The sequence below is a fragment of the Pirellulales bacterium genome (genome assembly GCA_019694435.1).
GTDB lineage: Bacteria > Planctomycetota > Planctomycetia > Pirellulales > JAEUIK01 > JAIBBZ01.
In genome coordinates, this window is sequence record JAIBBZ010000018.1 from 1 (window position 1) to 57,671 (window position 57,671).

Here is a 57,671-nt window from a genome sequence, read left to right on the forward strand (position 1 = left end):
CGCGGGGAGCGGCAGGCCCTTTTGCAGCGCGCTGGGCAGGGTGAACAGGTTTTCCCAGCCGCTTTCGCGCGGGCGGTCGTCGACCATGACGTGAAACTGCGAGGCGAAGATCAGGATGCCGATGCCGGAAAGCATGCCGTGAATCACGGCCGGCGACACGGCACGAAACCACTGGCCCAAGCGCAGCGCCGCCGCCAGCACCTGCAAGGCGCCAGCCACCGCGACCACCGTGCCCAGCACCGGCAGGCCCAACTCGCCGACGATCTGGTAGACGACGATCGTCAGGCCCGCGGCGGGGCCGCTGACCTGCAGCGGCGAGCCTGCCAACGGGGCCACGACGAGCCCGCCCACAATGCCGGTGATCAAGCCTGCTGCGACCGGCACTCCCGAGGCGATCGCGATGCCCATGCACAGCGGCAGCGCCACCAGAAACACGACGATCGAGGCCAGGATATCCGCACGCCTCGGGGACGTTGAACGGCCGCCGGCCGCAGTCGAGGCAGCACCCGACATGGCTGGTCTCCCGAACCGCTCGCGGTGCGCAAGCTCAGGCTTGCGGTTTCGCCGGCGGGTTGTAGGGATGCGTGACGGGCAGCGGCGACGCCGGCCGCGAGATGTTGTCCAACTCGACAAAGCTGCCGCGAGTCTGGTCGTACTCGGCAACGATGCCGCGGCCGATGTCGTAATACCAGCCGTAGACGTGCAGATCGCCGCAAGCCAGCCGCGCCGCCACGCAAGGGTGCGTGCTGAGATTGTTCAATTGCACGAGCACGTTTTCTTCGGCTGTGCGGCGCGCGAGCTCTTCGCCCTGCAGGCCCGGGTACTTGCGGCTCATGATCTGCCGCGTGGCTTCGGCATGCGAGAACCACTTGCTCACCGATGGCAGCGAGTCGCCCAGGTGTTGCATGAGGGCCGTCATGGCGCCGCATTGGGAGTGGCCGCAGAGAATGATATTGCGGATGCCCAGGACTTCGATCGAATACTCGACGGTGGCGCCTTCGCCGCCGTTGGCCGAACCGTACGGCGGGATGATATTGCCCGCGTTACGAATCAGGAACAGTTCGCCCGGTTCGGTTTGCGTGATCAAATTGGGGTGAATCCGCGAATCGGCGCAGGTGATCATCAAGGCCTGCGGCTCTTGCTGTTTGGCCGCCAGCGATTCGAAGTAGGCCTGATGTTGCGGATAGATCTGCTCGCGAAACGCGCGAATGCCTTGGAGAAGTTGCTCCATGAGACGAGCCCTTGGAAAAGATTGACGCGTGCCGAAAACGTGGCATTGGCGCAAAGGCGAACGTCTGCGCGACGGGCCGTCTGCGTGTTACGAACGATGCCGAGCACTTGGTTCCGCCGCCTCGAACGAGGCGACATACCTTAAGGAATCTTAACATTAAGGCGGCGGCGAGTACACCCGAGTTTTCCGCGCAAGCAGACAATCTCCGCAATTTTCCCGGAAAACTGCTAAGGGCGCTATCTATCCGCGCCACTGCACGCTGCGCGGACCGGCCACGATCTCGCCGATCGTGCTGGTCTCGTAGCCCAGCCCCTCGAGTTGATGGCGAATGCTTTCGGCGTAATACGGGCTGACGGCCATCACCAGGCCCAGGCCCATGTTGAACACCCGTTCCATCTCCTCCGGATCGACGTCGCCCAGCCGCGCCAACCAGGGAAACACCGGCGGCACGGGCCAAGAGCCGCGATCGATGATCGCGCTGCACCCCTCGGGCAGGATTCGCTCGAAGTTCTCGAAAAGCCCCCCCCCGGTGATGTGAGCGATCCCGTGGACCACGCTCTTGACGGTGTAGTGGTCGAGCACCGCTTTGACCGCGCGGGCATAGATCCGCGTCGGGGTCAGCAGGGCCTCGCCCACGGTCTGACCGAGCTCGTCGATCGGCTCGTCAATCGCCAGCCGCGCTTGCTCGAAGACGATCTTGCGCACCAGGCTATAGCCGTTCGAATGCAGCCCGGACGAGGCGATGCCCAGCAGCACGTCGCCGGCGGCGATGGCGCGGCCGTCGATCATGCGTGCCCGCTCGACGACGCCGACGCAGAACCCGGCGAGGTCGTAGTCACCGCGGGCATACAAGTCGGGCATGATGGCGGTCTCGCCGCCCAGTAGCGCGCAGTCGCTTTCGACGCACCCGTCGCTGATGCCCGAGACGATCTGCTCGAGCAGCTCCGGGTCGTCGTGCGACATCGCCACGTAGTCGAGAAAGAACAAGGGCTCTGCGCCGCAGCACAAGGCGTCGTTGACGCTCATGGCCACCAGGTCGATGCCGACCGTGCTGTGCCGCGCGGCGAGCAGCGCCACCTTGAGCTTGGTGCCGACGCCGTCGGTGCACGAGACCAGCACCGGATCGCGATACTGGCGACGAAACAGCGGGCTCTCGAAGTCCAACTGAAACAGGCCGGCAAAGCCCCCGGGCAGCGGCAATACGCGCGGCGACTGCGTGCGTCGCATCAACCGGGGTAGTCTCGACATCGACTCGCGATAGATGTCGAGATTGACGCCCGCGTCCTTGTAAGTCGTTTTTGCCATGAAAGTTCCGTCACGCCGCAGTCAGGCTGCAAGGGGCTGATTTTAGGAGCCCCCCGCGCGGAGTGTCAAACGGCCCGCGCGACACGCTACGGCCACACTGCGTAGAATCACCCGTGACCTGCTCACGAACCAATTGGGGCCGCGAATGATTCGCCTGCAGCATGTTACGCAGCATTACGGCGTGCGGCCGGTGCTGCGCGACGTCGATCTCGAGATTCCCGCGGGCGGGCTCGTCGCCGTCGTCGGGCCGAACGGGATGGGCAAATCGACGCTGTTGCGCGTCGTCGCGGGCCTGCTCGAACCGCAAGTCGGCCATTGCGAGATCGACGGCCTGCGCCGCCGCAGTTCGGAGGCCAACGAGTTGGCCATTCGTCGCCGCGTCGCCTACCTGCCCGACCATCCCTGGCTACCGCTCAATCGCACGGGACGCGAGTTCCTCTTGGCCGTCGGCCAGCTTTACGGCGTTGAATCATCGCGGCTGTTCGATCATGTCGACCGGCTGTTTGCGCTGTTCGATCTGGGTCGCGAAAGCGACTGGCCGATCGGCGGCTACTCGAACGGCCAGAAGAAGAAAGTGGCCATCGCCGCCGTGTTGGCGACTGACGCGCCGATCTTGCTGATGGACGAACTGTTCGGCGGCGGGCTCGATCCGGCGGGCGTCATCGCGCTCAAACGGGTGCTGCGGCATCTCGCCGCGCGCGACGATGTCACCGTGCTGATGTCGGCGCCGGCGCCCGAGCTGCTCGAAGAGTTCGCCGAGCGGGTGATCGTCTTGCAAGAAGGCCGGGTGCTGGCCTACGACACGCCGGCGCGTCTGTGCGAGCAGGCCGGCAAATCGAGCCTCGCCGCGGCCCTGGAAAGGCTCGTGTTTCCCGAGGCGCAAAGCCACATCGAGGCTTACCTTCGCGGAGAGCAGCGATGACTGCCCGCGCGGTCGCGGCCAGCTTTCGCCGCTGGATGCGCGTCGTACTGCCGCCGCCGGCCCTGCTGGCCATCGCCTGCACAATGTGGCTGCTCTTCAGCGTCTGGCCGTTGGGCCTGAATGCGCTCTTTTTTTTCTGGTCCGGCGACAGCCATCGCTGCTTTTCGCTCGAGCAGGTTCGGGAGCTGGCCCGCCCCGGGATGCGGATTCTTTCCTACGTGTTGATGGTCTTGTATGGGCTCTATCGCGTCTTCTGGTTTCATCCCACTTACTGGCAGGCGTATCGCGAATGGATGCTCGCGACGCCCTGGACTCGGCGCGATCCCTTGCCTCTCGGCCCTGTGCACCTCGTGCCGCAAGACGCCGTGGTGTGGCTGTCGTTGGGGGCGGCGAATTACGTCTGGCTGGGCAACTCGCTGTGGTTCGAAACAGCGTTGGCGCTGGTCATCGGCTGGCTCGTGGCGGCGTTGCCGACGCTCATCGATTGCGAGGCCTATGCTTCTGCCTACGGCGTCGCGTTCCTGCTCATAGCGCTGCTCTTTCAACACAAGTTGCCTACCAACGTGGCCCTGCTCGTCGCGATCGCCTACGCGATCGCCTGGTGGGGCCTGCACATGTCGATGGCTCGGTTCCCTTGGCCGGTGCATCGCTATCCCAAGCTTCGCCTGGTCAGAAATTCAGGTCGCGAAGCGGGCGCCGCCGAAGGGATCTGGCCCTGGAACCGGCTCGTCCCGGTCGACGGCGACTTGGATTCTCTCGGCCTGGCGCGCCCCGAGGTGGTGCTCTTACCGCTCTTGGTCACCGCCTTCCTGTCGCTTACGGCTCTCGATGTATCGGGCGAGACCGAAATCCGGGTGCCGCAATTGGGAATCGGCCTCATCGCGGCAGTCGTGAGGCTCTTCTTCTACATTCACGCCTATTTGCCGACGATCAGCGTGGCTGGCCGCATCCGCACCGGACGCCTTTGGATGCCGCGCCATGACGTCGTCTACCTCGCGCCTGTGGCGACCGTCCTGACGACATTGTTCGGTCCGTGGGTGCTCAGGGAGCTGGGCTGCGGCCACTTTGCAGCCTGCCTGATCGCAAATTGGTTGAGCCTGACGATCGTCCTGGGATTTCCGCCCAGCCTGCGGGCCTGGCAATTCACCGGGCAACACCGGATCGTCGCCGGATCGCGCGCCGCGCAGTTCGCCGAAGTCTAGGCACCGCGTCGCGGGCGCCTATCGCCGCAAGGGCGACATCTGCGGCACGGCAGCTTCGAGAAACACTGGCGCCTGGGGCGTAGCGGCCGCGGCAACACGCGGCGGACTCGCCTGGCCGGTGGCGGCCTGGTCACGGCTCCATTCGAGAATCACCTGGCCTGCGCCGTTCGGCGCGGCGTTGGCGGCCAACTGTTCGCCGGCCGGGGGTGTGGACGGAGCGGCTGGCGAGGCATTCGGCCCACTAGGACGCCAGGCGGCGTTGTCGTCGGCATCCGTCGCGGGCAACGCGGCTTGGGTCGTCGCCAAGGGCCCGCGCCCGCGGCGATCGTACACGCTGGCCGTGGCTTCCGGAGTCGGCGCCGTGTCGGCGCTTTGTCCGCGGTAGATGCGGTTGCCCGCGTTCGTACCGCTGACCAATTGCACGCCGCTGTCGCGGCCGCGCAGCGCGACGGGCACCGGCATGGGCGAGCCTTGGCGCACCCAATCGAGCCAGGTGGTCTGCAGTTGGCCGAGATCATTGAAGCCGTAGTGCATCGCGACGGCCTCGCTCCAGCGCCGGCCATCGAGGCCATCTTTGACGAACCGCATGAACTCACGCTTGCCGCCTTGATCGATCAAGTAGCTGGCCAGCGAATGGCCCTGCGAGTAGAGCGGCAGGATGTCGGCCGGATAGTCTTTCATCGCGAACATCTTGCTGAACGCGATGCCGCGGCCGGTCTGCAAGAACTCGATCAGCATCCGGCCCTGTTTGCGGCGCTCGCTGTTGTGCTCGACGGTCGTGCAAGCGCCTTCGTCGGCCCACCGCGGCAGCGGCTGGCGGAAATGGCTGGCGAAGATCGTATGCGTCACTTCGTGCGGCAGCACCGAGTCGAGGATCCGGTCGGGCGGGCCCTGAATTTGCATGTCCCAGCCGAAGACCTCGCCGCGGTCGAAGACAAAGCTCGTGGCTCCGCCGGCGCCGAGATTCTCGGCCACGCTGACCCGGATCGGACAAGGCTGGACCCAGTTGGGCATCGCCTGGCCGAGCCATTCGATGGCCAGGTCGCGGCGATATTGTTCGGCCGTATCGCCGACGGCGCGGGCAAATTCGTCGGTCGGGGCTTGGACGACAAAATTCGGCGTGCGATAGCTGGCGCCACACAACATCAACAGGGTCGCGGCGCACGCGACCCGAACCAGGCGAGCTTCCATGCCCGAATGTTCCTTCCTGCTTCCTGCAGTGAACCGTTGCCCCGCAGTCCTGCGGTGACGGTGACCGGCTCGACCGAGTCGTGCAAATCGCGAGCCGGCGAGGCCTGCGTCGTATTCCCCCGTAACCGCAGGCGACCGCCAAGGCGGCTGGTCACCTGCGCTTGCGCCTTGACCGACGTGCGTGACTTCGTCCCCGCGGCGAATGCCGGACTCACGCTCGTTTGTAAGGTTTGCAGAGCGTAACCACCGGCGCCAGACGGGCCTAGCCCAGATGGGCGCCAGCAGCTAGCACCGCGCTGCAGATCACCGAGAAATCAAGCCTGCGCGCCGCAGTTCGTCGAGCAGCGGTGCGTTGGCCGGCGGGAAGCACAGCCGTTCGAGCCGCGCCGCGCGCAGCCACGCAAAGGGAAACCGCGGCGGGCGCATGTCGCCGCGAACGCGCGCGAGGATGAAATGCAGCTCGACGTGGCCGTGCGGATAGACGTGCTGCGTGGTGAGCAGCTCGCGGACCGGTTCGACGTCGAGGCCCGTCTCTTCGCGCGTTTCGCGCACGGCCGCGGCGTCCGGCGTTTCGCCGGTCTCGATCTTGCCGCCGGGAAATTCGTAGTAGCCGGCCAAGGGCTTGCCCTCGGGCCGTACGCCGACGAGCGCCCAATCGCCGTCGAGCACGAGGGCGACCGCAATTTGCTGGGGCTCGGCACGCGTCATGAAACGGCCGCTCTGCGGTTCACGCGCCGCGCAACTGATCCTTGAAGCCATCGAGCAGTCGGCCCGGCGCGCCCATGGCGTTGTAGCCGCCGTCGATGTGCAGGATTTCGCCGGTGATGCCGTTGCTCATGTCGGACAACAAGAATCCGGCCGTCCGGCCCACTTCCTCATGCGTGATGTTGCGCCCGAGCGGGGCCATCTTTTCGTAGAGCAGCAACATATCGTCGACACCCGCCCCTCGCCCGGCAAGGGTGCGCAACGGGCCTGCACTCACGGCGTTGACCCGAATTCCGCGCGGCCCCAGGTCGTAGGCCAGATATTTGACGATCGCGTCGAGCGTGGCTTTGCAGACCCCCATCAGGTTGTAGCCGGGCACGCACTTTTCGCCGCCGAAGTAGGTCATCGTCACGACGCTCGCGCCGTCGTTCAGCACGCCGGCCGCGGCCCGGGTCACCGCCATCAGGCTGTACGCGCTAATCTCCATCGCCAGCGTGAAGCCCGCGCGGCTCGCCTCGAGCGTCGGGCACTTGAGGTCTTCGAGCGGGGCGAAAGCGATCGAGTGGACCAGGAAATCGAGCTTGCCGAAGGTGGCGGCGGCCTTGTCCATCACCGCCGCGATATCGGCGTCGTTCTGGACGTCGAGCGGTTCGAGAAAACGGGCATTCGGCGCGACGTCGGTCAGTTGCGCGACGCGGCGGCGATTGCGCTGCCGGGTATCGTCGGGACGGTCGGGCAGGTGCGTGAAGCCGCACAGCGCCCCCTCGGCCATCACGAAATCGGCGATCGACCAGGCGATCGAGTTTTCGTTGGCTACCCCGAGAATCAAGCCTTTCTTGCCGTCGAACAGTCCCATGATTGCAATACTCCGCGGTCGAGGCGCCAGGGGGCCGGCGGAGGGCCCTTGAATCCCTCCGTGGGCGTGCCGGCGTAGGATATCGCCCCCACAGCAACGAGACAACGACGCTCCGGCCCGCGCCGCAAATTCGATACAGCCCGGTAGCTATTCTCCAAGCGCAGCCGCCCAGGGAATGCATCAGTCGTTTTCAAGAATTTTGTCTTTTCGACGACAAACCCTATAACGCTGTGTGTCGTATTGATTGAGATGAGCCGGCCCCGGAGGTGCGGCTCGAACTCGGGTGCCGCCGGGAGAAGTCGCCGTGGCCGAATCGACTGCCGTTTGGAGCCCGCCCCAAGAGCCGAGCGCGTTGCCCGAGAGCTTAAGGACCGATCCGGCACGCCTGGCCGCGGTCGTCCGGTTCTGGCAGCTCGCGACGCAGCTCGACGCCGAACGGTTCTGGGGGGCCGCTCTCGACGAATTGGCGGCCGCGCTCCCGGCCGATTACGTCGCCCTCGCCGCGGCCAGCGCCGGCCGTTGGCATGTCGCTCATCAGTCGGGCCGCTCGCGACCGCTGCCTACCGATCTGTTGGCCGACTGTCTCGACGCCGATCAGCCGCGCGGCCGATCGGGCTGGGTCGCGGCGCCGATCGCGGCCCGATCGACTTCGCCGCGCGTGGTCGTGGCGAACCTGCCCGGTCGCGAGCCGCTACGCGAAGGCCTCGCTCGGCTAGTCGCCTTGGCCGGCATCCTCAACGACGCGTCGGGCGCGCAGCGCTCGCTCGACGCCTTGCGCCGGCGGCTCGATCGCCTCGAAGCGGTGATGCAAATCACGGCCCGTTGGTATCAGGCCCAAGACACCGAAGAACTGCTCAAGGAGATGGCCCAAGCGGCGACGCGATTGTTGAGGGCGGATCGGGCGAGCATTTTTCTCTGGGACCGTCGAGCCAAGTCGCTCGTGGCGCGCCCGGCCTTGGGCGTGGCCGGGGGCGAGCTGCGTATTCCGGACGATACCGGCATCGTCGGGCAGGTCATCCACACCGGCGAGACGCGGCGCGTCGACCTGCACGCGGACCAGGGTGAAATCGATCGACAGGTCGATACCCGGCTGCGGTACGAGACCAAAACGCTGCTGTGCGTCCCCTTGCGCGGGCGCGAAGGCGAAGTCATCGGCGCCTTCGAAATGATCAACAAGCTCGTCGGGAACTTTACCGACGAGGACGAAGCGGCCCTGCTCGAATTGGCAGCGCACGCCAGTACGGCGCTGGAAAACACCCAGGAGCGCGCCGAGCTGCTCAAGAGCCGGCAACAGCTTACCGATCGGGCCGCCGAACAGGTGCGGCTCGTGGGGGCCAGCCCGGCGATCGAGGCCTTGCGTTCGACCATCGGCCGCGTGGCCAGTACCGATCTGGCGGTGCTCATCTTGGGCGAAAACGGTACGGGCAAGGAGGTCGTCAGCCAATCGATCCACTATTTGAGCCAGCGCCGCGAACGCCCCCTGATCGCGGTGAACTGCGCGGCAATCAGTGAAACGCTGATCGAAAGCGAACTGTTCGGCCACGAGAAGGGGGCCTTCACCGATGCTCGCGAAAGCCGCGCCGGCAAGTTCGAACTCGCCTCGGGTGGAACGCTGTTTCTCGACGAGATTGGCGATTTGAGCCTCGCCGGCCAGGCGAAATTGTTGCGCGTGTTGGAGGACAAGATCGTGGTTCGCGTCGGCGGCTCGCAGGCGATCCCGACGGATACCCGCGTGATCGCGGCGACGAACCAGGACCTGGCCGCGATGGTGCGTGCGAAGAAGTTTCGCGAAGACCTTTATTTTCGCCTCAATGTGGTGACGCTGGTGTTGCCGCCGTTGCGCGACCGCGCCGACGATGTGCTGCTGCTGGCCGAGCACTTCCTGGGCGAATTCTGCGCGCGTGCGCGTCGGCGGCCATTGCGGTTCTCGCCCGAGGCCAGGCGGCGCATGCAGCAGCACACCTGGCCCGGCAACGTGCGCGAGTTGCGGAACCTGATGGAGCGGCTGGCCTTCTTGTTGCCGGGCGAGCGCATCGAAGCCGACGACCTGGCTTTTGCGCTGGCCCCCGCCGGCGATCAGCCTCCGCTCGTCGCGGGCGACCTGACCCTGAGTGAGGCCACGGATAAATTTCAGTCGGAGTACATCCGCAAGGCGATCGGCCGCGCCCGGGGCAACATGAGCGACGCGGCCGAGCAGTTGGGCCTGCATCGCTCGAACCTATATCGCAAGATGCGCCTCTTAGGGATGGAAGAAAAAAGCCGCTAGCGGCCGGCGCTGGTCGGCCGTCGCGCCAGGTGGCGAACCCGGCTCGGGGCCCTCGGCGCAGTGCGTCCGATCGAGACCCTTGCCGCCGGGGGCTCAAACGGTACCATAACCGGAATCCTTCGCCCGCAGCCTGCCGCGGCCCAGCCGCAAGAGTGCCATAAAGCGCGGCGCCGGATACGCCCTCTTAGCTCAACTGGCAGAGCAAGTGACTCTTAATCACTAGGTTGTAGGTTCGAGTCCTACAGGGGGCATATGTTCATTTGTGCAGCAGTCGCCTAGGATCGGCACCGCAGGTACGTAGTCGCTTTCTTGCTCGCCGCACTCGCGCACGAGCGACTCTGAATCACTCCCGGCGACCGTAGCGCGCGCCGGATTGCGCGCCGCCTCTCCTGGCTTGGCCACGGCACGCGTGAAGTGATCCTCGGTCACCTGCAGGTAGTGCCGCCGTGCAACCGCCTGTGAATTGCCGAGCCACTGGCAGACCACATGCGAGGGGAAGGATTCTTCCAGCTCCGTCTGCCGCGTGCTGCGCAGGTTTTGGAACAGCTTCGGCCAGGGCGTCAGGCCGGCTGTTGCGATGATCCGTTCTAGGCGCGTGCGGAAGTTCTTGCTGCTTCCCTGCTCGCGGCCGATGGTCAGCACGAACTCGGCGCCGTCGGGCGCCTCGCCCCAGGCGGCGTCCAGGTAGGTCCGCAGCTCTGCGAAGATCGGAACCACGCGCGACTCGCGGCCCTCGTGGCGTTCAGTCTTGGGTGAACGCACCGTCATGCGACTGCCCGCCCAATTGATATCCGACCAACGCAGCCCCGTGACCTCGCTCGGGCATCGCAGCCCGCCAAATCGCGCCAGGGCGAACAAGAGCCGCCATTGGGAGTTCGGGCAGGCGTCGAGCACCTTGCTGGCTACCTCGCGGGAAACGAAATGCTGCCGCTCCGGGTTGGCCTTCACAGCACAGCCCTTCAGGTCGGCAAACGGGTTTTCTCGGATGAGCTGCTTGCGGACGGCAGCGCGAAAGAACTGCTTGGCTCTGCCACAGTGCCGCGCGGCCGTGTTCGTGCCAACGCGCGACAGGAGCCAGCGTTGGTACTCGTCGGCATCGCCAGGCGTGATGGCGCGCAGCGAGCGGTCGCAACCAAAGAACTCGACGAGGTACCCGCGCGATTGCTTCAGGTTGACGATCGTTCGCGCCTTGGCATCCGTTCGGCCTGCAATGTAGCCGTCGAGGTACGTACCCAGCAGCGCGTTGCCTCGCGCTGCCACGAGGCCCGCAGCGGCGAGCCGGTCGTGGAATTCATCGCCGAGGCTGGCGAGCCAAACGCCGGTGGAATCTTCAACGGCGCTGCCAGCAAGCCTGGCTGCAACCAGCCGTTCGACATGCGTTCGCACTACGGCTGCCGCCCTCAGAGGCATTTTGCCGAGCCGGATCGTTCGACGCTTGCGGTCCGGCGCTTTGAACACGATCCGCCGGTTGCCGGCTTTGTCCGTGCAGATGCTTGCCATGCTTCACTTCCTCAGGCTGATCGCAATTCCCAAATGTTCCGCGAGTCGCCCCGCCTTGTCGAGCCGCAGGGTTTGCTGGCCCACCACAAGGCGCGAAGGAGGCGGCCGTACACCTAGCGCCGCCGGTTGCTGTGTCGCGGTCGGTCCATGTGCAGCACCTTCCCTCAAGGGCTCTGCTGGAAGTTGTTTTCGTGCATCCATGCGGCTGGCCGTGTTTGTAGACCATTGGCGCGCACTACCCCTAGGAATACTGTCACAACACGCCCGGAGGACACTGCCTCTTTGGGGTACTCATTTCCGGCTCGCGAGCCGTGGCAGTTGTCGGCAAGCGGTAGCCGCCGACTTAGCTTCCAAGTTGATCGCTCAACCAGTTGCCGCCGATGGTGCGCTTGGGGCCATCGGCCTGCCTACGACAGTCGCTCCGGGGTGTTGGCCGCGTTTTCGTGCTGCCACGCGGCGGGGTCAGGTGTGGGCGATTGGGGCGCCGATCTTTGGCAAGTTCAGGTGGCAACCGTTGCCACCTGGAGCCCGCTTGGTGCCGACGGCGGGGCTGTTTTTGCAAAACAAGCCACCGCAAAGAGAACGCGGTGGGGCCCGGCCAAGCGCGGGCGTGTGATGCGACCCGACGAAACCAGTCGCGTCTGCAATGTTGACAGGCGGCAATATGCTGGCCATGATTCGGTCTCCGCTCTCTCGCATTAGCCCGGCCAGGTTGGCGCCTGTGCCGGGCGTTTTTTGCGCCCGGCGTGCCGGTGGTCGTCAGGTGGATACGTATCCACCTGAGGCGACTCTATGTTGCTGGGCTTTGTGCTTTCTCCGGCGGGCCGATGGCATGTTGCGTCAGGTGCTCCCGCCGATACATTTCCGGCATCGCATTCCAGCGTTCGGCGCTCAAAAATCCGGCGTCCTCACAGTGACGGCATCCGTTGCCGAGGCATCCAGGACAAACCGCGACGGGGATTCCGCTGCGAAGGTGCTCGGCATGGCGCCGCAGATCAAAGATTCCAAGCTTTACGTGGGCTTGCGCAAGGAGCTTCCGGTTTGCCGACAGGCGCTCTTGCAAGTCGATGGCCTCGTCTAAGCGGCGCACGAGCGCGAGAAACTCGCCCACCTGTCCGAAGCCCGTACGCGCGAGCCGATCGGGAACAGGCACGCCGAACTGATCGACCACGACGCGTTGGGCTGTGACGGGGTCAGTTGCCAGCCCAGGCATCCGCTCCAGCCATCGATCTAATATCTGCGCGGTCCTAGGCACGTTGGACCTCGCTTTTCCTCGGCGCTTGCCGCGCGGATTTGCGGTTCGCGCCGCTCGACTGCTGGACCCACTCGCGCAGTGCATCGACCGAGAACAGCCGCCGACCGCCGACGATGAGGGAAGGGACGACGCCGCGACGCGCGAGCCGGTGTAGCTGGCTCTCGGATATGCTCAGCAGCACAGCAGCATCAGCGAGCCCTACGTTTATTGGCTGATGCTGCTCGGCGCGAGTGAACGACTCCCGAAGTGTCTCGCGGATCGCGGGCACCACGACCTCACACATGGCCGCCGTGACGGCTGACGCTAAAGCGCGGGCAAGCGATTCCTCAATCGAGCTGGAGGACTTAGCGATCATCGTGATGCCACCACCCTTCCACGCTTGACAAACTCATCTTGAACTCGCGATTTAGTTGCCGATAAACGACAAAAGCCCCGTCGCCGGCTCGATGCCGACACGGGGCTTCGGGGGTTCCGAACGCCTACCTCAGGCCTGCGGCCACGAGGCATTTGTTTTTATCCCTGGGCGCAAAAATGGCGGCCCAGAGATTAGCGAGATCGCGTGGCCGCCAAGTTCGCCTACGGGAAACGGTTCCCAGGGCGTTGTTTGGAATGATCGCGATCTCGCTATGGAAATAATAACATTGCCCGTTCGGGTCAGGCAAGAGAGCCGGAATTTTTTTAACGGTTCCCGTTCCAGCCGAAGGGGTGTGGCTATGCGAGACTGGTTTTACCTGAATGACTTCGGCGATGAGCTGGGGCCATTTACCGCCGACGAACTGAAGGGCCTGGCCGCCGCTGGCACTCTCAACGCGGACACGATCATTCGCCGGGGCTCGACAAACAAGCGGGCGAAGGCTAGCCAGGTCAAGGGGCTCTGGCCTAACGGTGCGCCGCCCGCTTCAACGTGCGATCCCTCGGAAGTTGAAGACGCGCGGTCCTGGCACTTTCAGCAGGCCAGCGGTCGCGAGATTGGCCCACTGACGAGGGTCGAATTGCGTGAATTGATCGACCAGGGCATCGTCACGCCTGACACGCTCGTGCGACTGGAGCCAGATGATCGCTGGCTGCCGGGTGCGTTGATGCGCGAACTGTTTCCACCTGTTCCCAAGACTGCCACGACGTCGGCATCGCCTCAGGAGGCTCCCGCGCGACATGCAGACGAGGACGAACGGCGCTGGATGTGGGCGATAGCGATCGTGTCGCTGGCCATGCCTTGCGTCGGCGTGCTATTTGCGATTCTTCGAGCCCTCAATGGTCGATGGGAGACTGCCGCGAAGCTTTTCTTGCTGTCAATCGCCGGCTGGTTCTTCTGGTGGTACGTGTTCTTTGTTGCCGGTGCGTTGGCCAAGTACCACTAGAGGGGGCTCGCCAGGTGGAAACCGTTACCACCTGGAAACCGGGTCAGTGCGTTTCGCTGATGGCCGTGCGCGGCCGCTGATTTTAAGCTCAACCACGCCATGAAAGCCTGGCTGGCTGGCGATCCTGAGCAGCCGATCGAGCTGCGCGTGCGCCGCATCGGACACGGCGCCGTTGGCGACTCCACGGTCAACGGCGGCAGGCTCGATTCGCTTCGTGAGCCGTCGCTGAACTGTCGAGCGATCGACGAGCCTCTGGTTCATGGCAGTTACTTCCTTGCTGTCACGACGGCGCACGACATCGCACTTGGCCGACAGGTTCCGCCTACAGATCGTCTGCGCACTTGCCGACGGCAGCCAGCCCCCTGGCGTCGATCTCCAGCTTTGAGGCGCGTTCACGAATCTCGGCCTCGTTGATGCCTTCGCTCAGGCCTTCCCAGTAGCCCCGCGCCAAATAGGAGCCCACGAGCGGGCCCACGTACAGCTTGCCTGTGCCGAAGTCGGCCACGGCCGCCACGGCAAGGCTTTGCGGCCTCCCGTTAGCCGGTGGCGCCGCGAACATGAATCGATCGTCGCCCTGCTTGGCGATGAGCTTCCAGGTGGCAAGCCTTTCGTGCGTGAACGCCGGGGTTGCGAGGGGTTCGGTCTGGGTGGGCGACTGATCATGGGCTGCGTTGCCCTGGGCGGCTGCGACATGTCCCTGCGTCATCAGCTTGATCTGGGCGAGGATTTCCTCGTCGGTCATTTCCAACGGGAACTGCAAGCGGATTGGTTTGGCGGCCTGATCTTGTTCGCGATTATGGTCAGCCACGGCGCGATCTCTTTCAGCAATCGTTCCTGCCCGCCTGGGTCTTTCTTGTTGGCGGTCAGCTTAGCCCTCCACTCCCTCGGTATGCTCCGTCAGCGCAATAATCCGGTCCAACTCCTCGTCGGTTCGCTTGCGCAACGCATCCTCCCAAATCTCAGACTCGCGGCTGTCGCGCTGATCGTCGATCCGTACTTCAGACGCTAGGCGTCGGCCGTATCGGGCAGGCCAGCGCCGCTCCAGGAGCCACGCCGCGGCCACCCATTTCGTCTGTGACGCGTTGCGAATGATTTCGACCAGCGAGACCTCAGACGAGGCTTCGGCCGTTTCTATAGCCTCCATAAACGCCAGAAACGGGCTTTCGTTGTCTTCGCATTGTGCCGCGTGCTCCCCGGCCACCATCCACGCTCGGAAGCCTGCGAAAGACACTCCTGCGGCCGCGCATGCGCCCTCGCGTGTTGCCCCGGCGGCGAGGCCAGCAAGCAGCCTTGCGATCCTGGCCGCTTCGCGCAGCTTTGAAGGCCGGCCGGTGCCGGCTGCCGCTGCGGCGGCGAGCCTGGAGATGTGCGCAGCCACCCGGCCAGCCCACTCAGCAGGCGTCTCGTCGCATTCCTGGGCATCGCCCGGGCCGCATCCTGGCAATTCGACAGGACCGCCAACAGCAGGCTGCCGATCGTCGGCCGCAGGTACGGCGTCGCTGCCAGACGGTTCTGCTGAATCGCTGTGCATGAGCTGCCTCCGTGATGGCACAACGCCCCGGAGCGGTAAACGCCTGCCCCGGGGCACTTAGATCAGGTTATGACGAGTCGGTAGACGGCGCCCATCCCTCGCGTCCCAGGGTAGTGTCCTAGGCTACAGCGAACGCCCACGCAGCGCGGATGCGCGCCTGCGCTCCCATTTCCCGAGTTGCCTGCATGGCCCCTATTAGCGTGCTGCGTTTCATGCTCACGCAGACAACCTTCCATGTCCCGCTGGCGCTCAGCCGTTCGAGGAAGTAGACGCGAGCGATGGGCTGATTGGCTGATCGACTGGCGAGGGTGCGGCTTGATGTCTTCATTATTTGCAACTCCTGGAGTTTGCGGAGAGGAAAGCGCCCATGGGCTCGAACGTCGCGCCGAGGGGAGTACTGGTCCACTGCCGAGATGCGCTCACTTGCTGTGTTGAGGTTGCGGAGCAATGCTCGCCCTGCCTTGCTGGCGACTGAGTAGCCGCACTGCCGAAGCCTGGCGTCGTTTTGCTTCTCAATCAGGAAGGCGACTTGAGCCGGCGACAGCTTGCGCCGTTTGATCTGGTCGGGCGTGATGGCAAAGGCCTGGGGGGCTGGCATGGTCAGTGGCTCCGGTGTGGCTGCAAGCCGAAGGGTTCGGCCGCGGTAGAATTAGTGTAGCTACGATAATGAAAAGTTCCAGGGGTTGGCCGAAGAATTCCCGTTGCTACACTTACGGCATGGCACGCCCCACTGGACCGCCCGAGGACCGCCGCAGCTACACGCTACGAATTCGCCTGAACGAAGCTGAGCGCAAGGCCATCGAGAAGGCGGGCGGCGCCCAGACCTCGACTTGGGCGAGGAATTTGCTACTGCGTGCTGCGCGGTACAAGGGCTGACTGCCGCACCTGCACAGGAGCTATGCGCATGAACAATCAAGGCTCGCCCTCGGCTGCCGATCTGCAAACGCAGGCTGAGCTGGCAACGCAGTTGGCTGTAATTCTGGACCGCTGCCGTGCGCTGGCGGATGGCTTGCCCAAGATTGAAGACCTCGAACACCTGGCACAGCTTGCTGGCGGGTTGCAATACGAACTGAGCGAGATTCGCGACTTGTGGGCCTCAGGTACGCTGCCACGCCTCGACGAGTTGCACCAATTCGAGCAGGTCGTTGGTGCCACGCTTCGCGCGCTGAAAGACACGGCTACCGCGCTCGGGCTGCCCAGCAACGACGAACTGGCCGAATTTACAAGGGGACACCTGCGGTGAGCAATCAGAACGCCCCCCACTATGAGCGTATTGACCTGTCGAAGATTCCGCCACGACGCTCAGAGCCTGCGATCAGCGGCGCCGGATTGAGCGGTGGAATCAGGTTCGCGCAATGGATTCTGGTGGCGGGCTTTGCTATTGGTCCGCCTATCTACCTTGCGTACAACCCAGCGGCCTTCACGCCACTCGTTGACACGCTGTTCTCATTGTTCTTGTTTCTTCTGGCCTACTGGATCGGATCAACAAAGGATGCGGAGTGGGTGGCGCAGCGTGTAACCGACCGCTGGCTCCCGCAGGCCGAGAGTGTTGTCTTTCGCCTAATGACGCTTAGGGCAAACGTGGAACGGTTTGCAGAGCAATCGCAGATTAGCTGCGCCAAGGCTGAGTGTGACCTGCCCGAGCTTAAAGGCGAGCCGATGCGGGCGGTGCGCATAAAATTCAAAACCGAATGCGAATCCAATGCCACGAGGCTTGTCGATATATGCCACCAGCTTGATGACGTGATTGAGGATTGGGCTCGCTTCATCTCTGCGAACTGCCAAGGCGTGGACTGCGATCGCATCTTTAGGAAAATGGAGGAGCGAAAGAGCGAATTGCGCAACGAGCTTCAGACTCAATCCATTGTCGTCGAGCCCACTGCTGCCGTGCAGTCGCAAGAGACAACGTATTAGCCGTCAATCTTGGATTTGCTTTGCTATTTCAATCTTGCATGGCGCGTGCAGGCCCAACAGCCGGTCGATTGCCATTTGAGCCCAGAGTCTGACCATGACGGGGTTACGCTGGTCGGCGACGATCGACCGATAAAATGCGTAGCTCATCGCCCGCAGCGTCTCGCGGTCAAGCTTCAGTTCGTCGAGCAGCTCACGGTCGATTGCACGGCAGCTATCGGGTAAGTGTGAATTGGCTTCCATGGTGTTGCTCCCATTCTTTGGTTGGCGCAGACCACACTTGAAGGCGCGTCAGCCTGTTGACGACGCTTCCTCGACCATCCGGCGCGTTGCACGCTGTTCGTTCATGCGGCGCAGGGCTTCGCTGGTTTCCTCGCCGAGTTGCTTGCGCAGGTCTTCAAACATGCCAAACAGCTTGTTGGCGACTTCCTCTGCAATGCGCCCTAGGTCGGCCTGCAGCTTGACCTCGATTTCGTGCCTTGCGGCCAATGCAACGTCGATGTTGGTCTGCTGGGCCCTGATGCCCTGTTGCTGAGATTGCAGCGAGGCGATGGCCGACATTTCCTGTTGGCCGAAGTGGCTGCCGAACCCAGCACGCATCGCCGCGGCCTCGGTCTGCTTGCCGATTGATTCATTGACGCTTTCGAGCCCGAGGCCTTTGAGGAGCTGCCGTTGGTCGCCTGTAAGCGTTTGACCGGCGTCAAGGGCTTGCTTGGCCAGGATCGCCTGCGACTGCTCCGCTGCTGACAGCTCGCCGAATCGCTCAGCGGCTGACTTGTACTGGTCCCGATAACGGTCGATCTGGTTTTGAATCTCGCGCGTCTGATCCTCCAGCTCACGCTTTTGCTTATGCAGCTCGCTGGTCACCTGCTGGCTGCCACGGAGCTGCTCGTCGGTATTTCGCTTTGCAATGCTGTAGCGCTCGCGCTCTAGGCTGATGCTCTCGCGCAGGGCCGTTGTGATGTCTGCGCGGCCCGCTTCCAGATTGGCGACGGCCTCGTCAGGGTTGACCCCCGCTTCGAGATCGGACCGAGCAGCAGCCATGCGCGCTCTCGCGGATCGCTGTTGCGCGCTCAGCAAAGCAGCGCGATGACCGGTTCCACCGCCGAGCTGGTCCTGAAACTCGGCGTACTGCAAGTCGAGAGCCGCGCTCTCGCGTCGGCCGCGGTCGAGGATGGCAGCTTTCTCGCGGGCGTCGGCCTCGACCTGGTTGCGGCGGTTCAGCATGTCGAGCGTGCGCTTGCGGGCTTCTTCCTCGCCATCCGTGAGCCCGAGCCATTCGCCCAGTCCCTCGCGAAACGCAGGGTTGAACCAGGCCAACGTGGCCACCACGGCGGCGAAGCCCCCAGCGATCGGCAGCGCGAGCCCTGCCAAGGTCGCGCCTGCCGAAGCGAGGGCCGCACCAGCTCGACCCAAGAGGCCGGACGCTCCGGCCGCCGCAGCGCCCTCGACGGCGCCAACGGCGGCCTGGCTGCCAAAGCCGCCGCCGCGCCTCGCCACAATCGCCGCAGCGGCCCCAGGAATTGCTTCGCCGCTCAAGGTCTCTACAACCCCCGATGACACCTCGGCGATACTCAGGGCATATCTCGCAGCCCTGGCGCTCTCTGCTGCCGTCGTCATGATCTGGTAGGCCGACGCTACCCCCTTGATCGACTTGTGCAGGCCCTCGAATACGTCGATTGCCGCGCTAAACCTCAGGAAAACGCGTAGGGCCCTTTCCAGGTCATCCTGCCCAGCGAGGCCCAGCACGGTTACGGCTTTGGCCGTCTTGACCGCGCCCTGGCCGACGTTGGTCAGCGAGTTGACGACCTTCAGCGAGTTGACGTGTGCCGTTGCCGCGAATTGGTCGTGTACGCGGATTGCCTCGTCGAAAATCTGCCGCTGCTCCGCGGCGCTCGCCCGCAGCGCGATCGCCATGTTGCCACCGAGACGGCCTACATTGGCCCCAAGCGACGCGGCCACGTCTCGGCCGGCGGACTGGTACTGACGCCGCAACTGCTCAGCCTGTTGCGCCGCGGACCGGAATGTCTGGGCGTTCTCCGGAGATTCAACGATGCGCAGCGTCGCGACGACGTCGCGGTTGTCAGACATGACTTCCCTGCCTTTCGGGAACGATTGGCTCGCAGGTCAAAGGAGGCGATTGCTGGTAGCTCGATGCGTTGCCCAGGTGGAAACGGTTTCCACCTGGGGCTAGTTGGAATCGTTGAGGCGCGCGAGGCCGTCAGCGAGCGCGCGTCGCTCGTCGGGCGTGAGGTGAGCCATCGCCTGCAGCAGCTCGGCGACGAGGCCGTGCGATGCTTCGGATAAGCCTGTCGGCGCATGATGCGCGCCGGATTGCGCGCCGCTGGCCTCGGGTGTCTGGAGCGAAGCAGTTGCCGGCAATCGTGTTGCGGAAATCGCTTCGAGTCCTACAGGGGGCACTAGCTCAATCAGGGGGCGCTGGCCCGAAACCCGTCGTCAACTATTCTTCTGTCGCCGGGGCAATCGCCCCCTCGTTCTTGGCGTTGACCCGCCCTCTAAGAATCGGGGTTCGAGTCGGAGGCGATCAACGCTCGGCATTGGAACATAGAAGGCAGTTCACTATGGCTCGCGCGCGGTTTACCGCGGAGCAGATCATCGGGCTGCTGCGTCAGGCCGAAGTGGAGGTTTCCCAGGGCCGTACGGTCGGTCAGGCTTGCAAGCCGCGTCGCGCTGCGCCTGTCCGTGGCATTGGGCCAGACGCCGGGTCTTGGTGAGCTCGGTCGTAACCCTCTGCCGTCACAGGTCCTGACGGTCTTCGAGTCGAAGCGCACCGGCCGCCTGTCGCCGGCAGAACCAGGCGCCGGCGGTCTGCAAGACATGCTCCTCATCGAACCGCGCTTGCAGGGCTCGGCTGATGCTGTGTTTGACCCGGACCTGCAAGGTGGCCATTTCCGCTGCCAGGTCTGTTGCCCCGCCGCCCCGCCAAAGTGAACCCTGCGGCAGGCAATCATTCGCCTGACCAACGCGTGGCCTGAGCGGCTCGGCATGCGTCCAGCGTCGCACTTGCAGCGGCAATCCACAGGGAGCGCGACCGACCGGAACCAGAACGGGAATCGGCGTGCCTCATGCCCGTTCTGGCCCTTGCAATCGGCGCATCCCATCCTGTCGCGCCGCGAGGGCAGCGCATCGCGCAGCGACAAGCTAGAGTTGCCCGGTCGTCAGGCGGCGATCGATATGAGTCTTTCGCGGGTAGCGCGACGCGGCACGGCCGCGCGCTGCACGGGCAGGCATGCACGCATAGATCCATTTCGGGAGTTGCTCCGCCGATGTCCACCGATCATTCTGCGCTCGACCTCGCCTGGCTGCTGATCAGCGCGGCGCTGGTGATGTTGATGCAGGCCGGCTTCTGCTGCCTTGAAAGCGGCTTTGCCCGGGCCAAGAACAGCATCAACGTCGCGATCAAGAATTTCGTCGACTTCTGCGTCGCCAGCGCCCTGTTCTGGCTGTTCGGCTTCGGGCTGATGTTCGGGGCGAGCTGGTCGGGCATCTGCGGGACCACCGAATTCGCGCTGGGGTCGCAGTCCGGAAGTTGGCTGTTGGCCTTCTTCATGTTTCAGTTGGTGTTCTGCGGCACTTCGACGACGATCATCTCGGGGGCGATCGCCGAACGCACGCGGTTTAGCGCCTATCTGTTGATCAGCGCACTCGTGTCGGGAGTGTTCTATCCGGTGTTCGGTCACTGGGCATGGGCCGGCGCCGACCGGGGCGTCGCGTCCGGGTGGCTCAATAGCATCGGCTTCATCGACTTCGCGGGCTCGACAGTCGTGCATTCGCTCGGCGGCTGGTTCGCCTTGGCGGCCGTGCTGCGAATCGGCCCGCGGATCGGACGCTTCGGCCCCCAAGGCCGCGAGATGCACGGTCACGATTTGCCGATGGCCACGCTGGGCGGGTTTCTCTTGTGGTTCGGCTGGTTCGGCTTCAACGGCGGCAGCAGCCTGGCGGTCAACGAATCGCTGCCATTGATCTTCATCAATACCAACCTGGCGGCGGCGATGGGCGGCATCATCGCGCTGGCCATCTCCTGGACCAGCACGGGCAAGCCCAACGTCGGGATGCTGATCAACGGCGCCTTGGGCGGCCTGGTCGGGATCACGGCGTCGTGCCATATCATGGAACCGGCCGCGGCGATGATCGTCGGCGGCATCGCCGGTCTGATCACCGTCCGCGGCACCCAATGGCTCGAAAGCCGACAGATTGACGACGTGGTCGGAGCGGTCCCGGTGCACGCTTTCTGCGGCGCCTGGGGCACCTGCGCCGTCGCGCTGCTGGCAGACGCGGAGCATTTCGGCAACGGACTCGATCGCTGGCAACAGCTCCTCGTGCAGTTGCAGGGCGTCGCGGCCTGCGCGGCCTGGTCGTTCGGCGGCGGCTGGCTGGTCCTGGGACTGGTAAGCCGCTGGCTTCCGCTGCGTGTCGACGCCGAAGACGAGTTGCAGGGCCTCAACGTCGCCGAACACGGGGCGACGATCGAACTGGTCGAGCTGCTCACCGAAATGCAGCATCAACGCCTGGTGGGTGATTTTTCGCGCCGCGTCAAGGTCGAACCCCACACCGAGGTCGGTCAGGTTGCGACCGAGTACAACCGCGTGCTTGAAGCCGTTTGCGGCGAGATGCTCAGCCGCGAGCAGGCCGTCGAAGCCCTGCGGCGGGCCGAAGCGCGGTATCGCAGCATTTTCGAGCACGCCGTCGAAGGCATCTTTCAGACCAGCCCGGATGGTCGCTATCTCGCGGCCAACCCGGCCCTGGCGAAAATCTACGGCTACGACTCGCCGGACGAGTTGATGAACTCGATCGAGAGTATTTCGACGCAGTTGTACGTCGATCCTCAAAGCCGGGACAAATTCGTTGAATTGATGCGGCAGACGGGCAAGGTATTCAACTTCGAGGCCGAGATCCGCCGCCGCGACGGCAGCCAGATCTGGATCGCCGAAAATGCCCGCGCCATTACCGACGAGCAAGGCTCGCTCGCCTACTACGAAGGCTCGGTGATTGACGTCACCGCGCGCAAACAGGCCGAGGAGTTCGAGCGCCAGAAAAAAGCGGCCGAAGCCGCCAACGCCGCCAAGAGCGAATTCCTGGCCAATATGAGCCACGAGATCCGCACGCCGCTCAACGGCGTAATCGGGATGCTCGACCTGCTGGCGGGCACGGCGCTCTCGCCGCAGCAGACGCGGTACGCCGGCATTGCCAAGTCATCGGCCTCGGCGCTGTTGAGCGTGATCAATCAGATCCTCGATTTCTCGAAGATCGAGGCCGGCAAGCTCGAGCTCGAACGCGCCGAGTTCGCCCTGCACGCGCTCATCGAAGAAACTTGCGACCAGTTTGTCGCGCGGATCCATGAGAAGGGGCTCGAGCTCGCCTGCCTGATCGACAGCGACGTGCCCAACGACGTCGAGGGCGATCCGGAGCGTCTGCGGCAAGTCTTGATGAACTTGATCAGCAACGCGGTCAAGTTCACCGAACGCGGTGAGGTGGTTGTGCGCGTTCGCCGGCTGGCGAGCGAATCCACGCAAGCGACTGTGGCCATCGAGGTTCGCGACAGCGGTATCGGCATCCCGCCCGACCGGGTGTCACGGCTGTTCCATTCGTTCTCCCAGGTCGATGCCTCGACCACCCGGCGGTTCGGCGGTACCGGGTTGGGCCTGGCGATCTCACGGCGGCTGGCCGTGGCCATGGGCGGCGACCTGACTGTCGAGAGCAAGCCCGGCGAGGGTTCGACGTTTCGCTTCACGCTGCCGCTCGGCGCGCCGCAACATGTCGCGGCGCGGCGACCGCTGTTGCCGAACGAGTTGCGCGGCGCGCGAGTCCTGGTCGTCGACGATAACGCCACGAATCGCGAGGTGCTGGCGACCCAGCTTGCCGGCTGGCAACTCGAACCGACGTGCACCGCCGGGGCGATGGAAGCGATCGCCGCGCTCGGCGAGGCCCAGCGGCGGCGGCATCCCTTCTCGATGGTGATCATGGACCACCAGATGCCCGAACTGGACGGCCTCGACCTGGCCGCCGAAATTCGCCAGCGGCCCGATCATGGGGACCTGCCGCTGTTGTTGCTGACTTCCTCGGGACTGGTGCTGGATCGGGCCGAACTGGAACAACACGGCCTGGTCGGCTGCTTGACCAAACCCGTGCGGCAGTCGCGCTTGTTCGACGCGGTGGTCGATTCGCTGGTAACGAGATCGAACCTGGTGAGCGAATTGCGGCTCGACGGAGCCGCGGCGGCGCCTGCCGCTGCGCGGCTCTCTGCTGCCAAGATTCTCGTGGCGGAAGACAACGAGGTAAACCAACTCGTTGTGACGGAAATCCTCGCGCGCGCCGGTTATGCCTGCCAGGTAGTCGAAAACGGCCGCCTGGCTGTCGATGCCGTCACCTCTGCCGAATTCGATCTTTTGCTGATGGACTGCCAGATGCCTGAGATGGACGGCTTCGAGGCCACACAGGCGATCCGCAGTCTCGAGGCGGCTGCCGGCGGCGGCCGATCGCGGTTGCCCATCGTCGCCCTGACGGCCAGCGCCGTCCAAGGAGATCGCGAGCGGTGCCTCGGCGTCGGCATGGACCAGTACATCACCAAGCCGATCGACCCCACACAATTGTTGGAAGTCGTCGAAGCGCTGTTGGGCGAGGTCCTGGGGACGCCTTCCGTGGCGCATACGCCCGAGGCGCCCGCAGTCGATTCCGCCCTCGCCTCGCCGCCGGCCGCCGCCGACGTCGCGGAAGCGGCGCCTACCAAGCCAGCCGAGACACAGCCCGTGGACACGAGTGCCTCGCCGCTGGTGTTCGACGCTACGGCCTTGCATGACCGCTGTCTGGGCGACGAAGCCCTGGTCCGGCGCGTCGTCAGCCGGTTTGCGGAGAAGTGCCCCGAGGTCTTGGAGTCGATCGAGCAAGCCCTGGCCGCGGGCAACCTGCCCGGCCTGGCGAGTGCAGCCCATGTGCTCAAAGGCATGGCGGCGAACCTGTCCGCGGTGGCGGTTGCGAATTCGGCGGGACGCTTGGAAGCCGCGGCCCGCGCAACGGATATGGCCGCTTGCCAGCTGCATCTGGTGCTGCTGCGCAAGGAGATCTCTCGCGCCCTGAGCGCCGCTGAGCAGCTCGCGGGCGAATGCAGCAGCGGCATACTCTCAGCGAACCCAGGCGAGAACTAGTATGCGAATCCTGATCGTCGATGACGATGAAATCGCCATCGAAATGCTGAGCCATGCCCTGCAACTTGCCGGGTACGAGGTTCAGTCTGCTACCAACGGGCACGATGCGCTCGAGCTCGTCCGCCAGGGCGACTGCCGCCTCGTCATCACCGACTGGGAGATGCCGAGACTGACGGGCATCGAACTCTGCGAGGCCCTGCGCGCCGAGGACTGCGGCGGCTACATCTACATCATTCTGCTCACCAGCCGTTGCGGTTCCGACGAGATCGTCGCCGGGCTCTCGGCCGGCGCCGACGATTTCATCGCCAAGCCGTTCGATCCCGCGGAACTCGTGGCCCGGGTACGGGCCGGCGAGCGGGTGCTGTCGCTCGAGACCCGCGAAGTCGCGATTTTCGCCATGGCCAAGCTGGCCGAATCGCGCGATCCTGAAACCGGCGCGCATTTGGAACGCGTCCGCAGCTACTCGCGCGTGCTGGCCCAGCAATTGGCGACGCAAAGCAAATTTCGTGGCCAGATCGACGCCGAATTCATCCGCTTGATCTATCTCACCAGCCCCCTGCACGACATCGGCAAAGTCGGCATTCCGGACAGTGTCTTGCTCAAGCCGGGCCGCCTGAGCGACGCCGAGTTCGAGATCATGAAGACCCACGCCGCGATTGGCGAAGCGACTCTCGACGCGGCCCGCGAGCGCTTTCCCGAGGCCAAGTTCCTCACCATGGCCCGCGACATCGCCGCCGCGCACCACGAGCGTTGGGACGGCCAGGGCTACCCGCGCAAGCTCGTCGCCGAGCAGATTCCGCTGGCGGCACGGATCGTCGCCTTGGCAGACGTCTACGACGCGCTGACCTCGCGGCGCGTCTACAAGCAGGCGTTTCAACATCACATTTCCCGGGCGATCGTGATCGACGAATCCGGCAGCCACTTCGACCCGGACGTGGTCGAGGCGTTCCTGGCGCGCGAGACCGATTTCATCGCCATCGCCGAACGCTACGGCCAGGGCGCCGCCGTCGGCCTGGAAGGCGCTGCCTGCAATTGACGACGCTTCTCCGTGGGCCGACCCGGTCGGCGCCATCCGGCTGAGCACGGGCGATTGCGACGCGCGGCTGCGCACTCCGGCTCAGACGCTTGACGCGGCCTCGCCGGGCCCGCCTACTGTGGGCCATGCGCACTTGTCTGAAAATCGTCGACGTCGCCTTGACGCTCAACGTGTCGGTGCCCAAGGTCCTTGCCGGGATCGAGACGGGCGGGCTCCGGGCGATGGGCGTGGCCGAGCATGACTTCGCCCGCTTCCGCACGGCACGGCAAAAGCACCACGGCCGTTTCCGCCAGCGAACTAGGGCGGCACAGCCAGGTGTGGATGCCATGTTTCACGCGCCGACTGTCGGCGCGCCGCCGCTTGTCGATCGACGTTGGCGGTCGGAACCCTAGGGCGAACTTGCATCGGGCTCCGCAGCGCTCGTGGCGGTGAAGTCTGGATGGGTTGCGAGTTCAAGGCCGTCACGTACCAACTTTGCCCCGAGGAGTCGGATATGCCCGTGCCGGTCGCTGAACCGCAAACGCCGTTGCGCGCCTGGGTCGTGGTGGGCGCCGGCACCTCGGTGAATCTCTGCCTGGGTATCCTCTACGCGTGGAGCGTGTGGAAGGCGAACCTCGTGGCCAAGCCCGAGCATCCGGCCGGCTCGGCGATGACAGGGCTCAACGCCGGTTGGTCGTATCTCACCGATGCCCAGGCCACGTGGGCCTATGCAATCTGCGGCCTCACGTTTGCCGTGTGCATGATTCCCGGCGGGATGTTGCAAGACCGGTTCGGCCCGCGCCTGGGTGCGACGCTCGGCGGATTGCTGCTCGGCGGCGGATGCATCCTCGCCGGTCTCGGGCGCAGCTACCTGGCACTGGTCGCCGGGTTCGGTTTGCTGGGGGGCATCGGCATGGGCCTGGGCTACGCCGCGGCGACGCCGGCCGCGGTCAAATGGTTCGGTCCGCATCGGCGCGGACTCGTGGCGGGCCTGGTGGTCGCCGGATACGGGGCGGCGGCCATCTACATTGCGCCGGCCGCGAAGTACCTGATTGCCCAGTGGGGCATCAGCGGCAGCTTCATCGGGCTGGGCATCTGCTTCGCGATTGTGATCGTCACCGCGGCGCAGTTTTTGTTTGCGCCGGGCGCCGATTACCAGCCAGCACCGCCGACGGCGGTCGCGCAAGCGGCCACGGCCAGGTCGGCCGCTTCGCGAACCGCCGTGCAGTGGTCGCCGCGCGCCATGCTCGGCACCTGGCAGTACTATGCGATGCTGTTGATGTTCGTGGCCTCGGCCCAAAGTGGCCTGTTGGTGATCGCCAACGCCGCCCCGATCCTCAACGAAACCGCGCAAGGCGTCGGCTTCTTGGCGGCCAACGCGTGGCTGTTGGCGTCGTACGGTGGCGCGGTCAACGCCGCGGGCCGCGTCGGTACGGGCATCTATTCCGATCGGATCGGGCGGAACCGCGCCTACCTGATCAACGGCCTCGCCGCCGTCGGCTGCCTGCTGCTGATGCCGACGATCATTCGCTCGGGCAGCGCCGCGCTGCTGTTCCTCGCGGTCGGCGTGGCCTACTGGCAATACGGCGGCGGACTGGCTCTGATGCCGGCACTGACGGCCGATTACTTCGGCGCCAACGACCTAGGCACGAAATACGGCCTCGTATTCCTCGGCTGGGGCATCGCGTTTCTGGTCCCCCAATTCGCCGGCTACATCCGCGACCTCACCGGCAATCTCGACTACGCCTTCTACTTCTCCGGCCTGCTGATGCTCGCGGCAGTGGTTCTCAGCCGGATGGTCCAGCGGCCCGGTGGCGAGGCGGGGTAATCGTCGCCCCAACGGATAAGTGTGCGAACAATCGCCTTGGCCCTTGCCAGCGTTCGGAGAGTTGGTGCAACGCGCATTGTCTGGCTTCCCATGCCACGCTCGAGGAATTGGAGGGTACGGTCTTGGACAAATTCAAACACGCTGTTTGGGCGGAATTGGACTTGCTGGTGGCCAAGGGGTTACAGATGGCGTAAGTCTTGCGCCTCTCAGCCGCGCGATCTATCACACCGCCTCTTGCGACGCGCCTGAGGTTTGGTACTCTGCCCTCCAGGTTGGGGGTGGCCAGGCAGCCAAACGGTGCATCATGCCGCGACGCTCTGTCCCGGCGATTTTCGCCGCTATGGGGCTGTCGATCTGCACACTTGCCACCCTCCTCGCTGCGAAGCGAACTCGCGACGGTGCGAAATCCATCGTTCGGCGACTCTAAGGCAACCTCGCGCAGGCAACGACATGTCCTACTTGCGGCTCAGCACAAATCCAGCTCGGTCACGATCCGATTGTTTTCAGCAGCCAAGGCGTTGATGGCGATTGCTAGAAAGGCAGTGGTGGGTCAGATGTCAAGAATGCCAAGCTCCATGACTATATTGATTCACGGACGTTGGTCTACGAGCAACCGGTGGTATAGGCCAGGCAGTTCGTTTCACGACTACATCCATCAACATGGATTCTCCGACGTGTACTCCGGTGACGACTATTTTTACTGGTCCGGAGAAAACGTTGATCGAAAGCGTGCTGCAAAAGAGCTGATTCAGTGGTGCAAGGACCATCCAGCACGCAAATATAGATTGATGGGCCATAGTCAAGGTGCGAATGTGGCGAATTGGCTTACACAGCTGATTCGCCCATCGGACGGAATTGACGTCTGCACCTTGGTTCACTTGTGTCCAGTTGCTGTCAGAGAGTTTCTTCCAAACCTAAGCAATCTGTCGAGTGGTGAGTTCTTCACCGTTCACCCCATACGCGACTTGGTAGTGCAGCGACATCCAAACGCAGATCAAGACTATCAAAACTACCAAGCCCTCCGCGATCACGAAACCGTCGTGTTTTGTGGGCCTAGGGGGCACTATTCATCGGTTGATGAAGACAAGTGGGACGAATACGGGATCGGTGACGCCGTTACAACGGTGTGCCGGGTGCGTAGCTCGGTCCCTTCGATGAAGCACAGGAGTGTCGTCAAAAGGCGATCCAATGTTCGCTCGCTCGCTAAGATCAGTAAGAGAGGGCGGCCGCAAAGGTGACTTGGAGTTTGTTAGCTATACAGCAGGCGACCAGGATGCTTTGGGGTTCCGTGTTGAATGGTTGATTCGATTAGGGGTGCGGCGCTATGGCGAAATTCCATCTTCGCCTAACGTGCGCGTTCATGCTGGCTAGCGACGAGTTGTGGCCGATCGCGCAGAGTCTATGCTGCGAACAGACGATGTGTGTGGCTTGGCTATATCTTGCTGGCATGAGTTCGCCGCGTTCGCGCAGCGTTCGGGTTGGTTCCGCGATTTTCGGCCATGAGCGTGGCCGTGCCCCCGGGGAAGTTGATGTCCAGCAGGGCCCATTGGTCGGGCGATAGATTTTTAGATTCAAGGCCGCCGCGAGGGCGTCGATCGAGGTTGGCGCATCGACTGCACCGCACTTTGCACGGACAAGATTTTCTGACGCTTCCTGTCCACTATGCTCATATGGACTAGTGGAGCTCACTGCGAGTCCTGCAGAGCCAGTCAACGATGACACCAAGTGAGGCGTTTTGATGAATTCGGCCCCGCTGTTTCCGGTGGGAGAGTATTTGCCGGAGCCGGGGCTCACAGCGCAGCGGCGCGAAGAGCTGATCGCCGAGTTTGCCGCGCTGCCGGCGCGGGTGCGCGCGTGCGTCGAGCACTTGACCGACGCGCAGCTCGAAACGCGGTACCGCAATTGGACCGTCCGCCAGATCGTCCATCACCTGGCCGACAGCCACGTGAACGCCTATGCCCGGCTGCGGCTGGCGCTGACCGAAGATCGGCCCACGATCAAGCCATACGACGAGTCACGCTGGGCCGAGCTCGTCGACGCCCGCCAGGGGCCGCTCGCTCCTTCGCTCGATCTGCTCGCGGCCTTGCATGTGCGGACGGCGGCGCTGTGGCGTTCGCTCGGCGACGAGCAATTCGAGCGGAGTTACCTCCACCCAGAGTATGGCCACACGGTTACGCTTGCCGAGATGCTCGCGGGCTACGCCCACCACGGGCGGCATCACCTGGGCCAGGTCGAATGGCTGGCCCGGCGCGAGGGCTGGTAGGCCGCAGCGCTTCTTAGCGCCGGCCGCGGGTGCCGGGCTGTTGGGCGACACCGCCGCCGGAGCCCTGGTACACGGCCACGTCGTCGACGATCCACTTGGGCGACCATTGGCCGCTACGGCTGTCGTTCCAGATGTCGAAGAACAGCTCGTCGATCCGTTCGCAGTGGAAGCCGTAGGGGAAGTGCGACGCGAGGTGATCGGCGCTGGTCAGGTCGGCCGTGCCGGGGTGGGCGAAGTAGTGCACGCGCCCATCGGGCGAGAACGACATGCCCAACGTCCACCAGCCGGTCTGCTTGATGGGCAACTTGTAATAGTCTTCACCCCGCTCGCCGGCGCGAATGAGCAGGTAGGGGTGGTCTTCCTGGTCCTGGCGGTGATGGCCTTCGTAGAGTTGGAAGAACAGGCCCGGCCAGTAGCCTTCAGTCTTGCGTTCGGTCTTCGACCGGCCCCAGCGGCTTTCGACCTGCTTCGTGCGCGTGCCCATCGCCGAGGCGCGGAAGGCGAAGTGCGAGCCGTCGCGCTGCTGCCACTCGTCGACCGGCGGCACGAAGACGCGCACCACCATGCTCGGCGACATGCTCGGGTAGAGCGACTGGCCCAGGCTGCGGCCGATGTTGAGGAACAGGTCGTCCTGCTCGGCCTCGTTGCTCACACGGCCTGGAACGCCGGCGTGCAGCGTGGCGATTTCCAACGCGCCGGTGCTGCCTTCGAGGCCACCCTCGGGAGTCGTCACGCGGCGAATCAGGTCGGGATGGCCACGGCCGGGCCCTTCGAGCCAGAGGCCGTTCGTCGAGCCGCCCATCGGCGGGCGCGAGCTATTGTCGAGCTCACTGCTGGCCTTGGGATTGTTGAACACGTAGGTCCACTTCTGGTCTTCGAAATCGTCGCTGGCGCGGGTGAGCTTCGTGCCACGGCCGGGGATCGGCAGGTAGTCGTACGCGCGGGCCGCGGGCGCGGCTGCTAGCACGGCCAAGAGAGCACAGGCAACCGAAAATCGAGACGAGCGGGCAAGCGAGGCGTCCATGCTGACCAATCCGTGGCAGGCGTGACGAACGGGCGCCGTTTCCCTGGCACCCAGAAGACAGACGGCTGCCGGGCGCGAGATTCGGGCGCGCGACGGCAGTCGCTTGGGGTGGTATCGACCTGACGAAGCCCGAGCCTTACGCGTTTTGGCCCTGATCGGGCGGCTCTCGTCGCTAGCGGCGCCCGGTCGGGTTTAGCGTTTGGAGAAGGTACCGGTGATCTCGACGTTGAGCCGGCCCTGATTGTCGCTCGGGTCGCTGTCATACATGCGCAACAAGAGCTGTCCGGGAAGTTCGGCCACGAACTCATACTGCGAGCCGACCAGAAACGGCTTGGCTTTCTCCGGATCCTCCGTGGCGATCATGCCCACGAGGGCGCCCAGGTTGAAATCGCGCAGCTCTTCGGGAATCTGCATGCCGTCGGCCGAGAGCCGATGGACCATGCGAAAGGTCCACTCGCCTGCGGCCTTGATGCGCACGGGCCGTCCGGGTTCGACGAACACGCCCGTCGGCTGCCAGCCTCCATCGGCCTGCACGTCGAGCACGCGGCGATCGGCCGTGGCCTCACGCTGGCGGATCTCGTCGAGCTTTTTCACCGCCGGCGGGTAGTTCGGCACCAGCTTGAGAATCTGCACGTAGACGTCCCGCGCCTTGCCGATGTCGGCGGTCCGCTCGTATTCGCCGGCCAGTTTCTCGGCCTTCGTGACGAAATCGCGATGCAGTGCTAGGAGCCGCGGATCGGACGGCAGCTCGACCGCGGGCGGCGCTTCCGGTTGGCCAGGGCCGCCAGGCGGCGCGTTGGCGTTCTCCCCGCCGGCAGGATTGTTCGCGGCGCCCGCCGCAGCACGCTGGCGCCCGTTGCGCGGATTCCGCTGCGGCGCTTGCGCCGAGGCCGTCGCGGGGAATCCCGTGCCGGTTGCTCCGGAAAAATACGCGCGTTCGCAGCAGAGCGTCAGTAACACGATGGCCACGACGCAGCCTGTCTGCCGGGCCGTGCCCAGCGGTCTACGGAGTTTCATCGGTCAGCTTCTCCCAGCGAATAGTGCCGCGCGGTGATTCGCCGGTCAGGCGGCGAACTATTGCGAGCCGGCGTCGGGGCGCGGGCCCTGACCCCGGGTGTTGAGCCAATCCTCGGCGATGCGCAGGTCGTCGATTACGCGGCCGCCGACCACCGTTTCTTCGACGATCCTCGGCACATCCTCGACCCGGACCCGGCCATACCAGATTTCCTGCGGATAGATCACCACCGTGGGCCCGAGTTCACATTGTTCGAGGCAGCCGGCCTGGTTGGCGCGAACCAACGGCTTGAGGCCACGGCGCTCGATCTCGGCTTTGAACGCACTGCGCAGCGCGTCGGAGCCGTCGGGATTGCAGCAGCCGCGGCTATGGCCGGGCTCGCGCCGATTGCCGCAGATGAAGATATGGTGCGTGAATTTGGGCATGCCATGCATCTTACGACGCGAAGGCCGAAGTGGCCAAATCGGCCGGCGATCGCCAGGAGCGCGACGAGGTGCGAATCGCCGCTGCGGCTTGCGCGCGAGCTTGCTGCTTTATAGCCCGCGGGTGAGCCAGGCGAGCAGCAGATAGATGGCGCCCATGAAACCGACGATCCACAGCGCCGTGCGGCCCGCATGAGGCAGGATCTGCGTCATCGCTTCGTGTCGCGTGGCGGCATAGACCAGGCTGACCACCACGACCAGTGGCGCCGCGTACCACAGATCGTGGGCAATGGCCCAAACGAAGCAGGTCGATAACAGGCTGGGAGACATGCCGGGCGTACTCGTCTTGGGCAGGGGAACGCGGATCGTAGTGCTAGACCGGCGCGGGCTTATGCTTGTCTTCGTCGGGCTGGCCGCGCGATTGGGCTTGTTCTTCGTCTTCTTCGTCGCGGATATAGGCCGGACCGCCGAAGGCATCGTAGATGGCCAACACGTTCAACAGGCCGGCGACCATCGTGTAAACGGTGCCCAACTCGAAGAAGCGGTGCAGACGCTTGTGAATGGCATCGAGCGCATGTTTGTCTTTCGGCGGGGCATACCAGCCGCCGAAAAACGGCTCGTGATCTGCCGCGACCCGCCGGGCTTGCACCAGGGCCGGCATCGCCACCAGGCCGGCGCCAAGCTGACACAAGTACGGCAAGCGCTTCTGGTCCGCGTTCCAGGCCGCATAGACCACGCGGCCGTCGCCCAGGAACAGTCCATAGAAAAAGGTGCTCAGGATGCACACGGCCAACAGCGCGCCTTTCGCAAAGCGGCCCTGATAGACGTGTCCGGCACCAGGGATCAGCCACGCCAAGAACGCGGCAAACGCCGGATCGCGCAGCTTGACTTCGGCAGGTGGGTCGGCCATGCAGATCGCTCGAGGGCCCGGGGTGTGCGGCTGGGTAGGTGTCTGTTGTTCGGCCCGACCGACAAAACCTTGGGCGGCCAGGTCAGCGAACCAGGCAACTATTGTAGGGGCAGGGTCGATCGACGCCAGATCGAACGCCCGGCGGTAAGCGGCGCGCCGGCGCGATAGCATGCTGGGATGCTCGATCGGTTCTACAGCGAAACCCCGCTCGCCGGTGATCTCGCAACGCTCGCGGGCGCCGAGGCGCATCATTTGGCAGGCGTCTTGCGCGCCGCGCCAGGCGACGAGTTGGTCGTGTTCGACGGCCGCGGCGGCGAGTATCTGGCCCGCGTGGCCGGGGTGCGCCGCGACCGGGTCGAGCTGTTGCTGGTCGAGCGTCGCGATATCGAGCGCGAGGCCGTCCGGTCGTTGACGTTGGCCGTCGCGCTGCCCAAGGGCGAGCGCCAACGGTGGTTGGTCGAAAAGGTCGTCGAACTGGGCGTGGCCCGGCTGGTACCGTTGATCACGCAGCGCGGCGTGGCGCAACCGACCGCCGAGGCTTTGGCGCGACTGCGTCGCGCCGTGATCGAGGCCTCGAAGCAATGCGGCCGCAACCGGCTGATGGAGATCGCCGAGCCGCGGCGACTTGGCGAGTTCGCCGCGCCCGGCGAGGTTGGCTGGATCGCCCATCCCAGCGCTGAGCGGCGCGTGCGGGAACTCGTCGGCAGCTTGTCGCCCGCGCAGACCGTGGCGGTGGCCATCGGACCCGAGGGCGGGTTCGCGGCCGAGGAATTCGAGCAAGCCCGCGCGGTCGGTGCGATCCCGGTTGGTTTGGGCGAACGCATCTTGCGCGTCGAGACCGCGGCCTTGGCCGTTGCGGCCGTGATCCTGTCTTGACGCCTCGGCCCCGGGGGCGGCGAGGCGTTGGGGCGTCCTAGAACCGCCCGCGCCAGTTGAGCTCGAAGTCGTACAGTTCGGCGATCTCGGCCGCGGTCCTTGCCCTCAGGTTCGTGAACCGGTCGTACAGCGCTTCGGTATCGCGCACGCCCAGGCCGGCCAAGAGCCGGAACTTGTGGGCCAGCAGATCGTCGAGCAGTCCGCTCGTGTTGCGGGCATGGCCGACCGGGTACATCACCAGGCCGCTGTCGAGGTGCCCCAGGTCGGCGTGGTCGATGGCCAACGAGGTGGGAATACCGTCCGGGTAGCGGTCGTCGTATTCCTGGCCGCCGTGGCGGAAGTCGATGCGCTGCATGATCCGCCGGGTCAGCGGTTCGTGCAGGGCCTGATCGTTGTAGTCCTCGGGCACGAGCATCAGCTCTTTCCAACCGCCGCAGCGCTGTTGATAGGCCTTGCGCATCAAGGTGGCGATGATGTAGACCATCGAGTGGTCGGCGCTTTGCCGGGTGCGCGGGTCGCGCTTGGCCGGATCGCCGATGATGCCGAAAGCCGGCTCGTAGATCGTGATCTGCACGGACTTCAGCCGACCTTCGTCGTCGACCAGCGTGGGGTTGGCCGCGAGCAGGTCCATGAGTCCCTGGATGGCGCCGGCCGACTGGTGTTCGTACAGGCCCAGCTTGAAGTGCATCCCCATCACGGCGAAATCGTCGCCCGCGGCGCCCAGGGCCAGATCGAAGGGGCTTTCGCCCTTGGCGGCTGGCTTTTCGAACAGGCAGAAGATCGCCTCGGGGTTGCGAAAGATGTCGGCCGGACCGACGAACCCGCGCAGCGCCCGCCGGGCACTGAGCACGGCCACTTCGGTGCTGATCGCAGCCGAGGCGCCCTTCGAGTCGGACAATTGCTTGCCGTGCCGGATGGCGCGGAAGGGGATGTAGTGGGCCACGACCAGGCCGATCGCCGACTCGATCTGATCGACCGTGCCGCCCAACGCCGCGCCGAAGCCGGCCGCCGAAGCGATCGCGCCGTGTACGACGTGGTCGATCTTGTAATTCTTCAGGGCGAATACCTCGGCCAGCCGGCCGCGGATTTCGTCGATGGCGATCATGGCTCGAACGGTCTGCCGGCCGTCCCAGCCGCAGAGTTGCCCGGCCGCCACGGCCACGGGGTAGAAGTCGTTGTGCCCAAACTCGCCGCGGGTGTAACCGCGGGTGGGGTTGAAGCCGAAGTTGGTGCCGTTGGAGTCCCATTCGCGGACCGCCGAGCTGTTGGCCAGCACCGCCTTTTCCGGCGCGAGCCGCACCTTCGATCCGAACACCGGGACGCCCGGGAAGCCGTCGGGCACGCGATACTCGAGCGCCTCTTGCCGCAGGACGTTGGGGGCATTGGTGCCACAGGCCAGGGCCGATACGCCGCAGGCAATGCTGTCGACGTGGAACCGCTCGGTCATCGCAAACACGGCCTCGCTCGGCTCGCCCTGGTTGCCGGCCAGGAAGTCGATCGCATATTGCCCGATGCCCCGGGCCTGGTTTTCGTTGCGCGGCAAGAAGACTTCGCGATTACTCACACCGATTCTCCACGGAATTCAGGCTCGGAATGGCCCGAGCCAGAGCAACTCGCCGCCTGGCCCGGCGAATACCGGGCCGCGGCAGGCGGGCGATTATCGGCCGCTCGCCGCAGGGCTGCAAGGTGCGGCAGATTGCGTCGCGGGACGCGTGTCAGGGGCGCGCGGTGCGGCCATGTACCGGCAATTCCCAGGGCCAGCGAGCCGCCTGTCACGGGTTCGACTTGTTGGGCGCAGAATGGGGCTCACGGTGCGTCAGGGTGACCGTCGCCGTGTTCGGATCGATCAAGAAAATCGACGAACCACCAAGCTGTGCTCCAACGTCAAATTGGTCGTCCGTGGTGAGGTAGACCAGGTGTTCGCCGACGCTGATCAGTTGCCGTCGATCCAGCAGATTGTGGACCGAGGTTTTCGGCATGATCAAGTTCCCGAGCGGTGCAGTCTGCCGCAATTCCCCCGTCTCGGCATCGATCTCGCAGAGCATGGCCGGCGGCACACCGGCGTGGTTTTGCGTCGGCCCGAGATACTGGCTGATCCCGTAGATCACATCCTTCTCCGGCGCATAGGCCAGCGCCACTGGCTGGAGGTAGTCGCGCTGCTCATTCTTTGGCCAGCGATGGAGAGTCGCCACTTGGCCATTCGTCAATGAAATCGCCACTGGGCCGGGATGATTCGTAACGTAAGGCCACGCGACTAAACGCTGGCGCTTCGGGTCGAGCGTGAGGCAATGGATTCTTTCCTCACTGAAAGCGGCGGGCTCGATGACGCGGTTGGCGGCAGCGTGTTCGAACGGCTCTACCACGTGGCAATGATCGCGAATCAGCCCCAGGAACCGTTTGCCTGGCTCATCGTGCAGCAACGTCTTGATGTCCAGTGCGATCGGAAGCAGCGTATCCGCTCGGGGGCCTTGCAAAGTGAATTCGCCGTACGAGACGGCATAGCTCGTATGGGTACCGTACTTCCAATCCAAGACTGGCAAGTGCAAGGCCGAAAAACTCACCGCAGGCAAGTCGGCCGCCGGTTTGGGCTGCGGGTAGTCCAGCGAGAAGGCGGGATTGTCTTCGACGCGATTGACGGTGATCGGCCGATCCTCGTCAAGGCTTTCGGCTCCATGGAAACTCGCCAGCAGCAGGCCCGTGGCGGCGTGCAATTCGCGGACAGCAATCCGAAAATCACGGGTCTCCAACTGACTCGCCGGGCTCAGCCACAGTTGGGGATTTCGGGCATCGTAGTACGCGTAAACCTTAAGCGTGTTCTCCGGCAGCCCCGCGACGGACTGGAGGTATTGGCCGCCGACATACACGCGTGCGAGCGTGGTGTCCGCGGCGACGCTCACCTTCCACGACGTGGCGAGATAGCCGTTCAGGCATAAGACGACCCGTTTTCCAGGTCGATCGACGTGCACCCGCGAGCGACCTAAGGCTTGCTTCGCGTTGGCGTAGAATCCGCCCGTCAGCCCGACCATGTGCAATTCGAGGTCGGGTGCCGGCGCGAGTCGCGGGGGAAGTTCTGCGGCACGCGCCGGGGGTGCGTGTCCAGCCACCGCCAAACCCATCGCCAGGAGCGCAATGAGCACCTGCAGTCGGCAACGCATGGCCTCCCCCTCCCCTTGCACTGCGATTTTATTGATGGCGCCGACAAATCGTGCTCCCGTACAACCCTACCCGTGGGTCGAGTTAGCATCAATCGTGCTTACACTTCGGGCGGCCAGGGCGAACGTCGCGCGCATGATTCGACCGGGAATCGGGCTCGATAGCAGATTGATTTGGAGCAATTCGGGCTAAGATCGAAGGTGTCCGCGGCGCACCGGTGCCCCGGATTCTCGGACTTCAAATCTGCTCTCGTTGGCCGGTCATGGATATCGAACGTCTCGGTCCCTACAAGGTCGGTCGCCGCCTGGGCAAAGGCGGGATGGGCACCGTGTTCGCCGGCGTCGACGAGAACACCCGGCAAGAGGTGGCCATCAAGGTCTTGTCGGCGGCGCTGGCGGCCGAGGAAGGCTTTCGCGAGCGGTTCACCAGCGAGATCGAAACGCTGCGCAAGCTGCGCCATCCGAATATCGTGCGGCTCTACGGGTTTGGCCAGCAGGACGGCCACTTGTTCTACAGCATGGAGCTGGTGCCCGGCGTCAGCCTGGAAGAAGAACTGACCCAAGGTCGGCGCTTCGAGTGGAAGGAAGTGCTGACGTTGGCGGTGCAGATTTGCCGCGCGCTGAAACATGCCCACGATCACGGTGTGATTCATCGCGACATCAAGCCGGCCAACGTCATGCTCACGCCCGACGGACAGGTCAAGCTGTCCGACTTCGGCATCGCCAAACTGTTTGGCAACACGGGCCTGACCTCCGAAGGAGGCGTCCTGGGAACGGCCGAATACATGGCTCCGGAGCAGGCCGACGGCCGCCCGGTGACGCACAAGGCCGATCTCTACAGCCTGGGCGGCTTGATGTATGCGCTGCTGGCGGGCCGTCCACCGTTTCGTGCGCGGACCCTGCCCGAGATGCTGCAGCTCCAGCGGTTCGCGCAGGCCGACCCGGTGCGGCGCTACGCCCCACAGACTCCCGAGGAGATCGAAGAGCTGCTGACCGAGCTGCTCGAGAAAGAGCCCGACAATCGACCGACCAACGCGATGGTGCTGATCCGCCGGCTCGAGGCGATGTACCACGGCCTGGTGGCGCGAGAAAAACGTTTGAGCGAGCGGCGGCCTCTCGTGGCCGAGGATCTCGAATTCACCGTCTCGCCCGAGGTCGACCTGAATCGCACGGGATCGGTCGATTCGACACTGGCCGGCAACGAAGCCGCAGAGTCGGTTGATCCCTTGTCGGCGACGATCGGAGCCACGGCCTCGCCCCAGGCCGAGTTGCCGGACGACGACACCGGGTATTCGCTTGCCATCGATCTCGCGCCGGCGACCAATCGTCCGTTGTCCGAGCAGGCCACGATGGGGGCCTCGCAGGTCAACCCGCCGCCGGCCCCGCCGCACGAATCCAAGACCAAGGCGCCCGAGCCGGCTGCCAAGTTCAAACGGGTTGAAGAAGTCGACCAGGACGCGGAAGACGGCGGCCAATCGTACGTCTGGCTTGCGCAAATCGGCCTGCTGGCTGTCTCGCTGATCGCGGTCGTCGCGGTCGGCTGGTATTTGACGCGACCGGTCTCGGCCGAGGCGTTGTATGCCGAGATCAATGCCGCCGCGATCGACGGCCGGCCCGAGCGCCTGGCCGAGGTCGCCGAGCAGCTCGACGAGTTTCTCAAGCGCTTTCCCCAAGACGCTCGGGCCACGGAAGTCGGCGACCTCAAGCAACAACTCGAACTCGACCGGCAGCAGCGTCGGTTCGAGCGGCAAGCCCGCCGTGGAACTGGCCAATCGCTCACGCCGATCGAACGGGCGTATGTCGAGGCAATGCAACTGGCAACGCAAGATCCCCAGCGCGCGGCCGACAAGCTGGCGGCCCTGCTGACCTTGTTCTCGCAAGAGCACGCGGCCACCTCGGAGATGGCCAGCTGCCTCGAATTGGCCCGGCAGCAACTTGCCCGGCTGCAGGCCGAAGGACAGGCCGACAACGCGGCCCAGTTGCAGGTGATCGAGGCGCAGCTCAGGCGTGCCGAAGAATTGGCCGTGGCCGATCTCCCCGCGGCGCGGGCCGTCTGGAATGCAATCGTCGTCCTGTATGGCGATAAACTCTGGGCAGTCGCGGCGACGGGCATTGCCCGCCGGGCGCTCGAGGAGCACCCGGCGAATGTATCGGCCGCCGCAAGCGAGATGCCCGCTGCCGGAGCGGGAAAATAAGCCGGGCACCCGGTCGCACGAAACACCTGCTCCAGTCCCTTTCCGTGCACATTAGGCCCGCCGTCGGGCACCGAGTAAGATGACGGGGCCCTGGCATACCAAAGGCCCCCGCGATGACCTCAAACGCTGCGAGCCCGAACGTCGGTCAAGTGGATTACGACTATGTCGTGATCGGTTCAGGCTTCGGCGGTAGCGTCTCGGCGTGCCGGTTGACCGAGAAGGGCTACTCGGTGCTGGTCCTGGAAAAGGGCCGGCGTTTCAGGCCGCAGGATTTTCCAACCAGCAACTGGCAGCTTTCGCGCTGGATGTGGCGGCCGCGATTGGGCTGGCGCGGCCCTTTCAAGATGACCTTCCTGCGGCACATGACCGTGGTGTCGGGCGTGGGCGTCGGGGGCGGGTCGCTGGTCTATGCCAACACCCTGCCTGTGCCGCGGCGACCGTTTTTTGCCAGCGCGAGCTGGGCGCATCTGGCCGATTGGGAAGCGGAGCTCAAGCCGCACTATGCCACCGCGCTGCGGATGCTCGGCGCGGCGCCCAATCCGCGGCTGCATGTCGGCGATCAGGCGCTCCTGGAAATCGCCTCCGAGGATGGTCGGCCCGAACATTTTCACCCGGTCAATACGGCCGTCTACTACGGCGAGCCCGGCCGCACGGTGCCGGACCCGTATTTCGATGGCCGCGGGCCTTCGCGCACTGGCTGCATCCATTGCGGCCATTGCATGATCGGCTGCAAGGACAACGCCAAGAACACGCTCGACAAGAACTATCTCTATCTGGCCGAACAGGGCGGCGCCAAAGTCGAGGCCGAATGCGAGGTGTTCGATGTCCGCCCGCGCCCGGCGGGCGGTTACGAAGTGCATTACCGGCGGCACCACCCCCGGGGGACGCATTGCGTCACGGCCGCCCATGTGGTTTTTTCCGGCGGCGTGATGGGCACCTTGCCGCTGTTGCTGAAACTCAAGCAATCGTCGCTGCCGAAGCTGTCGGCACGGTTGGGCGACACGATTCGCAGCAACTCGGAAAGCATCATCAACGTCGTGACGTTGCGGCCCGAGCTGGACCTGTCGCAAGGCGTGGCCATCACGTCGAAGTACGACATCGACGAACACAGCAGCCTGGAGATCGTGCGTTATCCGCGCGGCTCCGGGTTCTTCAAGCTGCTGATCTCGCCGCACGCGCCGGGCAACAACGTGTTTGCCCGTCTGGCGATGGCGCTGGCCGCCTGGGTGCGGCAGCCGCTGCGGATGCTCAGGGCGCTGGGGGTGGAGATCGGCCGCGGCTCGCATACGCTCTTGTTCATGCAGACGCTCGACAGCACGCTGCGCTTTCGCCGCAACTGGTTCGGCGGCGTGACGACCGAGGTCTCGTCGGGTGCGCCTCCCGCGGCGTCGATCCCGTTGGCCACGCGGTACGCCGAGCGGATGGCCGAGAAGCTCGACGCCGTGCCGTTTTCGCTGGTCACCGAAACGTTGTTCGGCACGCCCTCGACGGCCCACATTCTCGGCGGCTGCTGCATGGGTCGCGATGCCGACGAAGGCGTGATCGACAGCCGCAACCGCGTCTTCAATTACGAAGGTCTCTACGTGATCGACGGTTCGATGATCTCGGCCAACCCGGGCGTCAATCCGTCGCTGACCATTACCGCACTCGCTGAACGGGCCATGTCGCTGATTCCGGCCAAGGAGCTTACTCATGAGTATCGCCGAACCGAAAGCGTTGTATCGGGAGCCGTCGGGTAGGATCTCGACCCCGGACGACATCGATCGGGCCGTCCGCGAACTGGCCGCCAATCGCGATCGTTTTCGACGCACGTCGGTGCGCGAGCGCATTCGGCTCGTCGAGGAATGTCTGCGGGGGCTCGTGGCCGAGGCCGACGGCTGGGTCGCCGCGGCCTGCGAGGCCAAGGGCCTGCAGCCCGGCACCAGCTTTGCCGCCGAAGAAATGGCTGCCGGACCCGTGGCCGTGGCCCGGTATCTGAAACTGCTCGCGCAAAGCTTGCGCGACATCGAAGCGCAGGGCATTCCGCGCGTGCCCGGCGAGATTGTCGTCGGCCCCGAGGGGCAGGTCCGCGTCGAGGTGATGCCCACCCGGGGGCTGTTCGACGGCATCTTGTTCTCCGGCTTCAAGGCGCACGTCTGGATGCAGCCGGGCGTGACGCCGGAAAATCTCGGCGACACGATGGCCACGATCTACCGGCACGAGCACCCGCCGGTGGGCATCTCGCTCGTGTTGGGCGCGGGCAACGTCTCGTCGATCCCGCCGACCGACGCCTTCTCGAAGCTCTTCCAAGAAGGCCAGTTGGTGCTCGTGAAAATGAACCCGGTCAACGAGTACCTGGGTCCGTTCTACGAACGGGCCTTTGCGGCCTTGTTGCGCGAGGGCTACCTGCGCATCGTCTACGGCGGCGCCGAGGCGGGCATCGCGGCGATCAACCAGCCGCTCGTCGACGAGGTGCACATCACCGGGTCCATCTATTCCCACGAGACGATCGTCTGGGGGCCGCCGGGGCCCGAACGCGATCTGCGCAAGTCAGCCGGCGATCCGTTGCTCAAGAAACGGATCACCAGCGAACTGGGCAACGTCACGCCGTGGATCGTCGTGCCCTGGGACTACAGCGAGAAGGAGCTGGCGTTCCAGGCCGAGAACACCGCAGCGATGATCACCAACAATGCTTCGTTTAATTGCATCGCCACAAAGATGGTGGTCACCTGGCGGCATTGGCCGCAGCGCGAACGGTTTCTCGATTTGCTCGAGGCGACGTTGGGCCACGTGCCGCGGCGCAAGGCGTATTACCCCGGCGCGGCCGACCGCTTCCGCAAGTTCACCGGCTGCGAAGGTCTCGACGAGCACGGCTGCCTGCCGTGGACGATCGTGCGCAACGTCGCGCCTCAGCGCGACCCGCAGTATTTCGACGAGGAGTCGTTCGTGTGCGTCTGCGCCGAGACGGCGCTCGACGCGGCCACGCCGGCCGATTTCCTCGACGCGGCCGTCGAGTTCGCCAACGACCGGCTGTGGGGTACCTTGGGCGCCGGCCTGATGGTGCATCCCAAGTTTCGCCGCGAGGGCAACCACGAGGCCCGCTTCCAACGGGCCCTGGCCAATCTGCGCTACGGCACGATCGGCATCAATCACTGGCCGGCACTGTCTTACGCGATGATCAGTCCGCCGTGGGGCGGTTTTCCCGGCGGTACGATTGCCGAGCCCCAAAGCGGCATCGGTTGGGTGCACAACACCTACATGCTCGACAAGGCCCAAAAGACCGTGCTCGAAGGCCCGTTGACCGTCTTCCCCAAGCCGTTTTGGTTCCCGACGCACACCGGCGCGGCGGGCATGGCGGGCGACGTCTTGCGTCTCACGGCCGATCCGTCGCTGTGGAAGGTGCTCAAGCTGTTGCCGGCGGCGCTGCGGGGATAACCGCTGGCGCCCCGGTCGCGCTGGCGACGTCCTCCGAAGAGGACTTTTGTTGACGCGCAAAAGATTTCTGGCGCGCGGCGTCCCTTGCTAGCCTGAGTCGCGAGGCCGGACGTCGTTGTCGTTTTGGGGCAACGGCGCATCGATCCCGGTCGGCCGCCTGGCACCCGAGGAGCTTGTGCATGATCGCGCTGCCTACCGCTCGTCAGCAGGAGTTTGTCGCCGCGCTTGAGGACGTCGTCTCCGGATTCGGCGGCAACCCCTTGTTCGCCAGCATCGATGCGGGCACCTTCGAGATGCGGCATTATCACCGCTGGCTGCAGAGGATCTTTCATCTTTCCTATCACGCGCCGCAGACGTTCGCGCTGGCGGCCGGCTATTGCGATTACCGCTTGCAGCCGGTGCGCGATTACCTGATTACGCACGCCGAAGAAGAACGGACGCATTGGCGCTGGTCCGTCGAGGACCTCGAGGCGACCGGCTATGCGGGGCCTGACCCGCGCAGCGAGATGCCTCCCTTGGATTGCCAGAACTATGTCGCCTTCACGACTTTTCTGGCCGTGCGGATGCCGGTGGCAAGGTTGGGAACGGCCGTGGTGCTCGAAGGAGTCGGCGCGCGCTGGGGCGCGGCCTACGGCCGCAAGGTCAAGGCTCTGCTCAATCTACAGCCGCAGCAGATGTCGTTTTCGCTGGGGCACGGCGACGTCGACGCGGGGCACACGGCCGATATCATGCGCGTGCTCGATGAGGCCGAATTGACCGGCCACGAATGGGCCTGGCTGACCCATGCCGTGCGGACGGCCAACGAGTTGTATACGCAGGTCTATGCGTCGGTCGTGACTTGAGCTGGCGAAACGTGCCGCGATGGACGAACTGCAAGCGACGTTGAGGATCCTCGAGGAGCGGCTGTTGCACCCCGAGGTGCGGCGCGACCCGGAGGCCGTCGCGCTGCTCTTGGCCGACGACTTTCGCGAGTGCGGCGCCTCGGGGCGGATCTACGACAAGAGCCAGGTGCTCGCCGTGCTGCAGGGCGAACAAGCGCGCGGGCCCATCGCGATGCGGGATTTTCAGGTTCGCGCATTGGCGCCGGGGGTGGCGCTGGCGACGTATCGCGCTTGGCAGTCGCTGCCCGGCGGCCAGCACGCGCGGGGCACGTGGCGATCGTCGCTGTGGCGGCAGGAAGCAGGCGCGTGGCGGCTCGTCTTCCACCAAGGCACCGAGCTGGCCGAGGGACCGGGCGACCCCGCTTGACACAATTTGCCGTCCGGTCGACACTCGCGGCCCGGTGGTAAACTCGTCCGCGCACGTTGCCAGGAAGCATCGCATGTCGCACGATTCGCATCAGGCTGCCGGCTCGCGCCGGGAGTTTCTCGCCGGTTCGGCCGGCTCGCTTGCCGGCGTGGCGCTGGCCGGCGCTGCTTTCACGGGCGCAACGCTCGCCGACGCCGCGGCCGCCGATCCCAATGTGCCAAAGCCCTCCCCGGCCAAGACAGGTCGTACCGCCGTGACACCACTCAAAGTCATCTCGTCGAAAAACGGGCTCGAGACCACGCGCAAGGCGTACGAGCTGATTGCCGCCGGCGGCGAACCGCTCAACGCCATCGTGCAAGGCATCGAGATCGTCGAAAACGACCCGAACGACACCTCGGTTGGCTACGGCGGTTTGCCCAACGAGGACGGCGTCGTTGAACTCGACGCGGCCGTCATGCACGGGCCGACGCATCGCTGCGGCGCCGTGGCGGCCTTGCGCAACGTCCGGCATCCGACGGCCGTGGCTAAGCTGGTCATGGAACAGACCGACCACGTGCTGTTGGTGGGCGAGGGGGCCTTGCGGTTTGCCCGGGCGCAGGGTTTTCCCGAGGAGAACCTGCTCACGGAAAAGGCGCGCAAGACTTGGCTCTACTGGCGGCAGACGCGCAGCACCGAAGACGACTGGCTGCCGCCGGCCGAGGTGCCGCCCGAGTGGAAGGAATATCTGACGAGCCGTCGCCCCACCGGCACGATCCATTGTGCGGCCCTCGTCGGCAGCGACTTATTTTGCGCCACGAGCACCAGCGGCCTGGCCTTCAAGCTGCCCGGCCGCGTCGGCGATTCGCCGATCGTCGGTGCCGGGCTGTACTGCGACAACGACGCCGGCAGTTGCGGCAGCACGGGGCGCGGCGAGGCCAATCTCCAGAACCTCTCCAGCCGCCTGGCGGTCGAACTGATGCGCACGGGCAAGACGGCCGTCGACGCCGGCCTGGAGGTGATGCGGCAGATTGCCAAACATACCGAGCCGCGGCTGCTCGACGCCGAAGGCCGGCCCAACTTCGAGCTGAAACTCTACCTGCTCTCGAAGCGCGACGGCGGACACGCCGGCGTGTCGATGTGGCCGGCTCAGTTCTCGATCACCGACGAACGGGGTACACGGCTCGAAGATTGCGTGCCGCTGTTCGAGCGCAAAAGCTAGCTCCCCGAGGCCCGATTTGCCGCCGTGCCGGCGCCGCGGTTAGAATCTCGCCGCGCTGTTGCAGTGTATCCTCTCACCGGCATCTCGGACCGCACCATGAGCGCCTTTCTTGGCATCGATATCGGCACCTCCGGCACGAAGACCCTGGCGATCGACGAACGAGGAAAAATCCTCGCCGAGGCCGATAGCCGTTACCCTTCGCATCATCCCAAGCCGCTGTGGAGCGAGCAGGACCCCGAAGACTGGTGGCAAGGCACGATCAAGACCGTGCGGGCCGTGGTCAAAAAGGCCAGGCTCAAGCCGGCCGACGTGAAGGCCATCGGGCTCTCGGGCCAGATGCACGGCTCAGTGTTCCTGGACAAGAAGAACCAGGTCGTGCGCAGGGCCCTGCTGTGGAACGATCAGCGCACCAGCGCCGAATGCGACGAGATGGAACGCCGCGCCGGCGGGCGGAAGAAACTGATCAAGCTGGTTGCCAATCCGGCGTTGACCGGTTTCACAGCGCCGAAAATTCTCTGGTTGCGCAATCACGAGCCCAAGAACTTCGACAAGACCGTCAAGGTCTTGCTGCCCAAGGACGACGTGCGCCGGCGGTTGACGGGCGAGTTTGCCACCGATGTGAGCGACGCCAGCGGCATGCTGCTGCTGGACGTGGCGAAGCGCGACTGGTCGAAGCCGCTGTTGTCGGCCCTGGAACTCGATGCGTCGCTCTTGGCGCCGTGCTATGAATCGGAAGACGTCACCGGCAAGCTCACGCCCGAGGCCGCGAAGCTGCTGGGCCTGTCGACCGATTGCGTCGTCGTCGGCGGGGCCGGCGATTGCGCGGCAGGCGCCCTGGGCAACGGCATCGTGCGGCGCGGCGTGCTGTCGACCTCGATCGGCACCTCGGGCATCATGTTCGTGCACAGCGACACGGTCGAGATCGATCCCGAGGGCCGGCTGCACACCTTCTGCCATGCCGTGCGCGGCCGCTGGCACATGATGGGCGTGAGCCTCTCGGGCGGCGGCTGCCTGCAATGGTTCCGCGAACGGCTGTGCCAGACCGAGATCGCGCTGGCGAAGAAGACCAAACGCGATCCCTACCAGATGCTGCAGGACGAGGCGACCCCGACTCCGGCGGGGGCCGAGGGCCTGTTCTTCCTCCCGTATCTCTCCGGCGAGCGCACCCCGCACGCCGATCCCGATGCCCGGGCCTGTTTCGTGGGGCTGACCTTGAAGCACACCCGAGGTCACATGGTGCGATCGGTCATGGAAGGGGTCGCCTATGCGATGCGCGACAGCCTGGAGATCATCCGCGAGATGGGGGTGCCGGTGAACGAGATCAGGGCCTCGGGCGGCGGCTCGAAAGTGCCGTTGTGGCGCCAGATTCAGGCCGACGTCTTCGGCCAGAGGGTAATGACGCTCAATGCCGAAGAGGGACCCGCCTATGGCGTGGCCCTGTTGGCTGCCGTCGGGGCGGGGGCCTTCAAGAACGTCGTCGAGGCCTGCGACGCGACGATTCACACGGTCAAGGAAACCCCCGTCGTCAGGGCCCACAAGCAGTACTACGACCGCGGGTTTCCCATCTACCAGCAGCTCTATCGCTCGCTCAAGAACGACTTCAAACGCATCGCCACGCTCGAGGCGTGATGGCATACTGAGACGCACGGTTCCCGGCAGGCAAGCGGGACTGCGGGCACGGCTTCGGCGAGGATCGCTATGTGTGCATTGTTGTTGCGGGAACGAGACGTCGAACAATTGCTCGACGTGCGCCGGGCAATTGACCTGCTCGACGATGCCTTCCGCCGCTGGGACGCGGGCGAGGCTGTCAACGTGCCGCGCGACCGGGCCGTGGTCAGCGGCTTTGCGCTGCACACGATGAGCGCCGCGGTGCCCTACCTCGGCGTCGCCGGTTGGAAGGCGTATAGCACGACGAAAAACGGCGCGCGGTTTCTCGTCGGGCTCTACGACCTGGCGAGCGGCCAACTGCTGTCGCTCCTCGAAGCGGACCTGCTCGGCCAGATTCGCACCGGCGCCACGACCGGCGTGGCGATCTCGCACCTGGCCCTGGCCGATGCGGCCGAGGTGGGGGTGTTCGGCGCAGGCTGGCAGGCCGAATCGCAGCTTGCGGCGGCCTGCGTGGCCCGGGGAATCAAGCGCGCCTTCGTCTATTCGCGCAACGACGAGCGGCGCACGGAATTCTGCGCGCGGATGTCGCAGCGGCTCGATATCGAGGTGGTGCCGGTCGATCGGCCGCAGGAAGCCGCGAGCGAACTGCCGATCGTGATCACGGCGACCACCAGCCGCGAGCCGGTGTTCGACGGCAAAGACCTGGCCGAAGGGACGCTGGTCTGCGCGGTGGGGGCCAATTGGCAGAGCCGCGCCGAGATCGATGCCGACGTGGTGCGGCTGGCCGACAACGTCGTCTGCGACAGCGTCGAGGCCTGCCGGCACGAGGCCGGCGACTTTCGCAGCGCGCTCGAACGCGGCTTGTTCGACTGGAAACGCGCCGTCGACCTGGCGGCGGTCGTTTCCGGCCAGGCCGTGGGACGCCGCACGCGTGACAGCATCGTGTTGTTCAAGAGCGTCGGCCTGGCCATCGAAGACGTCGTCGTTGCGGCCTGGTGTTACCGCCGGGCCCTCGAAACAGGCCAAGGCACCGAACTGCCGATCTGAGCGGGCTGCTGATCGCATCCGGAATGACTCCTGGTGCATCACCGGGAGATCGTTTATCATGTTGCGTTTCGCCAAGAGTGGGCTGCGCCTGCGGACGCTCGCTCGATACAGTCATTGAGTCTTAGCTCGGATTGAGCCTGCCATGCGTTCGCGACCGCGCACCAAACTTGTCCTGCAACGCAAGAGCCGCCGCTGTGCCAAATGTGGTTCGATGCTGAATAACCAGCGAACCCGCTGCAAGAAGTGCGGCAAGGCGCAAAAGATCCCGGGCAAGTAAGCTCGCGGCAGGCGCCGCGGAGGCCCACGCCTTGAGCGAAGCAGCGGCCACTTCGCGCGGTCTGATCGCCACGGCGGGCCTGGTCTTGGGGCCCCTCGCTGCCGCTGCCTTGTTCGGGGGACCCAGCGCCGGGTGGGCGCTCGACGAGGCCCGGCCCGAACTGAATGCCATGGCGGCCGTGGCCGTCTGGATGGCCATCTGGTGGCTCACCGAGGCCGTGGCCCCGGCTGCCACGGGCCTGTTGCCTTTGGCGCTGCTTCCGGCGCTGTCGATTTTACCGGCCAAGGCTGTAGCCGCCTGTTACGGCGACAGCCTGATCTATCTCTACCTGGGTGGCTTCCTGATTGCCCTGGCGGCCGAAGAAACGGGGCTGCAGCGCCGTCTCGCCCTGAATGTCATCGCCGTGATCGGCGACAGCCCGGCTCGCGTCGTTCTGGGAGTCATGCTGGCCACGGGTGCGATGTCGATGTGGATGAGCAACACGGCCACGACGCTCGTCATGCTGCCGTTGGCCGTGAGCCTGGCCGACCGCGCGCGGTGTCAATCGGCCGACCCGCAGGCCGGCCGGAACTTCGGCGCTGCCGTGCTGCTGGCGATCGCCTACGCCGCAAGCATTGGCGGCTACGGCACCTTGATCGGCACGCCGCCGAACCTGGCCCTCAAGCAGATCTACACGCAGGAATTCCCCCAGGGGCCGGAGCTGTCGTTTGGCGGCTGGATGCTCTTGGCCGCGCCGCTGGCCGGGGTGATGTTGATCGTGTCCTGGCTGCTCATGACCAGGTTGCTGCTCCCCCTGGGCGGGAGCAACTTGCTCGGCGAAAAGGAATACATCGCCGCCGAACGCAGGTCGCTGGGCCCTTGGACGCCGGCCGAGGTGCGCATCGCGGCGATCTTCGTCATCACGGCCCTGCTGTGGATCTTTCGCCAGCCGGTCGCAGGCTTTGGCTGGGCGCCGGCCTTGCGCAACCTGGCTTCGCGGCCGACGCTGCCGGTCGACGATTCGACCGTGGCCATCGCGATGGCGCTGGTGTGTTTCGTCGTTCCCCGGTCGGGATGGCGCGGGCCCGCCCTGGCCGATTGGCACCTGGCGCAGCGCGTGCCCTGGGGCGTGCTGCTGCTGTTTGGCGGCGGGCTGGCCCTGGCCGAAGGGCTGTCGTCGAGCGGTTTGGATGCCCACCTGGGGCGCTGGTTTGGCCGGCAGTTGGCCGGTGCGTCGCCGCTGGCGATGTGCGCGGCAACCGCCACGGGGATGACGTTCTTCTCCGAATTGGCCAGCAACCTGGCGTGTACCACGATGAGCCTGCCCATTCTGGCGAGCGTCGCGCAGAACCTGGATTGCGATCCCCGGCTGCTCATGGTGACCGCCACGATCGCGGCGAGCAGTGCCTTCATGCTGCCGGCCGGCACCCCGCCCAACGCGATCGTCTACGGCTCGGGTTACGTGCGCCTTCGCGACATGCTGGTGACCGGTTTCGTGCTCAACTGGGCCGGAATTTTGCTGATCGTCGCTGCGATCTACCTGCTAGGGGGCCCGGCGCTGGGAATTACCTGGGCTGGGCTACCCGATTGGGCCCGTGCGCGCTAGCCGCGCATGGCGGGTCTTCCCTCTTTCTCTCCCACCTGGTGATGCTGTTTGACTCTCACCGGAACGGAGAAACGACGGAGAAACGGGGGACGGGTCCAATTCTTGCTTGGTCTCTGTATCGTGGTTACGATCAAGGCCATGCCAAGAACCGCGCGTGCCGCACCGGGTGGGTTCGCGAGCGCGGTGCCGCCGAGCAGAAGGCCTGGCTGTCGAGTTGGCCGGTTCCCCGCCCGCGTCGCTTGCGCGAACACGTCAACACGGCGCACACCGACGCCGAGTTGGACGCGCTGCGGCGAAGCGTGCAGCGTGGCACACCCTACGGCAGCACGTCATGGATCGCGTCGACCGCCGCCGCCCTTGGGCTCCAAGCCACGCTCCGCGCGCCCGGCCGCCCGCGCAAGGCTTCGCCCTCGGATTCGTAAATTGGACCCGTCCCCGTTTCTTCGCTCGTTTCTTCGCTCGGAGTTCAGCCTCATGAAACCACAGGTTCGGACGCTCGCGCGACCAATTCATGCCCGCCAACTGCTCGTTCTTTGTCTGTTCCCGATTGGCTCTACTGCACTTGCAGGACCTATCTACACCGTGGTGCCCGTAGCAGGCCCTAACAGTAACGCTTACGCCATCAACTCTCACGGCGATGTCACCGGCGTTTATCGCACTTCCGGGGGCGCGGACCACGCCTTCATCTACACGCAATCTAATGGGTTCTTGGATCTGGGCACACTTGCTGGCGGAAGCAGCGTTGGCCGTGACCTCAATGATGACAGAATCGTCGTAGGGCAATCAGACGGGCGGGCCTTCAAATGGCAACTTGGCCTCGGAATGGTGGGATTAAATGCTGGCCCAAGCGATGCACGGGGAATTAATGATTTTTCCAATAGGACAATTGGGACGGTGATGGACTCCTTCGACACGACAACCACCTGGTCAAACATCAATACCGCAACACCCTACTTTGTTACCGACAATACTCAAGGGTATGCAATTAACGATGCTGACTCAGTTGTTGGACGAGTGGATGGAACAACTGGGTATATTTCCAGCATTAGCAATGTTGCATACACCGACCTGGGTCTCTTTCTCCCAAATGATATCAATGACAATAGCTTCGTCGCAGGCTCTGAAAACGGAATCGCCGGGCTCTATAACGCCAATGACTCCACCTTCCTGTCCTTCGGAAAACTCAATATCACCGACGCGTTCTCCGAAGCGCTCGGCCTGAACTCGCTCAATCTGTTCGTCGGTATCTCCGAGGGCACCGGCGGATTTAGCTGGAATCAAGCAGACGGACTCGTGAACCTCACCGACTCGCTGGCCCCGGGCTTTGAAGACTGGGCGGTTGTTTCTGCGAATGGAGTGAATGACAATGGATGGATTACTGGGCAAGCAATGATTGACGGAGAACTGAGGGCCGTAATCCTAGTGCCGGTGCCGGAAGCCAGCAGCTTAACCCAGGCGATGGCCATCCTTGCTGCTTTGGTAGTCGGAATGGTCCTTCGCACAACCGCAAGGGCTTTCTCGCAGAATACCGTCGCACTTCCGTAGGTCGTCTCAACGATCATGCAAGACGCGATTGCATAACTTCCGACTCGGGAATGCACGCTCGCCGAGATGCTGCGGTTGCCGTGGATAACAAGTCGCTGTGAAATCCACTACGACCTGCTCCGTAGAAAACCCGCCGGTAGCTTCATCCGCTAGCGGCTCGGCGTGCGTAGCACGCTTGGATGAGTACGACTTCCAAGAGTCCGAAGCGGTTGCTGGCAGTGGCCTATCGGATCGGTTGCGCGGCGCTGGCGCCCTACGCACATCGCTCCAATCCCAAGAAGTTCAAAGCAGAAAAGGTTCCAGGAACCGTTGTTGGCACTGCAATTGCGCCCGTATGCCGTTCGGGGCGACGCCTTGGCGGCGTGTCTTGCCGTTGACGGCGGCCACCAGCGGCGTGTCGGCCGACGCCATCCCCTGCATCCACGGCAATAAGGCCTGGGAAAAATCGGGCAGCGCGCAGCCTGCCAACGCGCGGCGGGTCGTCGTGGCATGCGGCGGCTGGCCGCGGGTAAATTCCAGCGGCTCTTTCAGTTCGTCCGAATGCGCCTCGGCCCGCCGCTGCAGCAGGGCCAGCTCGCGAATCCGGGCCAACTGGCCCGAAAAGACCAACGCGAGCAGGGCCGGAAGGTGAAAATCCTTGAGCGACCCCCGGCGATCTGCCAAGATTTGGATTGGCGCCGTGGCCGGCCGGAGGCTGCCCGGTTGCTCCCTCCTGGATCGTGGTCTCCGCGTTTGCCGCACGAGTAGCGAGCCCCCATGAAGAATGCTTCTTGCCTGGCTTTGTCGGCGGTCGCCTGGCTGGTTCTTGCCGCCGCGCCAGCCGCGGGGGACGAGCCGGCCCCGGTCAGCTATTGGCGCGAGGTGCGGCCGCTGTTGCAGGTCAAATGCCAGGGTTGCCATCAGCCGGCCCGGCCGCAGGGCGGCGCGGTCGTCACATCGGTCGAGGCGCTGCTGCGGCCCGGCGACACCGACCAGCCGGGCGTGGTGCCGGGAAATCCGGATGAGAGCGAACTGATCGCCCAGGTGACCGCCGCCGAGGGCGAGAAACCGGCCATGCCCAAGGGCGCCGATCCGCTCGCGCCGGCCGAGGTCGACTTGCTGCGCCGCTGGATTGCAGCCGGCGCCGTAGACGACACCCCGGCCTTGGCCCGCGATGCGGTCGATGCGGCCCATCCGCCCGTGTACACGCTGCCCCCGGTGATCACGGCGATCGACTTCTCGCCCGACGGCACCTTGCTGGCGGTTTCCGGCTATCACGAGGTGTTGTTGCACAAGGCCGACGGCAGCGAGCTCGTGGCCCGGCTGGTGGGTTTGGCGGTGCGCATCGAGTCGCTGGCGTTTTCGCCCGACGGCACGCGGCTGGCCGTCAGCGGCGGGTCGCCGGGGCGGTTTGGCGAGATCCAGATCTGGGACGTCGCCAAGCGTGAGCTGCAACACTCGGTCCAGGTCACGTTCGATTCGGTCTACGGCGTGAGCTGGTCGCCCGACGGGACCAAGATCGCCTTTGGCTGCGGCGACAACACGCTCCGCGCGCTCGATGCGGCCAGCGGCAAGCAGGTGCTGTACCAGGGCGCCCACAACGACTGGGTGCTCGACACCGTGTTTTCCAACGATGCGTCGCACCTGGTTTCGGTGAGCCGGGACATGTCGATGAAACTCACCGAGGTCGCGACCGAGCGGTTCGTCGACAACATCACGAGCATCACGCCCGGGGCCCTCAAGGGCGGGCTGCAAACGGTCGATCGCCGGCCGGGCAAGGACGAACTGTTGATTGGCGGTGCCGACGGCGTGCCGAAGCTGTACCAGATGTATCGCACGATGGAGCGGCGGATCGGCGACGACTACAACTTGATTCGCGCGTTCGAGGCCTTACCCGGCCGGATTTTCGCCGACGAGTTCAACGCCGACGGCAGCAGGTTCGTCGTGGGCGCCAGCCTCGACGGCGCCGGCGAGGCCCGCGTCTACCAGACCGACGACGGCAAGCTGCTCGCGCGGCTCGAAGGCGTGACCAGCCCGGTTTACACCGTGGCGTTTCGGCCCGACGGTAAGGTCGTTGCTACGGCGGGCTTCGACGGCCGCGTGCGGTTGAGCGATGCGGAGACGGGATCGCTCGTGCTCGAATTTTTGCCCGTACCGCAGACGCCGGCCGTCGCGGGACCCTGATCGCGCCGCACCCGCGAGCGCGTCGCAATAAATGATTCAACCCAACAACGGATGTGAAGTGATGTTGCACCGCTCGTGGTTCTGGTTGCTTGCCGCGGCGGCGATCTGCAGTCCGGGCCTGGCAGGCGCCAAAGAGAATTTGCCCGAGGGAGCGGCGGTCGTGCGGCTCGACGTGCAACCGGCGTCGATCCAGCTTGGCAACCGCTACGACTACGCCCAACTGCTGGTGTTCGGCGAGTTGACCAACGGCCAGCGGCTCGACGTGACGCGAATGGTCGACGTGCAGGCCGCGCCCGCCGAGTTGGTCACCGTCTCGGAGCGCGGGCTGGTGCGTCCGGCGCACGACGGCGCGGGCGAGTTGCGCTTGCGGCTGGCCGGTCTGGAGATTGGGGTGCCGGTCACCGTCGCCGGGACGCAGGCAGCCTACACGGTCAGCTTCGTGCAGGACGTGATGCCGGCCATGTCGAAGCTGGGCTGCAATGCCGGCACCTGCCACGGCGCGAAGGACGGCAAGAACGGTTTCAAGATGAGCCTGCGCGGCTATGACCCGGTGTACGACCATCGCGCGCTGACCGACGACCTCGCCGGGCGGCGATTCAATCGGGCCGTGCCCGAGCAGAGCCTGATGTTGCTGAAGCCGGCCGGCGGGGTGCCGCACGTCGGCGGCGTGAAGATGCACGAAGGCGAACCGCATTACGAAATTCTGCGCGCCTGGATCGCCCAAGGCGTGAAGCTCGACCAGGGCGCGCCGCGGGTGGCCCGGATCGAGCTGGCCCCACAGAACCCGATGATCGCGCTGCCGGGCATGAGCCAGCAGATGCGCGTGCTGGCGACGTACAGCGACGGGCGCGTGCGCGACGTCACGGCCGAGGCCTTTGTCGCCAGCAGCCTGACCGAAAAGCTCGACGTCGACGCGACGGGCCTGGCCACGGCCGTGCGCCGCGGCGAGGCAGCGGTGCTGGCCCGGTATGAAGGGGCCTATGCCTCGACCATCGTCACGGTGATGGGCGACCGCGAACAGTTCGTCTGGCAGGAAACGCCCGAGTACACCTGGGTCGACACGCTCGTCTACGACAAGCTCAAGCGGATCAAGGTGCAGCCGTCCGAAGTTTGCAGCGACGAAGACTTCGCGCGGCGCGTGTATCTCGACGTGACGGGCATCCCGCCCGCTCCCGAGGTGCTGCAGGAGTTCTTGAGCGACGCCCGCCCGAGCCGCGAGAAGCGCGACGCGCTGGTCGACCGGCTGGTCGGCAGCGCCGATTACGTCGAGCATTGGACCAACAAGTGGTCGGACCTGCTGATGGTCAACCGCAAGTTCCTGAGCGTGAAGGGGGCGTGGGCCCTGCGCAACTGGATTCGCGAGGCGATCGCCGCCAACGTGCCCTACGACCAGTTCGCCTACCAGGTGCTGACGGCCAGCGGCTCGACGTTTGAGAACCCGCCCAGCGCCTATTTGCGCACGCTGCGCGAAGCCGACGCCGCGATGGAAAACTCGACGCAGTTGTTCCTCGGCGTGCGGTTCAACTGCAACAAGTGTCACGATCACCCGTTCGAACGCTGGACGCAGAAGCAGTATTACGACCTGGCGGCGTATTTCGTGCAGGTCGGCCGCAAGCCCGGCAACGTCCAGGACGAAGAAGTGATCTTCGACGTGCACTCCGGTGAGATGACCAATCCGCTCTCGGGCCAGGTGGTGCCGCCGTCGTTTCCCTACGCGCACGACGACGTGTTGCCGGCCACGGCCAGTCGCCGCGAGCAGTTTGCCCACTGGGTGATCTCGCCGCAGAACCAGTATTTCGCCACCAGCTTCGTGAACCGCATTTGGAGCTATCTGCTCGGCGTGGGGCTGATCGAGCCGGTCGACGATATTCGCGCCGGTAACCCGCCGAGCAATCCCGAGTTGCTGCACCGGCTGACGGGCGAGTTTGTCGCCCACGGCTTCGACGTGCAGCACTTGATCCGGCTGATCTGCAAGTCGCGTGTTTACCAGCACGCGGTCGCGACGAACGCCTGGAACGACGACGACGAGATCAACTATTCGCATGCGCTGGCCCGACGGCTGTCGGCCGAGACACTCTACGACGCGATTCAGGTGGCCACGGGCACGCAACGCAAGCTGCCCGGCGTGCCCAACGGCTTCCGCGCGGCACAACTGCCCGACTCGGCCGTCGAGCTGCCCGGCGGATTTCTCGACGTGTTCGGCAAGCCGCCGCGCGAAAGCGCCTGCGAGTGCGAACGCGCCTCGGGCGTGGTGCTGGGCCAGGCGTTGACCTTGGTCAACGGTCCGATCATCGCCGACGCGATTGCCGATCCGAACAATCGCATCACGACCATCGTGCAGTCCCAAAACGACAACGCGGCGGTCGTCGACGCGCTGTTCGTATCGATCTTGTGCCGGCACGCGCGGCCGGACGAGGTGGCAACCGGCGTGCAGGCGATCGGCGAGGCACCCAGCCGGCTGGAAGGCGCGCAAGACCTGGCGTGGGCCCTGATCAACAGCCCGGCGTTCTTGTTCAATCACTAGCAACGCGAGCGGCGCGCCATGCGCGAAGAAGCAGGGCCCGTCGAAGCAGGGCCCGTCGCTCGGCCCGGCGGGGCCAGTTCCGGGCGCGCCTGGTGGCTGGTCGCCGCGGCGGTGCCGCTGATCTTGTGCGCCGGCAAACTCGAACTCGATCTGTGGCACGACGAAATCCACACGATCGTGTTTTACGCCTCGCGGCCGGCCGCTGAAATCGTCCGCGACTACTCCGCGCCCAACAATCACGTTCTGTACACGCTTTGCCTCGCGCCCTGGACGCGCGTCTCGCTCGTCGAGCCTTGGCTGCGGGTGCCTTCGCTCGCGTGTGCAGTCGCGACGCTCGTGCTCGTCTATCGGCTCGGGCTGCGCGTCGCCGGGCGCGCGGCGGCACTCCTGGCGACGTCGCTCTTGGGCCTGACGTTGATGTTCCTGGTCCACGTCATGCAGGTACGCGGCTATGGGCTGTCGATGGCGCTCGTGGCGGCGCTTGCGCTCTTGGCCGTCGGCGCTCCCGACTCGTCGCGATTGCGACGCGTGCTCGTGGTTCTGCTCGCGGCGGCGGCCGTGTACACGATTCCGACAAATGCCTTGTTCGTCGCGGCCCTCGGTGCCGCGGCCGGTGCCTTGGTGCTGTCGCGAGCCGGCTGGCGGAGCGCCGCGTCCGCCGCGGCGGTCTGGGGCGGAGGCCTGGCGTTGGGCCTGGCCTGTTATGCGCCGGTGTGGCAACAGCTTCTCGAACATTCGCGCGACGCACCGTCTGCCAAGCCCGAGGCGGTGCTGCGGCTGGCGGGCCGCTTCTTCTGGGCCGCGGGACACGATAGTTGGCCGCTGGCAATTTGCGCGGCGCTGTTGTTGCCGTGGTGGCTGCGGCCACTGCGCCGGCGACCGTCGGAGATCGGTGCCTACCTGGGCCTGGCGGCTGCGGTCCTATTGCCCTGGGCGGCTTGCATGGTCGCGCGCACCACGCCGTTCGAACGCAACTTCACTCCGCTGTTGCCGGTGCTGGCAGTGCTCGTGGCCGCGCCGCTCTCGGGCTTGGCCGGCTTCGTCGAGCGGCGCTGGCCGCGCGCGGCGTCGACCGTCGTCCCTGTGGTGGCGGTTGCCGTGCCGCTGGTGTTGCTGCTGCCGGCGGTTTGGCTCTATCCGTCGCGGCTGGCCGCAGCGTGTCGGCGGGGCTTTGCCCAGGACGGCTATTACAACTATTACGCGGCCAACTACCGGCCCCGCGACGTGGTAACGGCGCTGGCCGGAGAGCTCGCCGGAGCGCAGGCAGATCGAGACTACGCGATCTATTTCACGGACGAGGACCAGACCAACCTGGTCTATTATTTGAATCGAGCCGGCGTGCCGGAGCAGCGCGTGGCAACGCCCGCGGCGCTCCCGCGCCTCTTCGCGATCGTCTCGCCGCGCCCGGATCATGCACAGTGGTCCGCGCGGTTTCACCTCGACCGCGGCACCCTGGATCGTATGTGGCTCATTCGCGATACCGGGTACTATCGCCTGTTGTCAACCGGTGCTCCCACCCGCGCTCCGTGAGCGGACGATGCGGTCATTAGTCGCGGCTTGTCAAGCCGGCGGCGACACCCAACAATGCACGGCAAGTTCCGCGACCCCTGATAGCACTCATGCACCGGCCGGCCGCATGCGCGAATTCTTCTTCGGTCTGAACACTAGCACGATCCAGCCCGCCGGGTTGCTGGACAAGATCCGCATGACCGCCGCGGCGGGCTACGACGCGATCGAGCTGTGGATCAACGACGTCGAGAAATACGTCGCCGAGGGCCACGCCGTGGCCGACGTCCGCAAGGCGCTCGACGATGCGGGCCTGATGCGTCCCAGCATGATCTCGCTGCGCGACTGGTGCGAGCCCGACGAGGTGAAGTTTCAACAAGCTCTCGAGGCGGCCAAGCGCCGGCTCGACACGGCCCGCGAATTGGGCGTCAAGCGCATCGTGGCCGGGCCGCCGCGCGAG

50 protein-coding genes and 1 tRNA gene (1 of these 51 running past the window's edge) are annotated in these 57,671 nt (G+C 65.1%); 28 read left to right on the plus strand and 23 right to left on the minus strand.

All coding sequences use genetic code 11. The annotated features are described in order from the left end of the window. The 3 genes from K1X74_14105 to purM all read right to left on the minus strand — a co-directional run. A partial coding sequence (locus K1X74_14105) for a SulP family inorganic anion transporter (GenBank protein MBX7167459.1) occupies positions 1-513 on the minus strand: 513 nt, incomplete at its 3' end. A gap of 34 nt (positions 514-547) precedes the next feature. Then, entirely contained in the window at positions 548-1,231 is a 684-nt protein-coding gene (locus K1X74_14110) for a carbonic anhydrase (protein MBX7167460.1), read from the minus strand. A 240-nt stretch (positions 1,232-1,471) separates the two neighbouring features. Then, entirely contained in the window at positions 1,472-2,536 is a 1,065-nt protein-coding gene (gene purM, locus K1X74_14115; protein MBX7167461.1) for a phosphoribosylformylglycinamidine cyclo-ligase, read from the minus strand. Between the two features lie 145 nt (positions 2,537-2,681). Between purM and K1X74_14120 the strand changes: the two genes are divergently transcribed. Then, positions 2,682-3,458: an ABC transporter ATP-binding protein gene (locus K1X74_14120; GenBank protein MBX7167462.1), complete on the plus strand. Its 777-nt coding sequence runs from the start codon at positions 2,682-2,684 to the stop codon at positions 3,456-3,458. Beyond that, entirely contained in the window at positions 3,455-4,660 is a 1,206-nt protein-coding gene (locus K1X74_14125) for a hypothetical protein (GenBank protein MBX7167463.1), read from the plus strand. Before K1X74_14120 ends, K1X74_14125 begins: the two co-directional genes overlap by 4 nt. Positions 4,661-4,678: 18 nt before the next feature. Here the strand turns inward: K1X74_14125 and K1X74_14130 are convergent, their stop codons facing one another. The 3 genes from K1X74_14130 to K1X74_14140 form a co-directional block, all read right to left on the minus strand. Continuing rightward, positions 4,679-5,851, minus strand: coding sequence for a hypothetical protein (locus K1X74_14130; GenBank protein MBX7167464.1), 1,173 nt, complete (start codon positions 5,849-5,851; stop codon positions 4,679-4,681). Positions 5,852-6,154: 303 nt separating this feature from the next. Then, complete coding sequence (locus K1X74_14135; GenBank protein MBX7167465.1) at positions 6,155-6,559, minus strand: (deoxy)nucleoside triphosphate pyrophosphohydrolase; 405 nt, start codon at positions 6,557-6,559, stop codon at positions 6,155-6,157. Between the two features lie 19 nt (positions 6,560-6,578). Beyond that, positions 6,579-7,412 carry an enoyl-ACP reductase gene (locus K1X74_14140; GenBank protein ID MBX7167466.1) on the minus strand — a complete coding sequence of 278 codons (834 nt, stop codon included), beginning with the start codon at positions 7,410-7,412 and terminating at the stop codon, positions 6,579-6,581. A 304-nt stretch (positions 7,413-7,716) separates the two neighbouring features. On the opposite strand from K1X74_14140, the gene K1X74_14145 reads away from it, so the two are divergent. Beyond that, the gene (locus K1X74_14145) at positions 7,717-9,678 is read left to right on the plus strand and encodes a sigma-54-dependent Fis family transcriptional regulator (GenBank protein MBX7167467.1); all 1,962 of its coding nucleotides are present in this window, start codon (positions 7,717-7,719) and stop codon (positions 9,676-9,678) included. Positions 9,679-9,856: 178 nt separating this feature from the next. Beyond that, positions 9,857-9,929 (plus strand) — tRNA-Lys (locus K1X74_14150). Here K1X74_14150 and K1X74_14155 read toward each other — a convergent pair. Beyond that, positions 9,898-10,938, minus strand: a complete 1,041-nt coding sequence (locus K1X74_14155) for a tyrosine-type recombinase/integrase (protein MBX7167468.1) — start codon at positions 10,936-10,938, stop codon at positions 9,898-9,900. The genes K1X74_14150 and K1X74_14155 overlap by 32 nt on opposite strands. Before the next feature lie 24 nt (positions 10,939-10,962). Here K1X74_14155 and K1X74_14160 point away from each other — a divergent pair, with 24 nt between their 5' ends. Continuing rightward, positions 10,963-11,295 (plus strand): hypothetical protein, encoded by a 333-nt coding sequence (locus K1X74_14160; protein MBX7167469.1) that lies wholly within the window; start codon positions 10,963-10,965, stop codon positions 11,293-11,295. A 673-nt stretch (positions 11,296-11,968) separates the two neighbouring features. Here K1X74_14160 and K1X74_14165 read toward each other — a convergent pair. Both K1X74_14165 and K1X74_14170 read right to left on the minus strand, forming a co-directional pair. Then, complete coding sequence (locus tag K1X74_14165) at positions 11,969-12,349, minus strand: hypothetical protein (GenBank protein MBX7167470.1); 381 nt, start codon at positions 12,347-12,349, stop codon at positions 11,969-11,971. Between the two features lie 76 nt (positions 12,350-12,425). Next, positions 12,426-12,788 carry a helix-turn-helix domain-containing protein gene (locus K1X74_14170; protein ID MBX7167471.1) on the minus strand — a complete coding sequence of 121 codons (363 nt, stop codon included), beginning with the start codon at positions 12,786-12,788 and terminating at the stop codon, positions 12,426-12,428. Between the two features lie 271 nt (positions 12,789-13,059). Here K1X74_14170 and K1X74_14175 point away from each other — a divergent pair, with 271 nt between their 5' ends. Then, positions 13,060-13,791 (plus strand): DUF4339 domain-containing protein, encoded by a 732-nt coding sequence (locus tag K1X74_14175; GenBank protein ID MBX7167472.1) that lies wholly within the window; start codon positions 13,060-13,062, stop codon positions 13,789-13,791. Positions 13,792-14,113: 322 nt separating this feature from the next. On the opposite strand, the gene K1X74_14180 is transcribed toward K1X74_14175, so the two are convergent. The 3 genes from K1X74_14180 to K1X74_14190 form a co-directional block, all read right to left on the minus strand. Beyond that, the gene (locus K1X74_14180; GenBank protein MBX7167473.1) at positions 14,114-14,539 is read right to left on the minus strand and encodes a hypothetical protein; all 426 of its coding nucleotides are present in this window, start codon (positions 14,537-14,539) and stop codon (positions 14,114-14,116) included. Between the two features lie 120 nt (positions 14,540-14,659). Then, positions 14,660-15,322 (minus strand): hypothetical protein, encoded by a 663-nt coding sequence (locus K1X74_14185; protein MBX7167474.1) that lies wholly within the window; start codon positions 15,320-15,322, stop codon positions 14,660-14,662. A gap of 118 nt (positions 15,323-15,440) precedes the next feature. Then, the gene (locus tag K1X74_14190) at positions 15,441-15,920 is read right to left on the minus strand and encodes a hypothetical protein (protein MBX7167475.1); all 480 of its coding nucleotides are present in this window, start codon (positions 15,918-15,920) and stop codon (positions 15,441-15,443) included. A gap of 306 nt (positions 15,921-16,226) precedes the next feature. On the opposite strand from K1X74_14190, the gene K1X74_14195 reads away from it, so the two are divergent. Together K1X74_14195 and K1X74_14200 are read left to right on the plus strand one after the other, a co-directional pair. Beyond that, complete coding sequence (locus tag K1X74_14195) at positions 16,227-16,565, plus strand: hypothetical protein (protein ID MBX7167476.1); 339 nt, start codon at positions 16,227-16,229, stop codon at positions 16,563-16,565. Further along, positions 16,562-17,236, plus strand: a complete 675-nt coding sequence (locus K1X74_14200) for a hypothetical protein (GenBank protein ID MBX7167477.1) — start codon at positions 16,562-16,564, stop codon at positions 17,234-17,236. The genes K1X74_14195 and K1X74_14200 overlap by 4 nt, the downstream gene beginning before the upstream one ends. A gap of 3 nt (positions 17,237-17,239) precedes the next feature. Here the strand turns inward: K1X74_14200 and K1X74_14205 are convergent, their stop codons facing one another. The 3 genes from K1X74_14205 to K1X74_14215 form a co-directional block, all read right to left on the minus strand. Continuing rightward, positions 17,240-17,476 carry a hypothetical protein gene (locus K1X74_14205; GenBank protein MBX7167478.1) on the minus strand — a complete coding sequence of 79 codons (237 nt, stop codon included), beginning with the start codon at positions 17,474-17,476 and terminating at the stop codon, positions 17,240-17,242. Between the two features lie 48 nt (positions 17,477-17,524). Then, a complete protein-coding gene (locus K1X74_14210) occupies positions 17,525-19,324 on the minus strand; it encodes a hypothetical protein (protein ID MBX7167479.1) in 1,800 nt (599 codons plus the stop codon). Between the two features lie 666 nt (positions 19,325-19,990). After that, positions 19,991-20,143, minus strand: coding sequence for a hypothetical protein (locus K1X74_14215; protein MBX7167480.1), 153 nt, complete (start codon positions 20,141-20,143; stop codon positions 19,991-19,993). A gap of 377 nt (positions 20,144-20,520) precedes the next feature. Here K1X74_14215 and amt point away from each other — a divergent pair, with 377 nt between their 5' ends. The 5 genes from amt to K1X74_14240 all read left to right on the plus strand — a co-directional run bounded on the left by amt (position 20,521) and on the right by K1X74_14240 (position 29,502). Beyond that, a complete protein-coding gene (gene amt / locus K1X74_14220; GenBank protein ID MBX7167481.1) occupies positions 20,521-24,396 on the plus strand; it encodes an ammonium transporter in 3,876 nt (1,291 codons plus the stop codon). Between the two features lies 1 nt (position 24,397). After that, positions 24,398-25,432, plus strand: coding sequence for a response regulator (locus tag K1X74_14225; protein ID MBX7167482.1), 1,035 nt, complete (start codon positions 24,398-24,400; stop codon positions 25,430-25,432). Between the two features lie 158 nt (positions 25,433-25,590). Continuing rightward, positions 25,591-25,824 carry a hypothetical protein gene (locus K1X74_14230; GenBank protein ID MBX7167483.1) on the plus strand — a complete coding sequence of 78 codons (234 nt, stop codon included), beginning with the start codon at positions 25,591-25,593 and terminating at the stop codon, positions 25,822-25,824. 101 nt (positions 25,825-25,925) lie between these two features. Continuing rightward, positions 25,926-27,239: an MFS transporter gene (locus K1X74_14235; GenBank protein ID MBX7167484.1), complete on the plus strand. Its 1,314-nt coding sequence runs from the start codon at positions 25,926-25,928 to the stop codon at positions 27,237-27,239. Positions 27,240-28,977: 1,738 nt separating this feature from the next. After that, positions 28,978-29,502: a putative metal-dependent hydrolase gene (locus K1X74_14240; protein MBX7167485.1), complete on the plus strand. Its 525-nt coding sequence runs from the start codon at positions 28,978-28,980 to the stop codon at positions 29,500-29,502. A 13-nt stretch (positions 29,503-29,515) separates the two neighbouring features. Here the strand turns inward: K1X74_14240 and K1X74_14245 are convergent, their stop codons facing one another. The 5 genes from K1X74_14245 to K1X74_14265 all read right to left on the minus strand — a co-directional run bounded on the left by K1X74_14245 (position 29,516) and on the right by K1X74_14265 (position 32,873). Next, a complete protein-coding gene (locus K1X74_14245; GenBank protein ID MBX7167486.1) occupies positions 29,516-30,526 on the minus strand; it encodes a hypothetical protein in 1,011 nt (336 codons plus the stop codon). Positions 30,527-30,718: 192 nt separating this feature from the next. Beyond that, positions 30,719-31,543, minus strand: coding sequence for a hypothetical protein (locus tag K1X74_14250; protein ID MBX7167487.1), 825 nt, complete (start codon positions 31,541-31,543; stop codon positions 30,719-30,721). Positions 31,544-31,600: 57 nt separating this feature from the next. Then, the gene (locus tag K1X74_14255; protein ID MBX7167488.1) at positions 31,601-31,966 is read right to left on the minus strand and encodes a (2Fe-2S) ferredoxin domain-containing protein; all 366 of its coding nucleotides are present in this window, start codon (positions 31,964-31,966) and stop codon (positions 31,601-31,603) included. Between the two features lie 108 nt (positions 31,967-32,074). Next, complete coding sequence (locus tag K1X74_14260) at positions 32,075-32,254, minus strand: hypothetical protein (GenBank protein ID MBX7167489.1); 180 nt, start codon at positions 32,252-32,254, stop codon at positions 32,075-32,077. Between the two features lie 82 nt (positions 32,255-32,336). Next, positions 32,337-32,873: a hypothetical protein gene (locus tag K1X74_14265; GenBank protein MBX7167490.1), complete on the minus strand. Its 537-nt coding sequence runs from the start codon at positions 32,871-32,873 to the stop codon at positions 32,337-32,339. 177 nt (positions 32,874-33,050) lie between these two features. Here K1X74_14265 and K1X74_14270 point away from each other — a divergent pair, with 177 nt between their 5' ends. Then, positions 33,051-33,749: a 16S rRNA (uracil(1498)-N(3))-methyltransferase gene (locus tag K1X74_14270; GenBank protein ID MBX7167491.1), complete on the plus strand. Its 699-nt coding sequence runs from the start codon at positions 33,051-33,053 to the stop codon at positions 33,747-33,749. Positions 33,750-33,786: 37 nt separating this feature from the next. Here K1X74_14270 and K1X74_14275 read toward each other — a convergent pair whose 3' ends face one another. Together K1X74_14275 and K1X74_14280 are read right to left on the minus strand one after the other, a co-directional pair. Beyond that, on the minus strand, positions 33,787-35,313 hold the full coding sequence (locus tag K1X74_14275) for an MmgE/PrpD family protein (protein MBX7167492.1): 1,527 nt from the start codon (positions 35,311-35,313) through the stop codon (positions 33,787-33,789). 208 nt (positions 35,314-35,521) lie between these two features. Continuing rightward, positions 35,522-36,904: a hypothetical protein gene (locus K1X74_14280; protein MBX7167493.1), complete on the minus strand. Its 1,383-nt coding sequence runs from the start codon at positions 36,902-36,904 to the stop codon at positions 35,522-35,524. Between the two features lie 260 nt (positions 36,905-37,164). Between K1X74_14280 and K1X74_14285 the strand changes: the two genes are divergently transcribed. The 10 genes from K1X74_14285 (at position 37,165) to K1X74_14330 (ending at position 51,018) form a co-directional block, all read left to right on the plus strand. Next, positions 37,165-39,096, plus strand: a complete 1,932-nt coding sequence (locus tag K1X74_14285; GenBank protein MBX7167494.1) for a serine/threonine protein kinase — start codon at positions 37,165-37,167, stop codon at positions 39,094-39,096. Between the two features lie 113 nt (positions 39,097-39,209). After that, on the plus strand, positions 39,210-40,835 hold the full coding sequence (locus tag K1X74_14290; GenBank protein ID MBX7167495.1) for an FAD-dependent oxidoreductase: 1,626 nt from the start codon (positions 39,210-39,212) through the stop codon (positions 40,833-40,835). After that, positions 40,789-42,510, plus strand: a complete 1,722-nt coding sequence (locus K1X74_14295; GenBank protein MBX7167496.1) for an aldehyde dehydrogenase family protein — start codon at positions 40,789-40,791, stop codon at positions 42,508-42,510. The genes K1X74_14290 and K1X74_14295 overlap by 47 nt, the downstream gene beginning before the upstream one ends. 179 nt (positions 42,511-42,689) lie before the next feature. After that, a complete protein-coding gene (locus tag K1X74_14300) occupies positions 42,690-43,352 on the plus strand; it encodes an iron-containing redox enzyme family protein (protein ID MBX7167497.1) in 663 nt (220 codons plus the stop codon). A gap of 19 nt (positions 43,353-43,371) precedes the next feature. Beyond that, a complete protein-coding gene (locus tag K1X74_14305) occupies positions 43,372-43,758 on the plus strand; it encodes a DUF4440 domain-containing protein (protein ID MBX7167498.1) in 387 nt (128 codons plus the stop codon). Positions 43,759-43,831: 73 nt separating this feature from the next. Continuing rightward, positions 43,832-44,956, plus strand: coding sequence for a N(4)-(beta-N-acetylglucosaminyl)-L-asparaginase (locus tag K1X74_14310; protein ID MBX7167499.1), 1,125 nt, complete (start codon positions 43,832-43,834; stop codon positions 44,954-44,956). A gap of 96 nt (positions 44,957-45,052) precedes the next feature. After that, a complete protein-coding gene (xylB, locus tag K1X74_14315) occupies positions 45,053-46,585 on the plus strand; it encodes a xylulokinase (GenBank protein ID MBX7167500.1) in 1,533 nt (510 codons plus the stop codon). A 69-nt stretch (positions 46,586-46,654) separates the two neighbouring features. After that, complete coding sequence (locus tag K1X74_14320) at positions 46,655-47,611, plus strand: ornithine cyclodeaminase family protein (GenBank protein MBX7167501.1); 957 nt, start codon at positions 46,655-46,657, stop codon at positions 47,609-47,611. Between the two features lie 308 nt (positions 47,612-47,919). Then, complete coding sequence (locus tag K1X74_14325) at positions 47,920-49,473, plus strand: sodium:proton antiporter (GenBank protein ID MBX7167502.1); 1,554 nt, start codon at positions 47,920-47,922, stop codon at positions 49,471-49,473. Between the two features lie 474 nt (positions 49,474-49,947). Further along, positions 49,948-51,018, plus strand: a complete 1,071-nt coding sequence (locus tag K1X74_14330) for a DUF3466 family protein (protein MBX7167503.1) — start codon at positions 49,948-49,950, stop codon at positions 51,016-51,018. A gap of 282 nt (positions 51,019-51,300) precedes the next feature. Here the strand turns inward: K1X74_14330 and K1X74_14335 are convergent, their stop codons facing one another. Next, positions 51,301-51,681: a hypothetical protein gene (locus tag K1X74_14335; protein MBX7167504.1), complete on the minus strand. Its 381-nt coding sequence runs from the start codon at positions 51,679-51,681 to the stop codon at positions 51,301-51,303. Between the two features lie 93 nt (positions 51,682-51,774). Here K1X74_14335 and K1X74_14340 point away from each other — a divergent pair, with 93 nt between their 5' ends. The 4 genes from K1X74_14340 to K1X74_14355 all read left to right on the plus strand — a co-directional run. Then, entirely contained in the window at positions 51,775-53,181 is a 1,407-nt protein-coding gene (locus K1X74_14340) for a hypothetical protein (protein ID MBX7167505.1), read from the plus strand. 61 nt (positions 53,182-53,242) lie between these two features. Further along, positions 53,243-55,705, plus strand: coding sequence for a DUF1553 domain-containing protein (locus K1X74_14345; protein MBX7167506.1), 2,463 nt, complete (start codon positions 53,243-53,245; stop codon positions 55,703-55,705). 18 nt (positions 55,706-55,723) lie between these two features. Beyond that, entirely contained in the window at positions 55,724-57,235 is a 1,512-nt protein-coding gene (locus K1X74_14350) for a hypothetical protein (GenBank protein MBX7167507.1), read from the plus strand. Between the two features lie 106 nt (positions 57,236-57,341). Next, positions 57,342-57,671 carry the start of a sugar phosphate isomerase/epimerase gene (locus K1X74_14355; protein MBX7167508.1) on the plus strand. 480 nt of this gene lie beyond the right edge of the window, so the window shows 330 of its 810 coding nt (coding positions 1-330); the start codon lies at positions 57,342-57,344; its stop codon lies off the right edge, out of view.

Excerpts from the sequence above, each read along its gene's own strand:
- K1X74_14110 (MBX7167460.1), bottom strand. The coding sequence starts at position 1,231 with ATGGAGCAACTTCTCCAAGGCATTCGCGCGTTTCGCGAGCAGATCTAT.
- purM (MBX7167461.1), bottom strand. The coding sequence starts at position 2,536 with ATGGCAAAAACGACTTACAAGGACGCGGGCGTCAATCTCGACATCTAT.
- K1X74_14120 (MBX7167462.1), top strand. The coding sequence starts at position 2,682 with ATGATTCGCCTGCAGCATGTTACGCAGCATTACGGCGTGCGGCCGGTG.
- K1X74_14125 (MBX7167463.1), top strand. The coding sequence starts at position 3,455 with ATGACTGCCCGCGCGGTCGCGGCCAGCTTTCGCCGCTGGATGCGCGTC.
- K1X74_14130 (MBX7167464.1), bottom strand. The coding sequence starts at position 5,851 with ATGGAAGCTCGCCTGGTTCGGGTCGCGTGCGCCGCGACCCTGTTGATG.
- K1X74_14135 (MBX7167465.1), bottom strand. The coding sequence starts at position 6,559 with ATGACGCGTGCCGAGCCCCAGCAAATTGCGGTCGCCCTCGTGCTCGAC.
- K1X74_14140 (MBX7167466.1), bottom strand. The coding sequence starts at position 7,412 with ATGGGACTGTTCGACGGCAAGAAAGGCTTGATTCTCGGGGTAGCCAAC.
- K1X74_14170 (MBX7167471.1), bottom strand. The coding sequence starts at position 12,788 with ATGATCGCTAAGTCCTCCAGCTCGATTGAGGAATCGCTTGCCCGCGCT.
- K1X74_14175 (MBX7167472.1), top strand. The coding sequence starts at position 13,060 with ATGGAAATAATAACATTGCCCGTTCGGGTCAGGCAAGAGAGCCGGAAT.
- K1X74_14185 (MBX7167474.1), bottom strand. The coding sequence starts at position 15,322 with ATGCACAGCGATTCAGCAGAACCGTCTGGCAGCGACGCCGTACCTGCG.
- K1X74_14190 (MBX7167475.1), bottom strand. The coding sequence starts at position 15,920 with ATGCCAGCCCCCCAGGCCTTTGCCATCACGCCCGACCAGATCAAACGG.
- K1X74_14195 (MBX7167476.1), top strand. The coding sequence starts at position 16,227 with ATGAACAATCAAGGCTCGCCCTCGGCTGCCGATCTGCAAACGCAGGCT.
- K1X74_14205 (MBX7167478.1), bottom strand. The coding sequence starts at position 17,476 with ATGGAAGCCAATTCACACTTACCCGATAGCTGCCGTGCAATCGACCGT.
- K1X74_14210 (MBX7167479.1), bottom strand. The coding sequence starts at position 19,324 with ATGTCTGACAACCGCGACGTCGTCGCGACGCTGCGCATCGTTGAATCT.
- K1X74_14215 (MBX7167480.1), bottom strand. The coding sequence starts at position 20,143 with ATGGCCACCTTGCAGGTCCGGGTCAAACACAGCATCAGCCGAGCCCTG.
- amt (MBX7167481.1), top strand. The coding sequence starts at position 20,521 with ATGTCCACCGATCATTCTGCGCTCGACCTCGCCTGGCTGCTGATCAGC.
- K1X74_14225 (MBX7167482.1), top strand. The coding sequence starts at position 24,398 with ATGCGAATCCTGATCGTCGATGACGATGAAATCGCCATCGAAATGCTG.
- K1X74_14235 (MBX7167484.1), top strand. The coding sequence starts at position 25,926 with ATGCCCGTGCCGGTCGCTGAACCGCAAACGCCGTTGCGCGCCTGGGTC.
- K1X74_14240 (MBX7167485.1), top strand. The coding sequence starts at position 28,978 with ATGAATTCGGCCCCGCTGTTTCCGGTGGGAGAGTATTTGCCGGAGCCG.
- K1X74_14245 (MBX7167486.1), bottom strand. The coding sequence starts at position 30,526 with ATGGACGCCTCGCTTGCCCGCTCGTCTCGATTTTCGGTTGCCTGTGCT.
- K1X74_14250 (MBX7167487.1), bottom strand. The coding sequence starts at position 31,543 with ATGAAACTCCGTAGACCGCTGGGCACGGCCCGGCAGACAGGCTGCGTC.
- K1X74_14255 (MBX7167488.1), bottom strand. The coding sequence starts at position 31,966 with ATGCCCAAATTCACGCACCATATCTTCATCTGCGGCAATCGGCGCGAG.
- K1X74_14265 (MBX7167490.1), bottom strand. The coding sequence starts at position 32,873 with ATGGCCGACCCACCTGCCGAAGTCAAGCTGCGCGATCCGGCGTTTGCC.
- K1X74_14270 (MBX7167491.1), top strand. The coding sequence starts at position 33,051 with ATGCTCGATCGGTTCTACAGCGAAACCCCGCTCGCCGGTGATCTCGCA.
- K1X74_14280 (MBX7167493.1), bottom strand. The coding sequence starts at position 36,904 with ATGCGTTGCCGACTGCAGGTGCTCATTGCGCTCCTGGCGATGGGTTTG.
- K1X74_14285 (MBX7167494.1), top strand. The coding sequence starts at position 37,165 with ATGGATATCGAACGTCTCGGTCCCTACAAGGTCGGTCGCCGCCTGGGC.
- K1X74_14290 (MBX7167495.1), top strand. The coding sequence starts at position 39,210 with ATGACCTCAAACGCTGCGAGCCCGAACGTCGGTCAAGTGGATTACGAC.
- K1X74_14295 (MBX7167496.1), top strand. The coding sequence starts at position 40,789 with ATGAGTATCGCCGAACCGAAAGCGTTGTATCGGGAGCCGTCGGGTAGG.
- K1X74_14300 (MBX7167497.1), top strand. The coding sequence starts at position 42,690 with ATGATCGCGCTGCCTACCGCTCGTCAGCAGGAGTTTGTCGCCGCGCTT.
- K1X74_14305 (MBX7167498.1), top strand. The coding sequence starts at position 43,372 with ATGGACGAACTGCAAGCGACGTTGAGGATCCTCGAGGAGCGGCTGTTG.
- K1X74_14310 (MBX7167499.1), top strand. The coding sequence starts at position 43,832 with ATGTCGCACGATTCGCATCAGGCTGCCGGCTCGCGCCGGGAGTTTCTC.
- xylB (MBX7167500.1), top strand. The coding sequence starts at position 45,053 with ATGAGCGCCTTTCTTGGCATCGATATCGGCACCTCCGGCACGAAGACC.
- K1X74_14320 (MBX7167501.1), top strand. The coding sequence starts at position 46,655 with ATGTGTGCATTGTTGTTGCGGGAACGAGACGTCGAACAATTGCTCGAC.
- K1X74_14330 (MBX7167503.1), top strand. The coding sequence starts at position 49,948 with ATGAAACCACAGGTTCGGACGCTCGCGCGACCAATTCATGCCCGCCAA.
- K1X74_14340 (MBX7167505.1), top strand. The coding sequence starts at position 51,775 with ATGAAGAATGCTTCTTGCCTGGCTTTGTCGGCGGTCGCCTGGCTGGTT.
- K1X74_14345 (MBX7167506.1), top strand. The coding sequence starts at position 53,243 with ATGTTGCACCGCTCGTGGTTCTGGTTGCTTGCCGCGGCGGCGATCTGC.
- K1X74_14350 (MBX7167507.1), top strand. The coding sequence starts at position 55,724 with ATGCGCGAAGAAGCAGGGCCCGTCGAAGCAGGGCCCGTCGCTCGGCCC.